The organism is Aliivibrio sp. A6, from assembly GCF_028765505.1.
Lineage (GTDB): Bacteria > Pseudomonadota > Gammaproteobacteria > Enterobacterales > Vibrionaceae > Aliivibrio > Aliivibrio finisterrensis_A.
This window is the reverse complement of the sequence record NZ_JARACR010000030.1, coordinates 1-47,309: the sequence shown is the minus strand read 5'-3', so window position 1 is coordinate 47,309 and position 47,309 is coordinate 1. Positions and strand designations below refer to the sequence as shown.

32 protein-coding genes are annotated in these 47,309 nt (G+C 39.7%); 11 read left to right on the top strand and 21 right to left on the bottom strand.

Translation table 11 applies throughout. The features are described from left to right. Positions 1-497 precede the first annotated feature (497 nt). Positions 498-2,759: a patatin-like phospholipase family protein gene (locus PVK70_RS15540; protein ID WP_130048905.1), complete on the top strand. Its 2,262-nt coding sequence runs from the start codon at positions 498-500 to the stop codon at positions 2,757-2,759. Positions 2,760-2,980: 221 nt separating this feature from the next. Beyond that, complete coding sequence (acnB, locus tag PVK70_RS15535) at positions 2,981-5,569, top strand: bifunctional aconitate hydratase 2/2-methylisocitrate dehydratase (protein WP_130048904.1); 2,589 nt, start codon at positions 2,981-2,983, stop codon at positions 5,567-5,569. 243 nt (positions 5,570-5,812) lie between these two features. Here acnB and PVK70_RS15530 read toward each other — a convergent pair whose 3' ends face one another. The 3 genes from PVK70_RS15530 to PVK70_RS15520 form a co-directional block, all read right to left on the bottom strand. After that, a complete protein-coding gene (locus tag PVK70_RS15530) occupies positions 5,813-6,955 on the bottom strand; it encodes a glycerate kinase (RefSeq protein WP_130048903.1) in 1,143 nt (380 codons plus the stop codon). A gap of 12 nt (positions 6,956-6,967) precedes the next feature. Beyond that, on the bottom strand, positions 6,968-8,233 hold the full coding sequence (locus PVK70_RS15525) for a GntP family permease (RefSeq protein ID WP_130046224.1): 1,266 nt from the start codon (positions 8,231-8,233) through the stop codon (positions 6,968-6,970). Positions 8,234-8,359: 126 nt separating this feature from the next. Then, positions 8,360-9,505, bottom strand: a complete 1,146-nt coding sequence (locus PVK70_RS15520) for a sugar diacid recognition domain-containing protein (protein ID WP_130048902.1) — start codon at positions 9,503-9,505, stop codon at positions 8,360-8,362. Positions 9,506-9,642: 137 nt separating this feature from the next. Between PVK70_RS15520 and PVK70_RS15515 the strand changes: the two genes are divergently transcribed. From PVK70_RS15515 to PVK70_RS15490, 6 genes are all read left to right on the top strand, one after another. After that, positions 9,643-10,011 (top strand): YacL family protein, encoded by a 369-nt coding sequence (locus PVK70_RS15515; RefSeq protein ID WP_130046222.1) that lies wholly within the window; start codon positions 9,643-9,645, stop codon positions 10,009-10,011. Between the two features lie 168 nt (positions 10,012-10,179). Then, positions 10,180-10,518, top strand: a complete 339-nt coding sequence (gene glnK / locus PVK70_RS15510; RefSeq protein ID WP_060994159.1) for a P-II family nitrogen regulator — start codon at positions 10,180-10,182, stop codon at positions 10,516-10,518. 17 nt (positions 10,519-10,535) lie between these two features. Then, positions 10,536-11,765: an ammonium transporter gene (locus PVK70_RS15505; RefSeq protein WP_130046221.1), complete on the top strand. Its 1,230-nt coding sequence runs from the start codon at positions 10,536-10,538 to the stop codon at positions 11,763-11,765. A gap of 172 nt (positions 11,766-11,937) precedes the next feature. Then, a complete protein-coding gene (locus PVK70_RS15500; protein ID WP_130046220.1) occupies positions 11,938-12,951 on the top strand; it encodes a Fe(3+) ABC transporter substrate-binding protein in 1,014 nt (337 codons plus the stop codon). Positions 12,952-13,018: 67 nt separating this feature from the next. Next, positions 13,019-14,650: an ABC transporter permease gene (locus tag PVK70_RS15495; RefSeq protein ID WP_130048901.1), complete on the top strand. Its 1,632-nt coding sequence runs from the start codon at positions 13,019-13,021 to the stop codon at positions 14,648-14,650. Next, positions 14,650-15,690 (top strand): ABC transporter ATP-binding protein, encoded by a 1,041-nt coding sequence (locus PVK70_RS15490; protein WP_130048900.1) that lies wholly within the window; start codon positions 14,650-14,652, stop codon positions 15,688-15,690. The genes PVK70_RS15495 and PVK70_RS15490 overlap by 1 nt, the downstream gene beginning before the upstream one ends. Positions 15,691-15,766: 76 nt before the next feature. On the opposite strand, the gene PVK70_RS15485 is transcribed toward PVK70_RS15490, so the two are convergent. The 14 genes from PVK70_RS15485 to hemL form a co-directional block, all read right to left on the bottom strand. Then, on the bottom strand, positions 15,767-17,179 hold the full coding sequence (locus PVK70_RS15485) for a phosphoglucomutase/phosphomannomutase family protein (RefSeq protein ID WP_130046217.1): 1,413 nt from the start codon (positions 17,177-17,179) through the stop codon (positions 15,767-15,769). Between the two features lie 79 nt (positions 17,180-17,258). Next, positions 17,259-19,664, bottom strand: a complete 2,406-nt coding sequence (locus tag PVK70_RS15480) for a GH36-type glycosyl hydrolase domain-containing protein (RefSeq protein ID WP_130048899.1) — start codon at positions 19,662-19,664, stop codon at positions 17,259-17,261. Between the two features lie 38 nt (positions 19,665-19,702). Beyond that, positions 19,703-21,604: a beta-N-acetylhexosaminidase gene (locus PVK70_RS15475; RefSeq protein ID WP_165367227.1), complete on the bottom strand. Its 1,902-nt coding sequence runs from the start codon at positions 21,602-21,604 to the stop codon at positions 19,703-19,705. A 21-nt stretch (positions 21,605-21,625) separates the two neighbouring features. Then, the gene (locus tag PVK70_RS15470) at positions 21,626-22,501 is read right to left on the bottom strand and encodes an N-acetylglucosamine kinase (protein ID WP_130048897.1); all 876 of its coding nucleotides are present in this window, start codon (positions 22,499-22,501) and stop codon (positions 21,626-21,628) included. 2 nt (positions 22,502-22,503) lie between these two features. Then, positions 22,504-24,222, bottom strand: a complete 1,719-nt coding sequence (locus tag PVK70_RS15465; RefSeq protein WP_130048896.1) for a glycoside hydrolase family 9 protein — start codon at positions 24,220-24,222, stop codon at positions 22,504-22,506. Between the two features lie 48 nt (positions 24,223-24,270). Beyond that, the gene (locus tag PVK70_RS15460) at positions 24,271-25,266 is read right to left on the bottom strand and encodes an ABC transporter ATP-binding protein (protein ID WP_130048895.1); all 996 of its coding nucleotides are present in this window, start codon (positions 25,264-25,266) and stop codon (positions 24,271-24,273) included. Positions 25,267-25,288: 22 nt separating this feature from the next. Beyond that, a complete protein-coding gene (locus PVK70_RS15455; protein WP_130048894.1) occupies positions 25,289-26,272 on the bottom strand; it encodes an ABC transporter ATP-binding protein in 984 nt (327 codons plus the stop codon). Position 26,273: 1 nt separating this feature from the next. Beyond that, on the bottom strand, positions 26,274-27,299 hold the full coding sequence (locus PVK70_RS15450) for an ABC transporter permease (protein WP_130046210.1): 1,026 nt from the start codon (positions 27,297-27,299) through the stop codon (positions 26,274-26,276). A 2-nt stretch (positions 27,300-27,301) separates the two neighbouring features. After that, positions 27,302-28,288, bottom strand: a complete 987-nt coding sequence (locus PVK70_RS15445) for an ABC transporter permease (RefSeq protein ID WP_130046209.1) — start codon at positions 28,286-28,288, stop codon at positions 27,302-27,304. Between the two features lie 148 nt (positions 28,289-28,436). Further along, positions 28,437-30,110, bottom strand: a complete 1,674-nt coding sequence (locus tag PVK70_RS15440) for an ABC transporter substrate-binding protein (RefSeq protein WP_130048893.1) — start codon at positions 30,108-30,110, stop codon at positions 28,437-28,439. A gap of 619 nt (positions 30,111-30,729) precedes the next feature. Beyond that, a complete protein-coding gene (locus PVK70_RS15435; RefSeq protein ID WP_130048892.1) occupies positions 30,730-34,107 on the bottom strand; it encodes a response regulator in 3,378 nt (1,125 codons plus the stop codon). Positions 34,108-34,270: 163 nt separating this feature from the next. After that, positions 34,271-35,290, bottom strand: coding sequence for a 16S rRNA (guanine(1207)-N(2))-methyltransferase RsmC (rsmC, locus tag PVK70_RS15430; RefSeq protein WP_130048891.1), 1,020 nt, complete (start codon positions 35,288-35,290; stop codon positions 34,271-34,273). Positions 35,291-35,578: 288 nt separating this feature from the next. Then, positions 35,579-36,664, bottom strand: coding sequence for an AI-2E family transporter (locus PVK70_RS15425; protein WP_130048890.1), 1,086 nt, complete (start codon positions 36,662-36,664; stop codon positions 35,579-35,581). Between the two features lie 260 nt (positions 36,665-36,924). Further along, entirely contained in the window at positions 36,925-38,220 is a 1,296-nt protein-coding gene (hemL, locus tag PVK70_RS15420) for a glutamate-1-semialdehyde 2,1-aminomutase (RefSeq protein WP_130048889.1), read from the bottom strand. A gap of 226 nt (positions 38,221-38,446) precedes the next feature. Here hemL and erpA point away from each other — a divergent pair, with 226 nt between their 5' ends. From erpA to PVK70_RS15405, 3 genes are all read left to right on the top strand, one after another. Then, a complete protein-coding gene (gene erpA, locus PVK70_RS15415; protein WP_130046203.1) occupies positions 38,447-38,788 on the top strand; it encodes an iron-sulfur cluster insertion protein ErpA in 342 nt (113 codons plus the stop codon). A gap of 138 nt (positions 38,789-38,926) precedes the next feature. After that, complete coding sequence (locus tag PVK70_RS15410; RefSeq protein ID WP_130048888.1) at positions 38,927-40,039, top strand: efflux RND transporter periplasmic adaptor subunit; 1,113 nt, start codon at positions 38,927-38,929, stop codon at positions 40,037-40,039. Between the two features lie 9 nt (positions 40,040-40,048). Continuing rightward, positions 40,049-43,138, top strand: coding sequence for an efflux RND transporter permease subunit (locus PVK70_RS15405; RefSeq protein WP_130048887.1), 3,090 nt, complete (start codon positions 40,049-40,051; stop codon positions 43,136-43,138). 68 nt (positions 43,139-43,206) lie between these two features. Here the strand turns inward: PVK70_RS15405 and PVK70_RS15400 are convergent, their stop codons facing one another. The 4 genes from PVK70_RS15400 to mtnN all read right to left on the bottom strand — a co-directional run bounded on the left by PVK70_RS15400 (position 43,207) and on the right by mtnN (position 47,064). After that, a complete protein-coding gene (locus tag PVK70_RS15400) occupies positions 43,207-44,514 on the bottom strand; it encodes a peptidoglycan DD-metalloendopeptidase family protein (RefSeq protein WP_207215692.1) in 1,308 nt (435 codons plus the stop codon). Between the two features lie 180 nt (positions 44,515-44,694). Beyond that, positions 44,695-45,306 (bottom strand): TRIC cation channel family protein, encoded by a 612-nt coding sequence (locus PVK70_RS15395; RefSeq protein ID WP_130048886.1) that lies wholly within the window; start codon positions 45,304-45,306, stop codon positions 44,695-44,697. Between the two features lie 43 nt (positions 45,307-45,349). Next, on the bottom strand, positions 45,350-46,303 hold the full coding sequence (locus tag PVK70_RS15390) for a cobalamin biosynthesis family protein (RefSeq protein ID WP_130048885.1): 954 nt from the start codon (positions 46,301-46,303) through the stop codon (positions 45,350-45,352). A gap of 62 nt (positions 46,304-46,365) precedes the next feature. Further along, on the bottom strand, positions 46,366-47,064 hold the full coding sequence (mtnN, locus tag PVK70_RS15385; RefSeq protein WP_130048884.1) for a 5'-methylthioadenosine/S-adenosylhomocysteine nucleosidase: 699 nt from the start codon (positions 47,062-47,064) through the stop codon (positions 46,366-46,368). Positions 47,065-47,309: the final 245 nt, after the last annotated feature.

The window sequence follows — 47,309 nt, the reverse complement described above, 5'->3', positions numbered from 1 at the left end:
CTTTTTAAAAGTAAAATGATGCAGAATAGACACAGCGAAGTGGTAGTTCAGTTGGTTAGACTTTCTATTGGAGAGCTTAGCGGCCTGTCACACCGGGGGACGTGTCGCTCTAAAGGTTAATAGAAAGTCCCGTTAACGTAGCCACTATACTAAGAAAGCTCTAATCGAAAGATTAGGGCTTTTTTACGTCCGGATAAAAGTAAGATGATACAGAATAGACACTGCGGAGTGGTAGTTCAGTTGGTTAGACTTTCTATTGGAGAGCTTAGCGGCCAGTCACACCGGGGGACGTGTCGCTCTCAAGGTTAATAGAAAGTCCCGTTAACGTAGCCGCTATATTAAGAAAGCTCCAATCGAAAGATTAGGGCTTTTTTACGTCTGAATAAAAGTATAATTATGCGAGTAGATACTGCGAAATAGGCAGTTTAGTTGATTAAGCTTTTTATCTCCTTCTTCATCCTGTATTCTTTTTATATCAATATTTCAAGGATGATTTTATGCGCTTCAAGCCTCTCCTGTTTTCTTCTATTTTTTTATATCTATTTTCTTCAGTGGCATTAGCTGATGAAACTCGCCCTAAAATTGGGTTGGTGCTTGCTGGCGGTGGAGCAAAGGGTGCTGCTCATATTGGGGTACTTAAAGCACTAGAAGAAATGAAAATCCCCATTGATTATATTACAGGTACCAGTATGGGGGCTTATATTGGGGGATTATATGCATCAGGTTTGAGTGCCGATGAAATAGAAGCTTTTATTGATACCGTTAATTGGAATAGTGGCTTTGTTGATAAAGTAGAGAGAAGCGAGAGGGAGATTAGAGATAAAGAATATGAAGATCGTTATCAAATAGGAACTGATATTGGTTTTTCGTTTACAGAATTAAAAGCACCAAAAGGCTTTGTACAAGGCCAAAATATGGCAAGCATCCTTCGTTTAACTTCAGGAAATGTATCCTATCTACAATCATTTGATGATCTTCCTATCCCTTTTCGAGCTGTGGCAACAGATATTGAAAATTTAGAGCCTGTTATTTTAGATAAGGGGAATCTCGCTGAAGCTATGATGGCCAGTATGTCAGTTCCTGGTGCATTACCTCCAGTAGAGTACGAAGGCCGCTTATTGGTTGACGGCGGTAGTGTGAATAATATGCCTGTTGATGTAGCTAAAGATATGGGAGCAGACATCATTATTGCTGTTGATATTGGGTCTGATTATTTAGAAGCAGAAGACATATCTAGTTACTTGTCTGTTATGGGACAATTAACAAATTATATCGTAAAAAATAGTACAAAAGAGCAAGAAAAATTATTAAGTACTGATGATATCCTTCTTGCTCCAAATGTAGGGAAAATGGAAACAGCTGAGTTTAATAAGATGCCTTTCGCATATGGGAAGGGCTATGATATTGCTTATGAGCAACATTTAAACTTAGATAAATTAGTATTACCACCTGCTGAATATCAAGCATATTTAAAAGAAAAAGAAGAAAAAACACGAAAACTAAAAAGAGGTGATAGCCTTGAAATAGAGCATATCACTTTAAATAATAACAGTTCATACAGCGAACGTATGTTGTTAGAGTATTTACAAATAGATGAAGGCAAAACCTACTCTTCTGATGAATTAGAAGCCAAGGTGAGAGCTTTGTATACGATTGATAGGTTTGAAAGAATAGATTATTTTTATCAGACAGCCAATGATGGATCTACAGAACTCGTTGTTGATGTAAATGAAAAAAGTTGGGGACCAAATTATTTAGATTTTCGTTTTTCATTAGAAGATGACTTTTATAATCAAAGTAAATACTCGCTTGGTTTTTCTATCAATTTTACAGATATTAACATAATTGGTTTATCTGAAAACAGTTCTGAGTTAAGGACAAATTTTGAATTAGGTACAGATAAGTTGATGCAAGCAGAGCTATATACGCCTTTTCTTAGTAATCAATTATTGTTTTCTTCTTTAAAAGGGACTTATAGCGTTACTCAAACTCAATTTAGGCCAACTCCTACTCTTGATAATATAGATAACTACCTACCAACTGAATATAACGAACTTGAATTTGAAGCATCTCTAGGTATACAACCCGCGCTTTGGAGTGATTTTAGGATCGGGGGGAGATATACAACGGGTGATTTAGTTTTAAATATTATTCCAGATTATAATAGTGATTATGAGAGACAAGGAATATTTGCACAATATCGTTTAGATACGTTGGATAATTTTACTTTTCCGACTAAAGGTTTTTATTTATTTACTGAGTATTTATATAGCGAAGATACATTAGGCGAAATTAGTAGTAGCGATACGATTGATGATTCAGTTGTAGAGTTAACCGTTAATGGGCGATTTGCTTATACAATAAAGCGTCATACTTTAGTCGTGCACGGTGAGTATGGTGTTGTAGAAAATAAAAATGGAGGTATTCCTCTTGAGCCTAAATCTCTGGGGGGCTTTCTACATTTATCAGGAATATCAAAAGACAGTTTATCTGGTGAGAATTTAGCATTTGCAAGTTTAGTTTATCGTTATCGTTTAATGGACAATGATTTTGGATTATTCCAGTCGCCTATATATTTAGGTGGATCTCTTGAGCAAGGAAGTGTCTGGAATGATGAACATTTTAGTGATGCCCCTATGTATGCAGCAGGCTCTATTTTTGCAGGAATAGACTCACCAATAGGCCCTATTATTTTCGCTTATGGTCGCACAGAGCAAAATCATGAATCAGTATATTTAAGTATTGGTGCAACTTTATAATGTTTAAAAGTGCGCCATAAGTCGTATGTTGTTTGATGTGGTGAGATTTTAATTTTGAGTTAAATTTGATATCATCTCGCCACATTTTTAGTCTATTCCGATACATATTCTCTTGTTTTATTGAGATTTATAACAGAATTAAAAAGTTAATGGATATAAACTGAATTGTTTCCAAGGATGTTTACTCATTAAGAGTAGACCAGAAAGTGAGGAATTAAGTCGTGCTTGAAGCTTATCGTAAACACGTCGAAGAGCGTGCTTCAGAAGGTGTGGTCCCAAGACCATTAGATGCTGAGCAAGTAGCAGCATTAGTTGAATTAGTAAAAAATCCACCGCAGGGTGAAGAAGAATTTATTCTTGATTTGCTAGAAAATCGCATTCCACCGGGTGTTGATGAAGCGGCTTATGTAAAAGCGGGCTTCTTAACTGCAATCACAAAAGGTGAAGTAGCGTCTCCATTAGTTAGCAAAGCAAAAGCGACTGAACTGCTTGGTACTATGCAAGGTGGTTACAACATCGAATCTTTAGTCTCTCTACTTGATGATGCAGAACTTGCTCCAATCGCTGTTAAAGCATTGTCTCATACTCTACTGATGTTCGACGCATTCTACGATGTAGAAGAGAAAGCGAAAGCAGGTAATGCTTCAGCACAACAAGTACTTCAATCTTGGGCTGATGCTGAATGGTTTACTGCTAAAAATAAAGTAGCAGAAAAAATTACTGTTAAAGTATTTAAAGTCACTGGTGAAACCAACACCGATGACTTATCTCCAGCACCGGATGCGTGGTCACGTCCAGATATTCCAGTACACGCAAAAGCGATGTTGAAGATGGAACGTGATGGCATTACTCCTGATGAACAGGGTAGCGTTGGTCCAATTGCTCAAATTGAAGAAATGCAAAAAGAGGGTATCCCACTGGCTTATGTTGGTGATGTTGTTGGTACGGGTTCTTCACGTAAATCGGCAACAAACTCAGTACTTTGGTTTATGGGTGAGGATATCCCATTCGTACCAAACAAGCGTACTGGTGGTGTTTGTCTTGGTGGTAAAATTGCACCAATCTTCTACAACACAATGGAAGATTCAGGCGCACTACCCATTGAACTGAACGTACAAGACATGAACATGGGCGATGTGATTGATATCTACCCGTACGAAGGTGTTGTTCACAAGAACGGTTCTGTGATTTCAAACTTTGAGCTAAGCAAAGTACTTCTTGATGAAGTGCGTGCTGGTGGCCGTATTCCACTGATCATCGGTCGTGGCTTAACAAGTCGCGCTCGTGACGCTCTAGGTCTAGCTGAAACGGATCTGTTTGCTAAACCAATCGATCCATCGGCATCTGATAAAGGCTACACGCTAGCTCAGAAGATGGTTGGTAAAGCATGTGGCGTTGAAGGTGTGCGTGCTGGTCAGTACTGTGAGCCTAAAATGACGACGGTAGGCTCGCAAGATACTACTGGTCCTATGACGCGTGATGAGCTTAAAGATCTGGCATGTCTTGGTTTCTCAGCAGACCTAGTAATGCAGTCTTTCTGTCATACATCGGCATACCCTAAGCCGGTTGATGTAAATACTCACCATACGCTACCTGATTTCATCATGAATCGTGCGGGTGTTTCACTGCGTCCGGGTGATGGTGTTATCCACTCATGGCTAAACCGTATGCTTCTGCCTGATACTGTAGGTACTGGTGGTGATTCGCATACTCGTTTCCCTCTAGGTATTTCATTCCCTGCTGGTTCTGGCTTAGTAGCATTTGCTGCAGCAACAGGCGTAATGCCTCTTGATATGCCTGAATCTATTTTGGTTCGTTTTAAAGGTGAAATGCAGCCAGGTATCACGCTACGTGACCTAGTACACGCAATTCCTTTATACGGCATCAAGCAAGGCCTTCTGACAGTAGAGAAAGCAGGCAAGATTAATGAATTCTCAGGTCGTGTACTAGAAATTGAAGGTGTTGAACACCTATCTGTTGAGCAAGCATTTGAGCTTTCTGATGCATCGGCTGAGCGTTCTGCTGCAGGTTGTACCGTTAAGCTTTCTGAAGAGTCTATCTCTGAGTACTTGAACTCAAACATCGTTATGCTTAAGTGGATGATCGCTGAAGGCTACGGTGATGTTCGTACGATAGAGCGCCGTATCACAGCAATGGAAGAGTGGCTAGCGAACCCTGAGTTGCTATCTGCTGATTCAGATGCGGAATACGCGCACGTTATTGAGATTGATCTTGCTGACATCGATCAACCAATCCTATGTGCACCAAATGATCCAGATGATGCTCGTCTTCTTTCTGATGTTCAAGGTACTGAGATTCAAGAAGTGTTCATCGGTTCTTGTATGACAAACATTGGTCACTTCCGTGCTGCAGGTAAGATGTTAGAAGAGTTTAACGGCTCACTAAATACTCGCCTATGGGTGGCTCCGCCAACGAAGATGGATAAAGACCAACTGACAGAAGAAGGCTACTACGGTATCTTCGGTCGTGCTGGGGTTCGTATTGAAACTCCGGGTTGTTCATTATGTATGGGTAACCAAGCTCGTGTTGCTGACAAGTCGACAGTAATGTCTACCTCTACTCGTAACTTCCCGAACCGTTTGGGTACAGGTGCGAACGTTTATCTGGCTTCTGCCGAACTTTCTGCTGTTGGTGCGATTCTTGGCCGCATTCCAACGAAAGAAGAGTACTTAGAGTACGCTGAGAAGATCAATGCAACAGCTGCAGATACATACCGTTACCTGAACTTCCATAAAATGGGTCAGTATACAGAAAAAGCAGATACGGTTATCTTCCAAGAACCCGCTTAATCTTTGTTTATAAATGAAAAAAGCAGCCAAATCGGCTGCTTTTTTATTGCGTTGAATCTTAATACCAATCTACATAAGTATTTGATCATTCTTGCTTGTTAAAATCGATTATATCTGCGTTATACCTTTCTCTTGCAAAAATCAGGTGTAATTAGAACCACTAGTTACTGTAATTTATGCCTTGCTCTAATCGATTTTTCCTACGCAATTATCTGAACAACTACTTATCCAGAATGGTATAAGTTAATTATTTTTAATGTTCATAGAGTAAATAGCAGCGACATTTCTTGCTGTATTTTCAACATTAATAGCGGCTTCTTTTAGCGCTGTTTCTAATGATACAGAGCGGGGAACAACACTGAATACTGCATCAATACCATATTCATGAACAATAGCGCAATCATCAGATAAGCAACCAGCAATACCAATAACAGGTAAATCAAACTTTTTCGCTGTTCTTGCTACACCAATAGGCGTTTTGCCATGAATGGTTTGGCTATCGATACGCCCTTCACCTGTAATCACTAAATCTGCTTTAGCCAGCACATCACTTAAATTAACTGCGTCCATTACGATTTCGATACCAGGTCGAAGCGTGGCATCAAATAAACCAAGTAACGCAGCACCAAGGCCACCTGCAGCACCTGCGCCTTCAGTATCTTTTACGTCTTTATTCAATTGTGATTTCATCACATCAGCATAATGATTTAGGTTTGAATCTAATGTTTTGACCATTTCTGGTGTCGCCCCTTTTTGTGGGCCAAATACGAAAGATGCACCTTTAGGGCCACATAATGGGTTATCGACATCGCACGCGACTTCAAGCGTAATATCATCAAGACGAGGATCTTTATTTGAAGTATCGATCGTTGCAAGGTGTGCTAATGAACCGCCACCAAAAGCAAGATCATTACCATCTTGATCCTGCAATTTAATACCAAGTGCTTGAGCCATACCAATGCCGCCATCATTAGTCGCACTGCCACCAATTCCGACAATAATGTGTTTTACACCTTTATCGAGAGCCGCTTTAATTAACTCGCCAGTACCATAGGTTGTGGTGTGTAAAGGGTTACGCAAACTTGGCTCAACAAGGTGTAAGCCTGATGCAGCAGCCATTTCTATAATTGCGGTTTGGCCATCGCCAAGTAACCCATAAAATCCAGTTACTTTCTCCCCAAGAGGTGCTGTAACTGTATGTTCAATGATAGAACCACCAGTAGCGTCAATGAGTGATTGAACTGTCCCTTCACCGCCATCGGCCATCGGTAATTTAATATATTCTGCGTTAGGTAATACTTGTTTAAATCCAGCTTCAATTGCCGTAGCGACTTCCATCGCCGTTAAACTTTCTTTGTATGAGTCAGGAGCAATAACAATTTTCATAATAAAGCCTTATTAAACAAATAAACCGAAAACACCAAAAATAAGAGTAGAAACAGTAGCGATCATAAGACCTACTGCTGATTCATATGGGATAAGTTTTAAACGCTCTTTCATGTCCATGTGAACTGCGCCACCTGTTGCATGAAAGAAGCTGCCGTGTGGCATGTGATCTAATACTGTCGCACCTGCGTGGATCATTGCAGCACCAGCAAGAGCGGGAACCCCAAGTTCTAAAATAGTATGACTAAAGACACTGGCTGCAACTGCTGTACCTGCGGTCGTTGATGCCGTCGCGAGTGACATCATTGCCCCTGAAATTGGTGCTAATAAATAAGAAGGAAGACCTGAGGCGGTTAATACATCAATCAGCCCTGATTTAAGTCCAGAGTTCGCAATAATTCCTGCAAGAGTACCAGTACCAAGTAGCATTACCGCAACTGGAGCCATACGAGAAAGACCTGATACAGCAAAGTGATTGGTGTCTCTAAAGCGTCCCATAGCAACGGCACCTAACAAGCCGCCAAGTGGAAGTGCAATGAGTGGGTCAACGTTAATTCCAGCGATAGGACGTAAAGCAAGAAGGCTAATAGCTACAAGAGGTGCGACGATTGAAGTAACGAAACTTGGTAAGCGAGAATGATCAACTGCTACGACTTCGTGCTCTTGAACTTTGCTGCCTTTGTTAACTAATTTCTTAGCGATGAAGTAAGCGAAAACTAAGCCGAATAAGCCAGGGATCACACCCGCTGCCATTACTGACGTTAAAGGAACATTAAATGCGTCAGCTGCTGCAATGGCGTTTGGATTCGGTGACATAACGTTACCCGCTTTACCACCACCAACCATAGCTAATAGAATCGCCATTTTGGAAAGATCAGCACGACGAGCAATGGCCAGTGCAATAGGAGCCACAGTGATAACAGCAACATCAACAAAAACCCCAACGGCGGTTAAGATCATTGTAGCTACCGCTAAAGCCAGTAAAGCTCGAGTCTCTCCGACTTTCTTTACAATGGTTTCAGCAATAGAGGTTGCGGCACCAGATTCGATTAGAACACCAGCAAGAACACCAGCAGCTAGAATACGAAGCACAGCAGTAACAATACCTTGAGCGCCACCGATCATTAAGTTAACGGTATCTGTAAGTGATACACCACCAATAACACCACCGATTAAAGCACCAATGATCATGCCATAAGCCGGTGGTACTTTTTTCAAAATGAGTGTTATTGCAACGGTTAAGGCGGCGAGTGCACCTAAAGTCGATACTTCGATCATATTAACGTTCCATTTAATAATTAAGATGTCAGTAATCTATCTTTAAGTGTGGAAATAAGCTTTAGACGAATGAACAAATTTTATCGTCTGGGTAGAGCTTTGATTGTGCAGTTGCACAAATCTGTATTATGTATAACTTGATAGCGTTGATAAATATAAATAAGTGCGATCATTTATCTTATTGATATCTAATGATGTTTCTTGTTGTATTTTGTCTATTCGATAGCGAAGAGTATTTCGATGAATATGAAGCGTATTGCAGGTTTGAGCTGAATCACAATTATGACTAAAAAAAGCTCGAAGCGTTTTAATTAAAATACCTTTTGTATCGCTGGCCATTAATTTTTGGATTGGAAGGGCGAGTTGTTCTGAACGCCATGCATCGGTTTGTAAGCCATCAATTAAAACAGGCAAGACATTATCTTGGTAAAAAAGAATACGACTTTTTGAATTGGCAGTATTCATGGTGGCTTTGGCTGTCATATAAGATTGCGCCAGCCCTTCTAGATTTGGAAAGTAATCACCAAGTGCTATTTTTATTGTGAACTTTTCATCATGAGAGATCCTTTGGAAAAGTTGGCGAATACGTATCTCTTCGTGCGATCTATTCCAACCGTTATCCGTCAATGTAATTGGTTTCAACACCACAACTTCATTTAATGTCACTGAACTGATCGCGACCAAATTATCGCGCTCAGGGTATTCAAGTAAATGAACTAACTTTTGTAAGTGAGTAAGAGAAAGGTTTTCTCCTTTAAATGAGTCAACCTTAATAATGGTAGCGATTCGAGGTTGATGAAGATCGAGCTCTAAGCGTTCAGCAATTGAATACAGCTGTTGAGTATTGAGATCTGAGGGTTGAATTAGCTGTAAAACCAACTCTTCCTTATGTCGTTTCGACCACTGTATCTCTGTCATTAATGCCGCTTGCTCTATGATTAGCTCAGCGGTCATTTTTACTAATTCACCGTATTGTTGAATATCTGTTGGGTGGCCTGAAATACCAACTACACCAATGATGTGATTTTGGAAAATAATAGGCAAGTTGATCCCCGCTTTTACCCCACGTAATTGCTGGGCTGTAGAGTGATCTATTTCGACAATGCGATTTTCATTAATGGCTAAAATAGCGCCCTCATGACGGCAATTGAGTCGAGATGGATCGCCAGAACCAATAATGACACCAAATTCATCCATCACATTGACAGAATGCTTGATGATTTTCATTGAGCGTTCAACGATTTGTTTTGCGATCACGGTGGTTAGTTGCATGGTTGAATCTCTTTCATCATGGAATAAGGGCTTAGCTATAAAAATACTAGGGATAGGATTATACTGGAGGAAAATAGCTCAGCATTGTCTTTGGTTAAAAACGTGTGAGCTAACGTCAATTATCGTAAGGGTTTCCGATGGATTACGAATTTAAAAAAAATACACTCGATGGCACTTATCATGCAAACTTTTCTATGGGGCATGAAGCCATGGGACGTTGGTTGGTGGAAGATGTCGCAAAAGATACCGAACTATTGGCGGAGTTGTATCAGCAAATAGCAGCAGTAAAAAATACTCAAGACGAATGGAAACGCTCAGGAAAGGTGATGACACTTATCCTAAGTGATCAAGAAGTTATCGTGCAGGAAAACGTGCTGTTTGAAAACTCAGAAGAAGAGTTTGAAGAAGATATTCATATGTATGACGATGAATGTATTTCAGTATGTGGGTTAGAGGACTTTGAAACTATGCTCCAAAGTTGGGAAGCATTTATTCGACGCTTCTGATATTAGTTGTTACTGCTCAATACTAGGGAAAGGCTGCACTTATTTAGTGCAGCCTTTTTTGGTTATTGGAAATGGATAACACTAACATATTGAAATTAATGTATTTTTAAAGTTGGCATATGAATTGAATTGTTAAATATAAGTTGCAAATAATTCAAGGACTGAAGCATGAAAATAATCAATGCCATTATAAAGCCATTTAAATTAGATGATGTACGTGAAGCGCTTGCTGATGCTGGCGTCGATGGAATGACGGTATCAGAAGTAAAAGGGTTTGGTCGTCAGAAGGGTCATACAGAACTGTATCGTGGCGCTGAATATCAAGTCGATTTTTTGCCAAAGGTAAAACTTGAAATTGCCGTTCAAGCAGAGCATGTAGATAACATTATTGAGGCGATTACAAAAGCTGCGCATACCGGAAAAATAGGTGATGGTAAGATTTTTGTGTATGACCTTCAACAAGCGGTGCGTATTCGTACTGGCGAAACTGACACTGAAGCACTTTAAGGATAGAGGAAACAATTATGGAACTTTCAACAACCGTATCAGAACTTCGTTATGCCCTAGATACCTTTTTCTTTTTAATGTCAGGTGCTTTGGTTATGTGGATGGCAGCAGGTTTTGCCATGTTAGAGGCGGGCTTAGTTCGCTCAAAGAATACCACGGAAATATTAACTAAGAACTTGTGCTTATATGCGATTGCTTGCACTACGTATTTAGTTGTCGGCTATAACATCATGTATGTCGATAATACGGCGGGTGGGATTATGCCCTCTATTGGCGCTTTAATTGGAACTCAATCAGAAGGGGCCGATCATTCACTAGAGTCTGACTTCTTTTTCCAAGTGGTTTTTGTTGCTACAGCAATGTCAGTAGTATCTGGTGCAGTGGCTGAACGTATGAAACTTTGGTCTTTCCTTGTGTTCTCTGTCATCTTAACGGCCTTTATTTACCCAATGGAAGGGTATTGGACATGGGGTGGTGGCTTCTTATCTGAAGCAGGATTTAGTGACTTTGCCGGTTCTGGTATTGTACATATGGCTGGTGCTTCAGCCGCATTAGCTGGTGTGCTATTACTTGGTGCACGTAAAGGTAAGTACGGTAAGAAAGGCCAAATTTACCCAATTCCTGGTTCTAACATGCCACTGGCAACATTAGGTACCTTTATCTTATGGTTTGGTTGGTTCGGATTTAACGGAGGTTCTCAATTAATGATTTCAGATTTTGAGAATGCAACTGCAGTAGGTCAAATCTTTTTGAATACTAATGCTGCAGCTGCAGCTGGTGCAATCACAGCGTTATTCGTATGTAAAACTACGTGGGGCAAAGCGGATTTAACTATGGTATTAAATGGTGCATTAGCTGGGCTTGTAGCGATTACCGCGGATCCTTTATCCCCGTCTCCATTAGCGGCTGTGAGTATAGGTGCTGTTGCTGGTGCATTGGTTGTCTTTAGTATTGTTGGTTTTGATAAAATTAAGATTGATGATCCAGTGGGCGCGATTTCTGTCCATGGTGTATGTGGCTTATTTGGTTTGATGGTTGTTCCACTTAACAATGCAGATGCAACCTTTGGTGCTCAACTATTTGGAGCTGTGGTTATTTTTGCTTGGGTATTTGGTGCTAGTTTAGTTGTTTGGGCGATATTAAAAGCAACCATGGGCATTCGCGTATCAGAGGATGAAGAGCTTGAAGGGATGGATGTACATGACTGTGGTATAGATGCTTATCCAGAATTTGTTAGTGTGAAATAAAGCGTAGTTAATATTTATTTACAAATTATGAAGCCTCAACATAAACAATGTTGGGGCTTTTTTAGTAAATAATGCGTGAGATCATTGCCATTTAAGAATTGATTTGTATAATAGCGATATTGATAAGTATTCTTATTACCATTTGTAACTAGAGAAATATTAAAGGAATATCATGAAAAAGTTATTATCAGTTTCTGCACTAATCGCAGGTATGTTTGCACCAAGTGTTATGGCTGCTGAAGAAGTTAATGTTTACTCTTACCGTCAGCCTTTCTTGGTTGAGCCAATGTTTAAAGAGTTTACCAAAGAGACTGGTATTAAAGTTAACGTGAAATTTGCTAAAAAAGGCTTGGCTGAGAAGCTAGCTCAAGAAGGTGAATTAAGCCCTGCTGATGTTATATTAACAACAGATATTAGCCGTCTTGCTGAGTTAACAAATAAAAATCTAGTTCAACCAGTAGACAGCAAAACGATTGATGCTAACGTTCCTGCTCAATACCGTGATTCAGATGATGAGTGGTTCGCATTAACGCTACGTGCTCGTAACGTATATTCATCTCGTGACCGTGTTGGTAAGTTAGGTGCTGATTTTGATTATGCTGATTTAGCAAATCCTGAGTGGAAAGGTAAAATCTGTACTCGTAGTGGTAAGCATCCTTACAATGTTTCTCTTGTTTCTTCTATGATTGCTCATCATGGTGAAGCAGAAGCAAAAACATGGTTAGAAGGTGTAAAAGACAACTTAGCTCGTAAACCACAAGGTAATGATCGTGCTCAAGTTAAAGCGATTAAAGAAGGTCTTTGTGATCTTGCTTTAGGTAATAGTTACTACCTAGGTAAAATGGTTAACGATCCTAAACAAGTGCCATGGGCAGAATCGGTATACATTAATTTCCCAAATCAAAATACTGATGGTACTCATGTTAATGTGAGTGGTATGGCGATGGCTAAATACGCACCAAATAAAGACAATGCATTAAAACTAATGGAATTCTTAACCGGTGATGTTGCTCAAGGTATGTACGCTGAAGTGAACTATGAATACCCAGTAAAACCTGGTGTTAAACGTTCTGAGTTAGTTGCATCTTGGGGGGATTTCAAAGCCGATACACTATCTCTAGATGCGATTGCAGATAACCACACTAAAGCAATTAAACTTTTAGATGAAGTGAAGTTTGATCTTTAATTTGATATTTACTATTGGTGAGGTAACAATACCTCACCATTTAAAAAAGAGCCTTGCAGTTTAGGCAATGAAAGAAAAATTATTATTCTGGAAAACCAGTAGTTGGAGTTTATCTCTACTACTGGTTTTGCCGATCTTAGCGATCCTATATACCGCACTAGGTAATACCGATGATATTTTTACTCATCTGTTTAATACTGTGTTACCTACCTATACGTTAAATACGGTGTTATTAGTATTTGGTGCGATGTTCTTTTCCTTAATTTTAGGGGTTCCTTCTGCATGGTTCATGGCCATGTGTCGCGTACCTTCCTCTTCTATTTTGCAGTGGGCGTTGGTGCTTCCTTTAGCAATGCCTGCTTATATTGTTGGCTATATCTACACCGATTGGTTAGATTTTGCTGGACCTATCCAAGTATTACTTCGAGATATTACCGGGTGGCAATCCTACGGGGATTATTGGTTCCCTGATATTCGTACCTTAACCGGTGCTATTCTTGTGATGTCTTTGGTTCTTTATCCCTACGTATATTTACTTGCTCGTGCTGCATTTATGGAACAAAACATCAGTTTGTTGCAATCTGCTCGTCTACTGAAATGTACACCTTGGGAAAGTTTTAAACGTATCTCTTTGCCTCTTGCAAGACCTTCTATTGCGGTGGCTTTATCTCTTGTAGCGATGGAAGCGTTAGGAGATTTTGGTACGGTTAGCTACTTTGCGGTTAATACGTTAACGACGGCGGTTTATGATACGTGGTTAGGCTACTCGAATTTGAATGCGGCTGCGAAAGTGTCCGCATTTATGTTGATGGGGATCCTATTGCTCATCAGTGGTGAACGTTATAGCCGTCGTAAACAAAAAATGTTCCAAGAGAAGTTTAATACCAATGAAGAATTTCAATATGAACTTCATGGTTGGAAAAAATGGGGCGCATTTACTTGGTGTTGGGGATTGGTTTCCATCGCATTTATTTTTCCGTTGTTACAATTGATTAGTTATTCGTTTCATTACTTTGAAGAGAGTTGGACGGCAGAGTTTCAAGAGTACGCAATAAACAGCTTATACGTATCTTCTATTGCTGCCGTTATCGCTGTCATTATTGCTTTGGTGGTGAATTTTTTACACCGTTTACAACCAAATAATAAATGGAGTGTAATGCCAATGCGTTTGGCATCTCTTGGCTATGCAGTTCCAGGAACCGTACTTGCCATTGGGGTCATGCTACCAATGATTGGGTTGGATCATCTTGTTAATGATATTTCAAAACAATTAGGTTTTGGAATGGTTGGCTTAATTTTCTCTGGTTCAATCTTTGCACTAATCTTTGCATCTGTGACACGTTTCTCAGCAGTAGCTATTGGATCGATTGAAAGTAACCTTAATAAAATTCCTCCTTCATTGGATATGGCATCACGCACTTTAGGTTGTGGAACATGGTCGATGTTACGTCGAGTGCATTTTCCATTAATTCGTCGTGGTTGCTTGATTGCTGGGTTATTAGTCTTTATTGAAACCATGAAGGAGTTAAATGCGGCATTGCTATTGCGTCCATTTAATTTTGAAACGCTTGCAACGTATGTATTTAACTTTGCTTCTGACGAGCAATTAGAAATTGCAGCAATGCCTGCAGTATTATTGGTTTTAGTTGGCTTGATCCCATTGATTATAGTTAACCGTTCTCTGGAGCAACATCATTAATGAATTCTGCATTATCTATCTCTAATTTGACTTGTCGTTATCATGATCAAGATATCCTGACTCAGCTATCACTAAATGTTGAGTCTGGTGAAATAATCTGTCTACTTGGGGCGAGTGGTTGCGGTAAAACAACATTATTAAAAGCGATTGCTGGTCTTTTACCTTTATCTGAAGGTGAAATGAATCTTAATGGAAAGGTGATTACTGACAGTGATACCTGGTTACCACCAGAGCAGCGAAATATAGGTATGATCTTTCAAGATTATGCATTGTTTCCCCATCTTACGGTAAATGAAAATATCGGTTTTGGCTTAAAGAGCTGGGAAAAGCAGCGAGCGATAGAAAAAGTTGAATCTATGCTTCATCTTGTGCATTTAAGTGGCTTTGGAGATCGTTATCCTCATCAATTATCAGGTGGTCAACAGCAGCGTGTTGCTATTGCAAGAGCACTAGCCAGTGAGCCAGACCTTCTGCTATTGGATGAACCATTCTCTAATATTGATACTCAAGTACGTCATGATTTAATTAAAGAAATCCGCCGTATTTTTAAAGCTCAAGGTGTAACTGCAATTTTCGTGACCCACAGCCGTGAAGAGGCCTTTGCTTTCTCTGATAAATTAGCGGTAATGAACCATGGTGTGATAGAGCAGTTTGGCAGTGCGAATGATTTATACTATTCACCAAACAGTCGCTTTGTTGCTGATTTCTTAGGTGGTGGCTCGTACGTATCAGGCATGATTGATCAAAATGGCAATATTGAAACTGCCGTTGGCTTCATTTCTTGTGGTCGCAGTTCTGATGATCTTAATAAAAAAGCAGACGTGTTGCTTCGTCCACAGAATATAACCTTGTATCGAGATAATGCGGGAGAGGCGGTAGTGCAAGAGCTGCAATTCATGGGAGATACTTGTCGTTATATTGTTGAGCTTAATGGCACTCAACTGATTGGTGTTTCTAATGACGCATTATCGAATGGGGAGAAAGTGAGAGTGGATATTAAACCTCATTGCCCAATTGTTTTTGTTCAAGAAAATAAATAAAAAGAACCCAGCTAATCGACTCAAGTATTAGCTGGGTTAATTCTTTAGAATTTTGGTTTTAGTTAAAACGTAGAAACTAAAGAGAAAGGAAAGCTTTCATTTGATTCAGTACTTTTTCTGCTGTTAGTTGGTCTTCCATTTCAGCAAAAATTCTTAGCAATGGCTCTGTTCCTGAGAAGCGAGCAATCACCCAACCACCATTTTTGAAATAGACTTTCGCACCATCTTCATAGCTTACTTTTTCTATTTCGTATTCAAATTCAGGCAGTTGTTTTTCAATATAAATTTTATTGTACAGTGCTTCTTTTTCACTTGATTTAAAAGTACAGTCGCCTTCGGCTGTGTAGGCATAACCATATTTAGCATAAATTTCATCAAGCATTTCAGAGAGTTTTTTACCCGTCACACTGATCATTTCAACAAGCAAACTTGAAGCAAATACACCATCTTTACCTTTAATGTGACCACGAATAGTTAAGCCACCCGAGCTTTCACCACCAAGTAAAGAATCATCCGCTTCCATTTGTGAACTAATATGCTTAAAGCCTACCGGAACCTCAAAGCTCTTTTCACCGTGATCCGCGGCAACTTTATCTAATAAGTGAGTGGTCGCGATATTACGCACAACAGAGCCTTTCCAGCCTTTGTACTCAAGTAGGTAATAATAAAGTAGCAATAGCACTTCATTTGGATGAATAAAATTACCTTTCTCATCAATGATCCCTAGACGGTCAGCATCACCATCGGTGCCAATACCAATGTCATAGCCATCATGAGCAACTAAGTGCTTTAAGCGATATAACGTAGCTGCATTTGGGGATGGCATAAGACCACCAAAAGAAGGGTTTTCGCCATCATTGATAACGTCAACATCACAACGAGCACTGATTAATACAGTTTGTAGAGCATTTTTTGCTACACCAAACATAGGATCGATCAGTACACGTAAATTCGCTTTTTTAATGGCTTCCATATCGATAAAGTTAACGATGGAATCAACGAATGCGTTCATTGGATTGATGATTTCAATACAACCATCATTTAATGCATCTTCAAAATCGACACTGCTGACATCTTGCTGCGTCAAATGAGCAATTTGTTGCTCAATTTTTTGAGTGATTATTTCATCAGCATCGCGGCCGCCTTCAATGAAGACTTTAACGCCGTTGTAATCAGCAGGGTTGTGAGAGGCTGTAATGCAAGCCGAGTAAATACATCCCATCTCTTTTGCTTGAAACATAACAATTGGCGTTGGGACAAATCGGTCAATAAAACTGACTTTAATGCCATTGGCTGCGACAACTTCAGCAAACCATTTACCTGCTTTATCTGAAAGAAAGCGACGGTCATAACCGATAACAAAGCCTTTTTCTTGCGCTTGTTCATTGATCATAATATTAGATAGGGCTTGAGCAACAAGGCGTACATTGTCTTTAGTGAATTCTTCACCAATGAAAGCACGCCATCCGCCAGTACCAAATTGAATCATTGTAAATTCCTTTTAGAGTAAGGAGCTTGCAATAAGCTCCTTACTTTTATCATTTAAATTAAGCGTTAATTAAACGTACTTAACCCATGATTACGATAACGTCGTTCACACTGCCTTCTGCTTGAACAGGGACTGCGCCATTAACTTCTTCGCCATTAATCGTGATAGATTGAACGCCTTTACTTACTGAGTTAGGGTTCTTAACTTGAATGTTGTATGTCGCACCACGCCATTGACGAGTCACCGAGAACTCAGGCCAATCAGTTGGAATACAAGGATCAATCGTTAACCCTTCAAATCCAGCACGTACACCAAGAATAAAGTTAGTTACTGCGAAGTAAGCCCAACCAGAAGTACCTGTTAACCAAGGGTGGTTAGCTCGGCCATGATCTTGATGATCTTTACCCATAATAAATTGTACGTATGAATATGGTTCTGCAACACGCTTTTCAATCATGTCATTTTGGTTGTATGGGTTTAGTGCGTCGTAGAATTTCATTGCACGGTCACCACGACCCAGTTTCGCTTCTGCTACCCAAGCCCATGGATTTGGATGGGAGAAGATTGCACCATTTTCTTTTACGCCTTGGTAAACACGAGTAACAAAACCGATATCATCGTTTGGTGTTGCGAATGAAGGTGAATTTAGGTGTAAGCCGTATTCTGAGAATAAGTTCTCATCAACCGCATCCATCGCTTTCTCACCGCGCTCTTGAGATACAGCACCAGATAAAACCGCTAAGGTGTTTGATTCAAGGTGAACACGGCCTTCAGTTTGCTGTGCCGTACCAATTTTATCGCCATCTTTGGTTAGACCACGAATGTACCAACCGCCTTCTTCATCCCAAAGATGAGTTTCACACGCTTCGCGTACATTAGCTGCCATTTCCGAGTATTTAGTTACATCAGCGTCATTATTACGGAATTTTGCTAAATCTAGGAATTCTTCTAATGCCCAGAAATGTAAGAATGAAACCATTGATGATTCACCACCACCCAAGTTCAAGCAGTCATTCCAGTCAGCACGTAAACCTTTACAAATACCAGTACGACCAACGTATTCTGCTGAGAAATCTAACGCCGCTTTCATGTGCTCATAAACAGTAGCGTTACCGCCATCAGCGTATGGGATCACTTCGTCGAAGAAAGAGTGTTCGCCAGTTTCCATTACATATTTGATGATCGTCGGAACGATCCATAAATGGTCATCAGAGCACGTATCTTCAATACCGTGGATCTTATCGTCATCCGATGGAGTAGGAACAACGGTTGGTGATTTTGATGGTTTCACGTCTGCTTTTGCAGGATCGAACCAGTCAGGATCAAATAGGTGTAGACCGTAACCCGCTTTAACTTGGCCACGTAATAAGTCTACGATACGTTTGCGAGTCATTTCAGGGTTTGCATGAGGTACAGAGATCGCATCTTGAGCGGTATCACGGTAACCAAGACCCGTACGTCCGCCTACTTCGATGAATGAAGCAAAACGAGACCAAACCACACAGGTTTCAGCTTGATACAGTGTCCAAGTGTTGATCATTGTATCCAAACCTTCGTTTGGTGATTTAACTTGGAACTTATCGCAACGCTCGCTCCAGTGATCTTTAATCTCTTGGAAAGCGGCATCAACATTAGCAACGTCTTGGTATTTTTGACGTAGGCGCTCACCGTTGCCTTTGCCTAGACCAAGTACGTAAGCAAAACGAACTTCTTCACCCGGTTGAATAGTAAATTGCTTATGAAGCGAACCACAGTGGTTGTAACAGGTTTGTGCTGAGTTAGAGCATTGACCTTTTTCAACCGCAATTGGGTTTGCTTCGTCACGGTATGCGCCTAAGAAGCTGTCACGTTGACCGTCGTATGAGTCAGGATCAAACGTAGATGCTAAGTAGTAGAAACCTTCAAAATCATTGGTGTTGTAGTAAAGATCGTATTCGATCACACCTTCATTGTAAGAAGTACCTGCAGAGTACAATGACATTTGGTGGTTTTGGTTATCTGATTGGATATGGCTGAATGAGAATTCAACAAAAGAGAATGCAGAGATAACACGAGGCTTATCGCTAGTATTCTTAATAATCACATCCCACACTTCAGCGTCTTCACCTTTTGGAACAAATAAGGTTTTAGTCGCTTCAATGCCATTGTAATCACATTTGAATTTAGAGTAAGACAGGCCGTGACGAACTTCGTAGCTTGCTTCATCTAAGCTTTTTGCTACAGGTTGCCATGAGATTGACCAGTAATCGCCTGTTTCATCATCACGTAAGTAAACATAGTGTCCAGGGCGATCAAATGTGCCGTTTGGACGGAATTTAGTAACACGGTTGTACTCTGGAGAGTTATAGAAAGAGTAACCGCCAGCATTGTGAGAAATAACCGTACAGAATTTCTCTGTACCTAAATAGTTAGTCCATGGTGCTGGTACGTCAGGGCGAGTGATTACATATTCACGGTTATCGTTATCAAAAAAGCCGTATTTCATTGTTTTATCCTTAACTAAAATACTAATAATTGGGTGACTTATGGTTGACGGAAATTAATACCCTGACGTGTTAGGGTTGGTAATCGTCCATTTAACCTTGATAAAAAGTCTGTCCAGTTTCTGTGTTGTTTTTGTGTCCACATACCTTCAGACATTGCTAAAAGGCGTGGGAAAATCATGTAGTCCATACGCTCTTGGTTATTGATGATTTCACACCAAAGCGCGCATTGAATGCCAAGAATTCGTTTACGAATAGGGTCGTTATCAGCAAGTTCTGCTAATGGTTCATAGTTATATGCATCTTCAAGAGGAAGTACATTAGCCCAATCTACTCCTGGTTCTTCAGGAGCATAATCTTGAGCCATATCTAAGTAAGTCGTTTGTCCAGGTTGAAGCACTACATCAAAGCCTTGTTTAGCACAGTTAAGTGCCGCTTCTTCGCTTAACCAAGAATAAATAACTGTGTCTTTACTCACTTTATTGCCATGTTGAGCTTCTTCCCATCCAAGCATTCTTTTACCAAGCTGCTTTAATTTAGTTTCAGCATGACGAAGTAGGTGGCCTTGAAGTTCTACTGGATCGCTATAGCCTTGTTGTTCCATTAGTTCTTGGCATTTTTGGCTGTCTGTCCAAACGCCTTTTGGAACTTCATCAGCTCCGATATGAATATATGGAGCAGGGAAAAGTGCAGCAACTTCTTCAAGTACCGTATCAATAAAGGTGTAAGTTCCTTCTAATGCAGGAGAAAGTACATTGTCTGTGTAATGTTGGATACTGCGATAATTTGAGTGATCGTCGGTATCAACTAATAAATGAGGTAGTGCTTTAATAGCTGCGCGACAATGCCCTGGGATATCAATTTCAGGGATCACGGTAATACCACGAACTTCAGCGTAAGCGATCACCTCTTTAATTTCTTCTTGTGAGTAAAAGCCACCATGAGAGCTAGCAACATGCGTATATTGAGGCTCTAAAAGATGGTTAGAACCACGCCAAGCACCAACTTGAGTTAATTCTGGAAATGCTTTGATCTCAACGCGCCATCCTTCATCATCAGTGAGGTGCCAATGGAAAACATTGAATTTGTATTGAGCTAATTGATTGATTAAACGCTTTACTCGTTCAAGTGGATGGAAGTGTCTTGCGCAATCTAGCATCATGCCACGGTAGTGAAAGCGTGGCTGATCTTTAATTTTTACACATGCTACTAACTGTGTTTCTTCATTAATTAATTGTAATAACGTAGCACAAGCATGAGCAAAGCCTTCAGTTGAACCGGCATGAAGAGTGACTTTATCTTCTGTCACTAAGACTTGGTAAGCTCCTCTGTCAAGAGTTGGGTTCGCAATAAATTGGATCTTTCCACTCTCACTAATAGGATGACTTTTTGATGTAATTATCTCTAGCTCTTCACTTAACCATGTTGCAGGCCCTTCTGCTAAGTGAGTTTGAATTTCTAGCGAAACGTCATTTAAATTAAATAATCCATCAAGACGCTGCACTGATTCTGGTTTTGGAATTAATGATAATTCAGCGGGAGCCACTCTTGGTATTTGAGTTCGTTTAGTATGTGGTGATGCTAATACTATTGGAGAGATTGAAACCTCTAAAAATTGAGGTTTTTCGCTATCGGCAATGAATATCGCTGCATCATCAAGACCATCAGAAATAAAACGAAAAGGGGCAGTACCAATACTGAATTCAATGTAGTAATGGTTGTTTGCTTTTAGTACTTGGTTAACATTTGGAATGAGTTTGCAGAAACTACCCACTTGTTCCAAAGTGCCTTGAGTATTGCTATTTGGTGCAATAAAGCGATCAATCGTAAAATGAAATTGCCAATGATGAAGATCCACATCGCTTAAATTATGCAATGTTAAGCCAAAGCGACTTAAATTATCTTTTTCAGATAAGACTACGAGGTCTACACGATAATCCATCATCTTTTATCCTTATGAATGCTAGAACAAATTATGTTCTGTTTTTCCTGCCATCATGATGCCACCTTCAATAGCATCAAATTGTGGCTGAACTAAATATTGGCGAATAGAAGGGGATAACCACTCAACAATGCGCTCACCAATACTTCCCATAAGCGCAATCTTTGTTGCGCCTCTCTTATTTAATGCAGTTAAAAACATTTCAATATCAGCTGCGGTTTGTTGTAGCATTTCAATCGCAAGGTCATCCCCTTGTAATGCGAATGAGAAAATTGCTGGAGAAAATTGACCATAGTCACATGGACGAGCCGTTTTTGACCAATCAACAATGCTGTCGATGTCATGATTAAAGTGTGCTAATACATGTTCGGTAAGTGCTGTTGCTGGTTTTATCTCATCGGAGGCCAATAGAGTATATTGAATTAAACGAAGCCCCATAATAGCGCCGCCGCCTTGATCTGATATCGGGAACTCTCGACCACCAACCACATGTTGTTGCCCATCTTGAATATAAATACCGCAAGAGCCAGTACCTGCAATCATGATCGCACCATTTTCACCTTTATGAGCACCTAAACAAGCGCCATATGCGTCAGTATTTAGTGTCAGTGAGGCAAAAGGATGTGGTAATTGCATAAAGTTATGCCAAGCTGATTTTTGCTCTGCACCAGCAAGGGCAAGGCCCACATGCATTGCTGAAAAGTCACTTTCTGATAATTTACTTTGCGCTGCGGCTTGAGTGATAGCAGTAATGATCGAATCCATAGCGACATTAATACCAAGCAATATATTGGCGCTGCCACTTTTCGCTTCACCAAGTAATTCACCTTGTGCATCGCGAATACGAGCGCGACAAGAAGTACCACCACCATCAATACCTACGTATAAATGCGTCATGATTATGCTCCTTGCTCTGAGTAATAAGCAGATTGAGACATAATGGCTAATAAATACCATGCTCCGTGAGGGATCCATTGCTCACCCCAACGCCAGTTTTGCAACATATCATCGCCATGTGGTGCTGGATTAAATGCGATGTCTTCTTCATCGTCAAACCCGCCTGTAATACCGTTACAAACACCACCTTTAGCATTAAAGAAACCAAGCTGGGGAAGATAGTCAGGATTGTTGTGTCCATGACCGTCTAACATACACATGTCATAAGGATTTAGGCCTAATACCCAGTTCAAATTATGCTGAGCAAATTCAGTGAGTTTTTGTTTTACATTCGTTGATGCCAAGTGCGGTAGAACAAGATAACTCATGCTAGCAAGAGATCCGAGTCGTGCGTTTTCTCCTTGCCACCAATAACCTGACTCATTGTCGTGAGCAACAAAGAAAGCACTGTGTTTTTTACCATTAACGGGTTTTACATATTGTCTTGGGTAACCAAATGGATTGAATACTTCAGAAGAGACAGTTAATTCAAATTCAATCGCTTGGTTGATAATTAGTTGAGTATGAGCTTTACGGCTATTATCCGTTTCTACTTCTAAGTATTGAGATAGCGCAATAACAGGAAGGCCAGCTTCTGCTGCGTGAAAATATGGACGTTCGCCATTATCTGTCGCTGACCAGAAGTGTGAGAAATTATCATCACTTTGTTGACGAGCTGATAGTTTATCTGCCCAAGTTCGTGCTTCAATTAAGAAAGTGTTGTCTTGAGTTGTTTTGAAAAGCTCAATAACGGCAAGTAGTGCACAATATTCATCAATAATATTCTCTTCGCCATTATTTAAATAACTAAGGTTGTTTTCTTTTAAATGCCAGTAACCTTTTACTGCTGCTGCGAGATATTCTTCTTGAGTATACTCACCATCTATTGCTAAGCGAGATGCTGCGGCCAATGCGGCGATAGAAACGCCACCACCTTGGCGGAATCCTGCTTGATAGTCATCAGATTTTAGGCCATCTTGGGTAGCATAAGCACAGATATCACGTTGATTGATATCCTTGCTCCACTTGTCAAATACCGTCATGTAAAAGAAACCTTTCGGACTTTGCATTCTAACTAGGAAGTCAGCACCAAATAACGCCTCTTCCGTAAGACGGGTGCGAGAGAACGCGGCAAAATCCGATAGGTTTTGTGTTAGTTCTAATCCTTTTAGCATATTCCAAACAACCATCGGAGTTTGTTGAGGGTTAAGATAATTTGCATAAGACAAATGACTGAGGTATTTACTTACGTCACCAGACGCATCGTACCAACCACCATGAACATCGACGGTTTCATTACTGTTTAATAAAGGGGCTTGCTTATCTTGCTTATCAAAAATGCCACCACAACGTTGTGATTTAAAGTAGTGCATAACATCAGAAAATGTATGACTCATTAATAGGTTGGTTTTGATAATAAAAGGGTGAGAAATCGCTCCTTCGATAACAAGAATGAATTCTCCCTGTTCTGAGAATTCATTAAATGAGATCTCAGCAAAGTAACCTTGATGCCAATGAGCAACTTGGTTTGATGAAGAAATAGAAAAACGGTGTTTTACCTCTTGTGTTTGAGTACAAACAATTTGACCTGATATTGGCTGTGTTAAGGCAGTGGTAGCCAATAATACCGCTGATTTCGGTCCGTTTGTTTCATATCCAATATGGTTAGTTAACAGTTGCATCTATTTCTCCAAAATACCAATTACTGCTGTTCGATATTACTAATGAAATTAATTTTCGTATAAGTAACAACGAACAAAATGGTTGTCTGACAGTTTTGTTACGCCAGGCATACGTTCTTTACATTTTTCTGTTACGTGAGTACAACGGCCGGCAAATGGGCAACCTACTGATTCTGGCGTCCAAAGAGGAATTTCCCCTTTATTACCTTTCAACTTGGTATGGATCGATTTGCTTGGATCTGGCACTGCTGATACTAGTAATTGAGTATACGGGTGCTGAGGATCATGGATGATCTCATCAGTGTCTCCCCACTCAACCATATGCCCAACATACATTACCGCGAGATCTTCTGCGATGTAACGAGCAGTTGCGATATCGTGCGTGATGTAAAGTAGAGACATTTCTTTCTCAAACTTCATCTCTTCCATCAGGTTAAGAACCCCTGCACGGATAGATACATCAAGCATGGATGTTGGTTCATCAGCAAGTACTACTTCGGCACCTACTGCAATATTTCGAGCAAGGTTTACACGCTGACGTTGACCACCTGAAAGTTGATGCGGGAATTTAGCCGCAGTCTTTTTTGGTGGAATTAGACCTACTTGTTCAAGAAGATCATACACACGCTCTTCTAACTCTTTCTTATTACCCGGAGTCACTTTCTTGTGAATAAGAAGAGGACGAGCAATGTGATGGAAAATGTTATGGGTAGGGTTTAAAGAACCAAACGGGTCTTGCCATACCATTTGAACGCCTTCGCGATAGCTCATTAAGTCATTTTTCTTAACGATATCTTGAATATCACGGCCTTTATACTCGATTACACCGTCTGTCGGTGCGTACATTTTTGCGATCATTTTTGCTGTGGTGGATTTACCAGAACCTGATTCACCAACCACAGAAAGACCACGGCTTTTGTACATTTTGAATGATACGTCGTTGATTGCTCGCATCATTGGGTTTTTTAGTGCGTTACTGCTTACAGGGAAATCTTTAACTAGATTTTTACCTTCAATCAGTAATTCGCCAAATGCTTTGCTCATAATTTACTCCAGAAAATCCGTTTTATGCTTTTGCTTGTGCAATTGTCTCACCGTATAGGTGGCAATTTGACAAGTGACCAGGCTCAATCTGACGAAGCTGTGTAGGAATCGTACGGCATGCTTCGTGTACACGATTACAACGAGACTGAAAGCGACAACCTTGCGGTATTTCTAATAAATTAAGAGGGTTCCCAGGAATACCCGTTAATTTGGTTTTTGGTCCCGTTAGTGGCGGGAATGAACTTCCCAGCCCTTTTGTATATGGGTGGTAAGGAGAGGTTAAGATCTCTTTTGAAGAGGCAACCTCGATTAACTCACCTGAGTACATGATCCCAATGCGATCTGAGAACTCAACCATTAACGATAAATCGTGCGTAATAAATAGAATTGAGAAACCAAATTCTTCTTTAAGCGCATAAATTTTCTGTAAAATTTCACGTTGAACAACAACATCAAGTGCCGTTGTTGGTTCATCCATAATGATCATTTTAGGGTTAAGTGCTAATGCAATGGCAATAACCAAACGTTGACGCATACCACCAGAGAACTGGTGAGGATAATCACTTAAACGACTAGGGTGAATATCAACAATCTCCAATAAACCTTGAGCGCGAGTAATCGCTTGCTCACGAGTCATTGTGGTATGGCGCATGATTACATCACAAAACTGCTCTTCCATTGGAAGTACAGGGTTTAATGCGTTCATGGCACTTTGGAATACCATTGACATTTCACTCCAACGGAAAGCCTGCATTTGAGCGTCACTGTGCTTTAAGATGTCTTTACCACCAAAGAACACTTCACCACCGGTAATGAATGCTGGCGGCTTATGCAGGCGCATTAGAGAGAATGCAACGGTTGATTTACCACAACCAGATTCGCCTGCTAGACCAAAGACTTCACCTTTACCAATGTCAAAACTCACATTGTTTACTGCTCGTACATCACCTGATTCAGTAATGTAATCCACACATAGATTGCGGATAGAAATTTGTGGGTCAGTCATATTAATCTTCCCTGTTCCAATTTAATTCTGGTTTACCTAAATCTGGTTTACGTTCGTTAGTGTCTTGAGCTGCTAGTTTTTTCCAGCGTTTCATGCCTTTATGAGAACGTAGTTGTGGGTTTGCAATCTCATCAACCGCAAAGTTCAGCATTGCAAGACCGATAGCTAGAATAGTCAGAGCCATACAAGGAGCGATTAATTCCCACCATGCGCCAATTAGAATTGATGATGATGTTTGTACGTTGTAAAGCATGATGCCCCAACTGATTGTACTTGGGTCACCAAGACCTAAGAACGAGATTGTTGCTTCCATCATGATTGCGTACATAACCGAACCGATGAAACTAGCACCAACAATTGAGATAAGGTTTGGAAGAATCTCAACAAAGATGATACGCCATGATGACTCACCTAATACTTCGGCAGCTCTTACAAATTCTTTCTCACGTAACGCTAAAGTTTGGGAGCGGATAACACGAGCACCCCAAGCCCAGGAGGTACACCCTATGATGAGGGCGATAGTCATCGGCCCTGCTTCACCAATAAAGGCAGCAAGAACGAATAGCAGTGGATATTGAGGTATAACCAGCATGATATTCATTGCTGCTGTTAGTACATCATCCACTTTTCCACCAAAGTAACCTGCAGAGATACCGATAATCGTTGCTAAGAAACACACAACTAAGCCAGCACCAAAACCTACCGCTAGTGATACACGAGCACCATGAGCAAGTTGAGACCAAACATCACGCCCCATACGGGTTGTTCCCATTACGTGATCTGCTTTCTTAGACATTAGTAATGTACGACGATCTGTCGCAAGATTTTCTGATACCCAACCATCAGGGTTATTCTGAGCTGCGTTTACAACAAAGCTTGGGTATTCATGTGGTTTACCTGTACGTTTATCTGGTGCGTGATCACTAAGAAATGGTGCGAACACAGCAATAAAGATAAACATGAATAGGATACCTAAACCAAATAGAGATTTAGGGTTACCAGAAAGTAATTTAATTAAGCCTTTCATTATTATTTTCCTCCCTTGCGTAGGCGAGGGTCTAGAACAACATATAACATGTCAGCAAGAAGGTTAAAGAACAGCATGAACAGAGTCATGATAAGAAGCTGACCTTGAAGAACTTGGTAGTCACGAGATGTGATAGCGTTAAATAGTACAGAACCAAGACCTGGGTAGTTAAAGATAATCTCAACGATTAATTGACCACCAATCGCCATACCTAGTGACATTGATAAAGCAGTAACACTTGGAAGCATTGCGTTTCGTGCAGCATAGTTAAATACAACTCGGTTTTCGCTTAATCCCTTTCCTTTAGCCATGGTGATGTAATCTTCACCAAGTAGGTTAATCATGTTGTTACGCATGTTAATTAGGAAACCACCAATTTGAACGATTGAAGCACATAACAGTGGAAGTATTGCATGATAAGCAACATCTTTGATAAATGCCCAACTTGTCCAATCAGGAATAACACCTGGGGTATACGCATACCCTGTTGGGAACCATTTTAAGCCGACAGCAAAAGTAAACATGGCAAGCATAGCAATAACTACTTGTGGGACAGCTTGAATAACTAGCATCCCAGGAGAGATGAATGTGTCATAAGCACTGCCGCGTTTCCACGCTGCGAAAATACCTAGGATTGAACCTAAAGAGAAAGATAAAACAACCGCGGTACCAGCAAGAAATAGAGACCAACCAAATGCGCCGCCTAATAGTGTATTTACACTTAAAGGGTAGAACTTGATAGAAGTACCTAGATCCCAAGTTAGAATGTTTTTGATGTAGATAAAGTATTGCTCGTATAGAGGGCCATCAACAAAACCAAGCAGTTGTTTCATCGCCTCGATACGCTCAGGAGTTACCTGAGTGGTTGCATTAGCGAACATCATGACAACAGGATCACCTGGCATTGCTCGCGGAATGATGAAGTTAATCGTTGCAGCAACGACCAACGCAATAAAATAGAACGATAAACGTCTTAGAAAAAATCCCATAACTCACACCTTACTCATCCAGATATTGTTTGCCTGACCTGGAAATCAGGACATAAAAACCCCTGACGACGAGCGCCATTCCTTTAGCTAGTAGGGAAGGGGGGGAATAGGCGGTGCACAAGGGGTACACCGCAAAGATAGTTACATATTACTTAACAGGTTTTAGGTCAAGAACGTGTAGAAGACGCTCAGGGATACCTGCCCAGATATTTGGACGACCCTTAGGATTCTTCTCGTTCCACCAACCAGTGAAGCGTTTAGTGTTGTATTGGTACATGTAAGCACCAGACATTACAGGGATTGTTACTTGATTCTCTGCAATGATTTTCTGAATGCCATGAGCGATTTCTAGTTGCTCATCACGGTCAGCTGTTTTGTAGAAGCTATCAAGTAGTGCATCCAGTTTCGCATCTTTGAAGTAGTGCATTGCGAAACGTGGCATACCATCACCATTTTGAAGTGCTGAGTTATAAGCACTGTTCCAGTATAGGTGAGGGTCGGCACCGTGGAAGTAGTTAGTGTAAGCTACATCATAAGTTGCATCTAACATCGCTTGGTTGTAAACCGCAAACTCTGGAGTACGAGCTTTTGCTTTAATACCAACTTCATCTAGTTGCTCAACAGCAAGTTGAACCGTGTTGTTGAAGTCAGTCCAACCATTTGGTGATTGCACTAGAAGCTCAAACGATTTACCTGATGGAGTTTCAACATACCCATCACCGTTAATGTCTTTAAAGCCTGCTTTAGCTAGTTGCTTTTGAGCCGCTTCAACATTGTATGTATTGAATTTCTTGTACTTGTTATGAATAGCTTCATCAGACCATGCTTCAAATGCATAACCAAGACCAGATGCAAAATCATTCACAGTACCGCCGCCGTAGAATGCGATATCAATGATGGTTTGACGATCAAGAGCCATACCCATAGCGCGACGGAACTCAACGTTTGTTAGTGCTTCATTTTTAGCTGCATCAGGGTTTTTGAAGTTAACCATGAATGCTTGTGTACCTGATGGCGGGTACCAGTATTGGTGGTTAGGACTTGCTGAAGCGTAAGTACGGTCAATGTCAGGAATGAAAGATGAAGTCCAATCAAGTTCTGAGTTAACTACTTTACCTAATAATTGGTCGTTGTTTGCGATTTGAGGTACACGTAAACAGTCTACATCTAGGTTGTCGTTATCCCAGTAATTCGGGTTACGACATTGAATGTAAAGTTGTGGTGTAAAAGTATCAATTTCAGTAAATGGACCTGTACCTACTGGATTTTCGTTAGTAAACGTTGTTGGGTTTTCAACTTTAGACCAAATGTGTTCAGCAACGATTGGAACTAATGAAATTTCGTATGGAACGTTTGAGTTAGCTTCAGATAGGCTAAATTTAACTTGATATTCGTTTACGCGTTCAACTTTTGTTACCCATTTATTGATACCACGTTGATCAAGCTCAGGCTTGTCTTTTAATAGTTGGTAAGAATAAATCACATCATCCGCTGTGAATTTCTCACCATCAGACCATTTTACTCCTTTACGAATGTCAAAAGTAACACTCATAAGATCGTCAGACATACGGAAGTCTTCAGCAAGACGCATTACAGGTTTATTACCGTGCATCTCATTAAAGATAACTAATGGTTCGTAAACAAAATCAGTTGTTGTACGAAGGTTAGTTGCTAAGTATGGGTTAAAGTTTTGGATCATTGTAGGGTAGAAATCTGGCACTACTGTTAGCTCACTACGAGCAGCTGCATCTGTTGCTGCAAAACCCGTTGTTGCTGCTAATACAGCAGCAGCTAGTGTAGTTTTTTTAATATTGGCAAGCATAGCTGTTCCTTACTCTTTGCTTTAGTTTCACGATATATACGTCTTTATCAATTTGATAAACACACATTAAAGACCTACCTCAAATCCATTTTTCCAAATTGCGTTTAAATGTTTTTTGAGTGGCCTGTAGGCCTTGGGCATGTATAGAAAAGCGTTTTTGCATTAAAACGTCAATTTCGATTACCGTTAAAAACGGCAAAATTGATGGATTTAACGTTAAAACCGTTACTTTTAATTATTTTGTTTATTATTTGAACGAGTTTATCCGTGTGATACCACGCAAATAAATACCGTACCATAAGATAAAATGTTAGTGGTTACTTACCGTGTTTTCTTTTCTGGTAAAGGTTCTTAGGCTTAGCTTTATAGATAGTGATAGGAGTCACTAGTGATCTTGAACGTTAATTTTACCGCTAAAATTATCACATCAAATTTGTTGTGAGTCGCTTCTCATAATTATGACAAACTGATTAAACCTAGGGTATTAAGTACTGATATTCGTAAATTTAGCGGTATTAAGAATAGATTTTGGAAGGCTTATTTCGCCATGATAATTTGTAATGATGAAAAAAAACCTACAAATAATTGTAGGTTTTTATTGGGATAAAAATAGAATAATTTAGGCTGATGCAATGAGAATTTGAAGTTTGTCTTTAATTCTAACGAGCTTTTCTCGTTGGGTATTATGTTGCTCACAATGCGTCAAGATGTACTCTAGGGTGCTTATTACTGTGCGCCACCTTGGTGTTTTAGGTAATGTTTCAACGCGCAAATACTTATCTAGAGTTCGAGTTTGTAACGTACTTCTATCAAGATAAACTCGCCATAGTCCACTTTCTTCGGCTAAAGTATATTTAGTCTGCCCTGTTGATTCTTCCCAATAAAGTAACCCTGAAGTCATACCATCGACAATTAATTCACGCATAATGGTGCCTTTATCATCTTTATTTTCATTAGCCTTTGTGACCAATTGGGCTATATCACCACTGAGTAGAGATAAGGAGTCTAATTTCTGTTTATCTCCGTCAAACGCAAAGGCAGAAAGTGCTTCAACAGCGCTTTCTAAATCATGAATGCGCTGCTCACTGGCTTCATGTTTGTGACTTACGATGAGCATTAATGATAAACCAGACTCTGCTGGTAGATGCAAAAGGTCTGCATTAATTTGCTCTATTCCACCATCAATATAAACATCAATATTACCTCTGTGATTTTGCTTACTTTCAATTAAGCTTCGTTTGGCAATCAGTTCATCAATAGAGTAGCGAGTTAGTTGCTCTTCTGTTCTTTGGAATAGCTTAGCTGCTGCGTGATTAACATATTGAATGTTGCCATCTTTTTTAGCGCAAATAATAGCCTCATGAGCATGATTTAATTGCTCTAAAATATGTGTTTGTGTTTCTAGTAAGCTGGCTTCTACTTTTTCTCTATGACGTATTTCTTGTAGTAATCGGCTGTTTTCATTAATAAAGCCTTCAGTTTGACTTGCTTGAATATGTGCTTTAATTCTGGCAGCTAATTCTTGTTTATTAAAGGGTTTGCTTAAATAGTCGTTAGCACCCGATTCAAACCCTCTCACACGATCTTGAGTTTGATTTAATGCAGTGAGCATGATGATTGGTAGTTGTGAATGATTGTATTCTTGTCTTAGGGATTGACACACCTCATAACCACTCATACCTGGCATCATTACATCTAGTAATAATAATTCTGGCTTTTCTTCTTTTAGTACCTGCAAGGTTTCAGGCCCGTCATTTGCTGTTTTAACGCGATAGCCCTCAAGCTTTAAAAAGCTACTTAATACTTGAAGGTTTACTGGTTCATCATCGGCAACTAAAAGTAAGGGACCATCAGGATTCTCAGGGATCTCTTCTGCTAATTCATCCAGATTGTATTCTAACTTCTCAGGTGTTTGATAATGAGCTATGTCTTCTTTAGTAAGCAATTTATGATGCTGTATTTGCTCTTTTGTTGCTAAAGGAATCGTAAAGCTAAAAGTAGCCCCAACCATTGGTTGACTGCTTACATAGAGAGAGCCGCCCATGAGTTCAATGAGTTGGCGGCTAATTGATAAACCGAGTCCAGAGCCTTGGCGGTAGCGATTTGAGTCATGTCCTGCTTGAATCAATGGCTCAAAAATATGCTCTAATTCATCGGCAGGGATACCATGGCCAGTATCGACAACTTGCACTCTTAAACATTGGTCAACGACGCTAGCTGAAATTACAATTTTACCTTCTGAGGTATACTTAATGGCATTGCCAATTAAATTGTAGAGAACTTGCTCAAGACGCTGTTCATCGGCATATACAGAAGGTAATGATTTATCTACTTGGTTAATGATACGAATAGGTTTATTGCCAAGTAAGTGTTGTGATAATTCGAGGACTAGACTTGTTGCTGCAGATAGATCTGCTACATGGCGGTTAATATCCAGATTACCATGGCGCATTTTATGGTAGTCCAACAGATCGTTAACTAAATTAGTTAGTCTTTGACCGCTGTTAATGATTATCTCTAATTGGTGTCGATGAGAAGCCGATATTGGACCATTTGCACCAGTGTATAGCGCTTCAGCAATACCAACCATGCCATGTAATGGCGTTCTTAACTCGTGAGATGTGGTTGCGAGAAACTCATCCTTCAACTTATCTGTAGCTTCCAGTTCTTTATTCTTATTTTGAATAAGAGCAAGGTTAGCTTCTAACTCTTCGTTCTGCGCCTTTATTAGTTGAATCTTTTCTCTAATTGAACGTTGCATACGAGCAAAACTGACGGCCAGACGACCGATCTCATCTTTTCTATCAGTACTGATCATATCTTGGTCTAGATCCCCGGCAGAAACACGCTCTGCTGCCCAAGTGAGGCGTAAAAGAGGCGCGGTAATCGAATTAGATAGGAAATGGGAAGCGATAACAACACTGACAATTGCAATAATCATAGCAACAATAAAAATCTGCTCTAATTGTTGAATACGTGCAAATGCTTCTTTTTCAGGCAACTCAATAGATAGCCCCCAAGTATGGTTATCAATAGTAATAGGAGTAAACGCAGCCAATACATTTTTATCTTTTTTATCAATAAAGCTGCCAACACTAGTTTTCCCTGAAAGTGCTGCAATTATATTTTTAGATAAATTTTTCTTTGTATCATTATTGTTAATACGAGAGTAAGAGTCTTCACCAACAAAGTAGGTTTTTATCGAACTATTTTCTTTATTAACTAACAGGTTAGATAAACCAGTATTTGGAAGTTTAAAAAGAACGAAACTATGCAAGTAGCCTTGTTGCACGATAGGTGCGGCGAACCAGGAGATGTTCTCATTATTGATGTAAGAGAAATCAGAGAAGATAATCGGAATGTTTTCTTTATTCTTCGTTTCTTTCATCATATCTCGTACTTGGCTATAGGTTTTTTCTAGAGCCGTATTTTTATATTTACCTGTGAGTAAATTGGTGCCGTAGTTATCTTCTTTTTTTGTGGAATAAACAACATTACCGTCAATATCAACAAGAAGAATATCAGTAAAGTCAGAGCGTTTTAGTAGTTCTTGGTATGCCCAGTGGTAACGCTTATGCAAAAGACGATAGCGCTCACTACCAATATAAGAATTAGATTCTGGTAAAATACTGGTGCGGATCTTATTCCCCGATCCTTCTATATATCGTTGCTGAGCGTTTTCTCTGGCGCTTTCTATAGAGCTACCTAAATGAGGAAAAGCACTAACGAGACCGTAGAATCGACCACCACTCGCATTGGCAAGTTCAGAGCGTGCAAAGCCCAATACTTCAGACTTTTTTGCTTTGAAATAGTCCGTTATTTGTTGTTCTTTATTGTCCCTTAACGAAACTAGGTGGGCAGTACTTTGAGTTGCTAAATCTTGACTGTGAGAGTGAAGGAAGAAAATAGCAATAATTGACAATGGCGTAATACTTAACGCAAGAAAGGCAATCATTAACGTATTTTGAAGACGTTTAAAGTGTTGTTTTTTTTCCATATTTAAGCCTGGTTTACACTGTGATCCATTCAGCGGAATTGACACAATTAACGTGTCAGTAGTTATTGTTATGATGAATATTAACGAGAAGTTCTGCTGCTCTTATACGTAAATTACGTTAAAAATCAAGCAGCAGAAGAGTAAAGTGCGGCGGGGTGCTAGATTATTTTTGTGCGGCGTAAATTTTAAATTTGTTATTTTTTGCTAGGGTTAAGCATTCCCCAAAAGCTTTTTCAATAATAGGTGGATATTGTAAGAAACTATTCGCAACTAAAATCAATTGGCCTTCATGAGTTAGGTTTTGTGGTGCTTTTTCTAGTAGCTCTTCTGTCGAAGAGTAGTGTGTCTTTAAACCTGCATGAAAGGGGGGATTACTGACAATAAATTGGTAATTCTCTTTAGTATCAGAATACACATCACTCGCAAATACTTTACCATCAAGGTTATTTGCTTTTAGTGTTTCAATTGATGAGGCAATCGCAAGCGCACTGATATCTACCATATCTAAATGAATTTTAGGGTTTAATGTTTTCATTACAGAGCCTAAAACGCCTGCGCCACAACCAAAATCAAGTACATGACCACGTAAAGTAGGTAGCGTTTGTAATAAAAGCTCAGAGCCTTTATCAAATTCACCATGACTAAATACGCCTGGTAAGCTTCTTACTTCAATTGTGTGCTCTTCAAATTGAACTTGATACTCTTTAAACCACGATTGTAGGTTAAAAGCTGGTACTGATTCTGTACATTGACCCCAATAAAAGCTGCAGCGACGAGCAGAATCAAATTTATTTATTGGTCCAAAATCAGCAAACATTTTTTCAATGCTTTTCACGCCGCTTCTATTTTCACCAACAACAACAATTTCTGTTCCTTTACCTAATTTAGCTAATAGCATCATTAGGAGATATTCAGCTTCAGCTTTTGCTTTTGGCCAATAAAGTAGGATCATATCGGCATTGGTATTTTCAGTTAACTCAGAACCAAAATGGCACTCAATACTGTCATTGTTTTCAAACTGCTTATAGTAGCCATAGTTAGTCGTAAAGATTGATGTTGAAGCACAATGTTTGACTAACTCTAGTGGGAAATCATCAGTAAGTTCACCAGCAATGAGAACGTGTTTGCCTTCAAAATAAGCAAGTTGACGTTGAGTGATTTGACTTGGAGCTGAGTAAGACATAGTGGCCTCGAAAGAATACAAAAACTGACGAGATTGTCGCACAAAGCTAAGGGAAGCAAAAGAAAAGTAAGAGGCTGTTTATCAGAGTAAATAAATACAGCCTCTATTTATACCAATCTACATAAGTATTTGGTCATTCTTGCTTGTTAAAATCGATTATATCAGCGTTATAAATTTTGTAATTAGATCCACTAGTTACTGTAATTTATGCCTTGCTCTAATCGATTTTTCCTAAGCAATTATCTGAACAACTACTTATCCAGAATGGTATTAATGGTTCTTAAGGTGTTAATTTTTATCTTGTTGGTCTAAAAAATCTTTAAATTCAGTTTCATACATATTAAATAACACCAATGTTAGAGCGAAAATAATAGGGCCATAAATTAAGCCGATTAAACCATATAAGTGGATTCCGCCTAATAAAGAAAAGAAAATAAGCAATGTATTCATTCCTGAATTACCTTGCATTAATAATGGTCGTACAATGTTGTCAATCGAACCTACCACTGCAACCCCCCAAACCGTTAAGAACAATGCCCATTCCCATTGATTCGTTAGTAGTAAATAAATCGCTGCTGGAACCCAAATCAGTGCGGTGCCGACCACCGGAATAAATGAAGCAAAGCCCATCATTGTTCCCCAGAATAAACCCGGAAATCCAGCTAGCCACATAGCAAAGCCGCCCGCTAAACCTTGAGCGATGGCTGTCAAGAACGAACCTAGTACGGCTGATTTTGAGACTTCTTCAATCTCATCAAGTAAACGATCTTCTTGGCTTCTTGAAAGGGGAAGTACGTGTCGAAATGCTGAGATAATCTTATCTTGATCGCGCAATAAGAAGAAAAGAACAAAGAGCATTAAAAAGAAGTTCATTAATACATTGGTGACATCCCCAAGGATCTGGGCGCTAACACCAACGACCCTGGTACCAACCTGAGAGGCTAATTGAGCTATTTTTTGGGTTATTTCAGCAGGATCAATAGCATCAAAAGGTAAGTGCTTATTAAAAAATGCCAATATTTGAGAAACGATAGGATGCTCAAATAATGCTTGAACACCACCTTCGGTAACCCAATGATAAGCGTCTTTAGAAAAAGTAGCACCTTGCTGTACGATAGCAACAAAAACAAAAAACAAAGGAATAGCAATAATAAAAGTGAGTGCCATACAGGATAAGATAGCGGCACTGTTTGGACTGTTAGGCAGTTTTTCACTGATTTTATTATGCAATGGCGCAAACAAAAGAGACATAATAAAAGCAAGAATGATAGGGTTTAGGTATGGTTGTATTAATAAAAAACACGCATAACTGGCAGCAAGTAAAGCTGCGATTAAAACCCAATGACTGGAATTTAGTTTATTGAAATGAGACACATTCTTCCCTTATGATGCGGTAAGCAATTTACAAATAATGGTAGTAAGTTAAGTTATATAGGTACTTGGTTAGCTTAGCAAGAATAATGGGGAGTAATAATGGGCTGTTGTGATAAAGAGACGTGTAGCAGTAATAAAAAAAGAAAACTTCCAATAATCCCTCTTATTATTGTTGGATTAATGGTATTGGTTATTTATTTCTGGCAATAAAAATGGCTTCTCAATAAGCAGAGAAACCATTTTTTATTTATGCTGGTCGTTTATTTAGTGCTTGAAGCCATTTCAGCAAAACTGCGATCGGCGGCTTCTAATGTCGCTTCGATTTCTTTTGGTCCATGAGCTAGAGAAGTAAACCCAGCTTCAAATGCTGAAGGTGCAAGATAAACACCATGCGATAGCATTAGGTTAAAGAAACGTTTGAAGCTTTCAATATCACATTTAGTGACGTCTTCATAAGTAGTAATCGTTTCTTGATCAGTAAAGAAGAAACCAAACATACCGCCAACGTAATTAACTACCATTGGGATACCGTGCTTATTTGCTAGCTCTTTTAAGCCTAGCGCTAATTGTTTTGTTGTAGTAGCAAGGCGTTTTTCATTGCCTTCTTCTGTTAGTACTTTTAAGCAAGCAAAACCAGCCGCCATTGCGACAGGGTTACCTGAAAGCGTACCTGCTTGGTAAACAGGACCCGTAGGGGCAATGTATTGCATCACTTCTTTACGGCCACCAAATGCACCAACAGGCATACCGCCACCAATTACTTTACCAAGCGTTGTTAGGTCTGGTTTGATGTTGTAGTAACCTTGAGCACAGTTTTCAGCTACGCGGAAGCCTGTCATTACCTCATCAAAGATTAATAGTGCGCCTTCTTCATCACAAATTTGACGAAGACCTTCATGGAAGCCTTCCACCGGAGGGATGCAGTTCATATTACCTGCGACAGGCTCTACGATAATACAAGCTATCTCACCCTTGTTTGCCGCAAATAACTCACGAACCGAGTCTAAATTATTAAATGTTGCAGTTAGTGTGTATTTAGCAAAATCAGCAGGTACGCCAGGAGAGCTTGGTTGACCAAGTGTTAACGCACCAGAACCGGCTTTAACAAGTAGGCTATCGGCATGTCCATGGTAACAACCTTCAAATTTCATAATTTTATCGCGGCCTGTGTAACCACGAGCAAGACGAATGGCGCTCATTGTTGCTTCTGTACCAGAACTAACCATGCGAACTTGTTCCATTGATGGAACTAATTCAGAAACGAGTTCAGCCATGTTAATCTCAGTTTCTGTTGGAGCGCCAAAACTTAAACCACGTTGTGCTGCAGAAATTACAGCTTCACGAATGGCAGCATGGTTGTGACCAAGGATCATTGGACCCCAAGAGCCAACATAGTCAATATAAGCTTTGCCATCGGCATCAAAAATTAATGGGCCATCGGCACGCTCAATAAAGATTGGTGAGCCACCAACGCCAGCAAAAGCACGAACAGGTGAATTTACGCCACCAGGAATTTTATCTTGAGCTTTTGCGAATAGTTCTGCTGATTTGGTCATTACTTATATCCTCATAGTAATCAATTGGACCAGTTGCGCGCTATTGTACCTAAAAATGCTTGAGTTGATCGTATTAATCCCCATCTAATAGTAAAATAGTGACAGGAAATGCGATCCCGATATTAAGTGGTAAAGCATTAGATATAATTGAATACTTGAATGAAACAGTCAGGTATTAGATAATCAGCAATAAAATAGAATTGGAAACCAATCCTGAGAGGTTTAAATGAGTGATGTATCTGTGCCGTTAACGTTTTCTGATGTTGCCGCAGCAAAAGTAAAAACGCTAATTGCAGAAGAAGAAAACCCAAATCTAAAACTACGTGTATACATTACTGGTGGTGGTTGTAGTGGTTTCCAATATGGATTTACGTTTGATGAAGAAGTGAACGACGGTGATATGACCTTAGTTAATGATGGCGTAACCTTGGTTGTTGACCCGATGAGTTTACAATACTTGATTGGTGGTGTTGTTGATTATACCGAAGGGCTTGAAGGTTCTCGTTTCTTCATTGATAACCCGAACGCAACAACAACCTGTGGTTGCGGTGCTTCGTTCAGTGTATAAAAACTGATAAAGAAGGTAAGTTCGAGGTTTCTCGCTTACCTTTTTTTATAAATTTAAGTTATAAAGGTTACTTAATTCCTACAGTAAATCAGGATGTATTACTGTTTACCTACCTCTAAAGCACTAAGGATTGTTGCTATGGGTAAATTCGCATCTCGTTTTTCTTCATATATTATCCATCGCCCTTGGATAATTTCTTTCTGTTTATTTTTAAGCTTATTTCTATGGATAATAAGTGGCCCCTCCCATGCGGATAACGCAGAGATAAAAGAAGACAATCAGTCTTTGAGCGTTCCTCTTGCCAATGTCATTGTTGAGCGATTTCAATCTACTCCTACGCATAAAACCATTTCCTTATATGGCAGAACTGCGCCTGATCGTAAAACAATATTAGGTGCACAAGTTGGTGCTCAAATTGAGGATATCTTAGTTCGAAAGGGCGTTAGAGTAAAAAAAGATCAACCAATCGCTCATTTAGATATGGCAGATCTTGACTTACGTTTAAGCCAAGCCAAGGCCATATATTCGGTACGAATGAAAGAGTTTAAAGCAGCAAAAGAACTTCGCCGAAAGGGATTACAAGGTGAAGTTGCTTTTAGTCAAGCTGAAGCATCTTTAGCTGAGGCCAGAGCAAGCGTAAGAAATGCTGAACTTATTTTAAAGAACACGACGGTTACAGCCCCATTTGATGGCATTGTAGAACACCTTTTTGTTGAGGTTGGTGACTTTGTGAGTCGTGGTGATCCTGTTGCAAAAGTTGTGGTGTTAGATCCTTTAGTTATCGAAGTTAATGTGAGTGAAAGGCATATTGGGCAAATTGATAAAGGGCAGAAAGCAGAAGTCTTCTTTATTAACGGTCTATCAATTGAGGGGGATGTTCGTTATATCTCTAGCGTATCATCATCGTCGACAAATACTTTTTCTGTTGAAGTTGAAATACCAAATGCTGGCGCAGAGATTTCTGCAGGCATGAGTTCTGAAGTAGAAATAAACCTGGATCTTCAACCGGCGCTAAAAGTGTCACCGGCTATGTTGGCATTAAATGAAGCTGGAGACTTAGGGGTAAAAACAGTTATTCAAAGTGAAGGGCACGCAGACAGTGATCAACAAGTAAAATTTGTGCCGATCCAATTAGTAAAAGCAGAAGATGATGGGATTTGGTTAACAGGGCTTGGTGCTGAAGTCGATATTATTACCGTTGGCCAAGGGTTTGTCCGTGATGGTGACTTTATTCACGCAAAACGTAAATAGGGACATTGTATGTTAGCCATTATTAATGCAGCTCTGAGTCGCTCTCGAACTATGCTTATGCTACTGGTACTGTTACTTGTAGCAGGTATATCGACTTATATTATTATCCCAAAAGAGTCGAATCCAGATATTACGATCCCAATCATTTATGTATCAATGAGCCATCAAGGTATTTCTCCTGAAGATTCTGAGCGCTTATTGGTTCGCCCGATGGAGCAAGAATTACGTTCTATTGAAGGGATCAAAGAAATGACAGCGGTCGCGGGGGAAGGCCATGGTTCGGTAACATTAGAGTTTAATGTTGGAACGGATTTGGATAAAGCCCTTACCGATGTAAGAGATGCGGTTGATCTGGTAAAACCGGACTTACCAGAAGAGAGTGATGAGCCAACCGTACATGAAGTTACTCTAGCAGCAGAACAAGCCGTATTATCCGTAGTGCTATATGGAACGGTACCTGAGCGAACCGCAGTGCAAATTGCACGAAAATTACAAGACAAGCTCGAAAGTTATAAGCAAATATTAGAAGTTGATATTGCAGGAGATCGAGAAGATGTTGTCGAAATCATAGTAGACCCTCTTTTATTAGAAAGTTATGGTCTAGATCAAGCCGCTATTTATAATTTGATAGCGTTGAACAACCGAGTGGTTGCAGCTGGGTTTGTTGATACTGGTTATGGACGATTTTCAGTTAAAGTCCCTTCTGTTTTTGATTCATTAAAAGATGTCCTTGAATTGCCTATTAAAGTTGATGGTAAGCAAGTGGTGACTTTTGGAGATATTGCAACGGTTCGAAAAGCGTTTAGAGACCCTAATAGTTACGCTCGACTAAATGGTGAAAAGGCCATTGTCCTCGATATCAAAAAACGCTCTGGCGAAAACATAATTGAAACAGTTGAGATAGTAAAAGCAGTTTTAGCTGGTGCTCAAGCGCTTGACTCATGGCCAAACAATTTATTGGTAAAATACACGTGGGATGAGTCAAAAGACGTTAAGAGCATGCTTAACGATCTGCAAAATAATATTTTATCAGCCATTTTATTAGTAGTGATTGTCATCATTGCTATTCTAGGAGCAAGAACGGCCCTTCTGGTTGGGATCTCAATTCCTGGTTCGTTCCTAACTGGCCTATTAATGTTAGCGCTGTCTGGGTTAACCATTAATATTGTCGTGCTATTTTCGCTTATTATGGCGGTAGGAATGCTTGTTGATGGCGCAATTGTGGTTACTGAATATGCCGATCGACGAATGCAGGAAGGTGCGAACCGTCTTGATGCCTATCGAGAAGCTGCACAACGAATGGCGTGGCCGATCACCGCATCTACCGCAACCACCTTAGCTGCTTTTGCCCCTTTGTTATTTTGGCCTGATATTACAGGCGAATTTATGAAGTACTTGCCTCTCACCTTAATTGCTACACTGAGTGCATCTCTTGTTATGGCACTTTTATTTGTCCCGGTTTTGGGGAGTTTATTTGGTAAACCTCAACAAGTCTTACCAAAGAAGAGGGAAAAACTGTATGCGTTAAGTCAGGGGGATTTTAGTCAAGCTGAAGGGATAACAAAACTCTATTTTCATACATTATCAATGGCACTTAAGCACCCATTTAAAATTCTGTTGTTAGCAATAATATTAGCAATATGGATTGGGTTTACTTATGCGAAAGCTGGTTTGGGTGTTGTCTTTTTCCCTGATGTTGATCCTCCATTCTTAACGGTCAAAGTGCGCTCTCATGGTGATCTTTCTATTAATGAGAAAGATAAATTAATGGTTGAAGTGCAAGACCAAATACTGGGAATGGAAGAATTAGACAGTATTTATACGCGAACCGGTGGCGATGATGAAATTGGACAAATTCAAATAACCCCAGTGGATTGGCAATATCGCAGACCAGTGAAAGAGATCATCAATGATTTAAGGACTCAAACAAAGGACATTGCAGGTATTGAATTGGAGTTTAGTACACCGAATGCCGGCCCTCCGAGTGAGCATGATTTAGTTATTGAACTCAGTGCAAGAAGCGGTGAGTTGCTTAATCAATCAGTAATGCGAGTAAGAGAGTGGATTGATGCGAATCCAGCCTTTACGAATGTTAGTGATACTTCAAATAAACAAGGTATTGATTGGAAAATTGATATTCGTCGAGATGATGCCGCACGCTTTGGTGCGGATGCGACACTGGTTGGTAATACTGTACAATTTGTGACGAATGGACTCAAAATAGGGGATTACCTGCCTGATGATAATGATGAACAAGTTGATATTCTTGTTCGTTTTCCTGAAGAACATCGAGATATCGGACGTTTTGATGAGTTAAGGGTAAAAACCGCTAATGGATTAGTTCCTATCACTAATTTTGCACGAATTATCCCTACTCACAAACAAGATACGATTCATCGAATTGATGGGCATCGAGTGCTAACGGTAAAAGCCGATATGAGTGATGGTTATAATTTGAGTATTGAATTGCCAAAAATTGAATCAGCATTAAGCGCTTTAAATTTACCTGATGAGGTTGAGTTTAAACTGAGAGGCCAAAACGAAGAGCAGAATAATTCAGCCGCATTTCTTCAAAATGCTTTTGTTGTTGCTTTAGCGGTGATGGCGATCATTTTGGTAACTCAATTTAATAGTTTTTATCAGGCTTTCCTTATTTTAAGTGCTGTTTTATTTTCAACGGTTGGTGTCTTTGCAGGTTTGCTTATCTTCCAACGTCCTTTTGGCATCATTATGTCGGGGATAGGAGTCATCTCTTTGGCTGGGATTGTTGTTAATAATAATATTGTACTTATTGATACCTACAATACATTGCGTAAAGAAGGGCTTGAGAAAGTTGATGCAATATTACAAACAGGGGTTCAGCGTTTACGACCTGTGTTATTAACCACAGTAACGACGATTTTAGGTTTGATGCCAATGGTATTGGAAATGAATATCGATCTGGTAAGTCAAAAAGTAGAGTTTGGTGCTCCTAGTACTCAGTGGTGGTCACAATTAGCAACCGCTGTGGCTGGGGGATTAGCCTTTGCTACGGTATTAACTCTCGTATTAACACCTTGTTTATTGATGCTAGGTCGAGATAAAAAATACTCAAGTTAAGGATAAAAATAATGCCCTATGTTGTCACTGATTAACGACATTATAGGGCATTATCTTATTTTCATTTATTAGTGGGTTAGCACAGGGTGATTACCCACAATAAACTGACTGTATTGTTCGAGTTGTTTTAAACGCTCTTTTGCTACCACTTCAAACTCTTTTTTATCATTGCCTGTTAATGATTTTGATTGTGGTAACGAGACCGTTCTTGCGTCTTTATGAACTCCGTTAACTAAGAATTCATAATGTAAGTGAGGGCCTGTAACTCGTCCTGTACCACCTAGGGTACCAACCGTATCTCCTTGCTTTACTCGTTGTCCCGCTTTGACATAACGCTTAGTCATATGTAAATACTTAGTAATGTAGGTATTACTATGGCGAATAAAGACATAATTACCATTGAATTGATTGTAACCTGACTTATCAACCACACCATCACCTGCTGCCCAAATAGGGGTACCAACAGGTGCGACATAATCAGTGCCTCTATGTGCTTTTCTTTGCCCTGTTACTGGGTGCAAGCGACGAGGGTTAAAGTTAGAGCTTACATAACGGAAGTTAATTGGAGAGCGTAAAAAAGCCTTTTTCATTGCTCGGCCATTTGGCTCATAGAAATTGCCATTTTTATCATTACGAATAGCAGTAAAGGTATCTCCGCGATTGGTAAAAGAAGCCGCAATAATATTTCCTTTACCTGCGTATTCACCTTCAACATAACGCTCTTCATAAAGAACGTTAAAACTGTCGCCTTCACGAATGTCTAGAGCAAAATCAATATCCCAACCAAAAATGCCTGCTAATTCCATTATTTGGTTTGCATTTAAACCTGCGCTAATTGAAGCATTCCAAAAATTAGAGGTAATTGTCGCTTTGGTATAATTAAGTTGGGTTTCGATGTCTTGTTTTTCAAATAAACCAATGTATTGGTCACCTACTTTACTGATCCTATAGGTTTCAAATTTACTAATAGGACGGATAAGTTGGATAATTTCTTGGTTTTTATTGAAGCCAAACTTTAATTTATCACCAGGACGGAGGCGGGTTAATTGTTGCTCAATTTCTTTATCGCTGCTGGTTAGATTATAAAGTTGGCGAGCGGTTAGTCCTGCTCGACTGAATAATACAGAAGCACTTTCACCTGACTTAACCGTATAATTCTCCCAAGAGAGTTGCTTATTTGGGGAGGTTTGTTCATGCGAAATAAGTGATTCTTGACGAATTTCAATGGGGTATGTTTGTCCGACCGCTAATTTATAAAAGCCTGAGTCAGGGGCGACCGAGTCTGGAATTGTCGCTACAGCAACAATTATCCCAGCGCTACAAATACCAATAAGAATACGATGGATAACAGGAATGCGAGTTAATTTAGATAATATCATTCGACTAATTAGGTAAAGAATTCATAGAAATAACAACATAGAAGTTTAGCTTGTTTTTGAGTTAACTGCTATGTGACGAAGTTATCGTTTTGTCACCTTTTAATAAAAAAAAGTTCCATTAATTAAAAATAAACAAAAAAGCCAACTCAATAATGTGAACAGAGTTGGCTTAATACTTTATTTATTGAGCGCAAAAGTTGGTAAAGATAGATGCCAGCGAATAGCGGCTAATCGAATGACCAATGTTGTTGCTACGCCAAAGAGCATGGCTGTTGAGCTTTGAATATTAAACTCAAGAACTGAGGTATGAACTATACCTCCGATAATACAAGCAGTGGCATACACTTCACTTCTTAATACCATTGGTACTTCGCGAGCAAGAACATCACGAATAATGCCTCCTCCGCAACCAGTTATTACCCCCATAATCACGGCAACCATTGGGTCTGCGTTATAGCTTAGGGCCTTTTCAACACCAATTCCGACAAATACAGCTAGTCCAATGGCATCAGATACAGGAAGAACATACCAAGGAAGACGTTTTGGTTTTCTGATGATTAACATGGTTAAAATGCAAGTAACAAAAATGACTAATAAATAGTTAGTATCAGTAATCCAGAAAACAGGGGTAGCGCCAAGCGCCATATCTCGAATGGTTCCTCCGCCAATAGCGGTAACGCTAGCGAGAACAGTGACACCAAAAGGGTCCATTTTTAATCGTCCCGCTAATAAAACGCCTGAAATAGCAAAGATGGCGGTACCAAACATATCAATTATATAGATTAACATCTTGTCCTCTATGACTTACTGCATGATGTCGTTGAAATAAAAGTTATAACCCTTGTTTGATTATAACCATTAGAGTGCTTTGAAGAATTAACCAAATAGCAATTCTCCAGCTTAAGAAACGATGTATTTGCGCTAAATGAAGAGCTGACGGCGCAATTTTCCCTCCCAGCTTTGGGCGGCTAATTTTCTTGCCTTGATAAATAACAGGACCGCCAAGAGAAAGCTCAAATTTTTTACCAATAATGATAAGTAGCCACGCATTATTTGTGTTTGCCCAACTCTTACGTTGAAGATTTAAGGTGTGGAGCGTGTTTTGAAGGTGTTTACCAACAAGACATAATAAGCTAAACAGTTTTAAAGGAATAAAATCAAGAAAAGCTTGTATGGTTAATGCCGGAATGCCAAATGGTCGGAATGAATCTCTTGATGGAGACCAAGCTCTTGCTAACTCTAAAGATAAGCGGTAAATAAACGCACCAATACCACCAGCAATCGCATACCAAAATAAAACGCCAATGACGGTTCTTGCGTAGCCTAAAATTATCGTTTCTGCACTGGCTTTTCCTAGGCCTAACAGAGATAAAGGCTCAACATCTCGATTAACCCAAGGTTGTAGAGCAGCCTTTGCTTCTTCTTTGTTGTTTTGATTAATTGATTGAATTGTATCTTTACAGAGTTTTTCAACGCCTCGCCATTCTAGTGAAATCAGAAGTAGTCCCAAATTAAATAGAGGAAGGTTCCAAACTATGGGTTGAGCTGCGATACAGACAATAAAAGCAGGGATGACCATTAAGGCCCAAGCGAGAGAGCCAGAAAGAAAACGTTGTTGATAAGATCGAGTATTATTTACTTTGTTCGCTAATAACTCTGCGAATTTTCGCCAAATAGTCATGGGGTGGGCATGAACTGGGATCGGTAAAAGCAAATGAAATAATAACGCTCCCCATAAAACCAGTAGAGAATAATCAGCAATGAGTAAAGAGAATTTTTCAAGCATATATGTTTACTATATAAAAGAGAGAAAATTGAGCTAGCGTTTGGCTAGCTCAATTTAAGATACTATTTATTTAATAGAGCAACCATTTTGGTCACCATCTCAGATGAGCTTTGTGCGGCAAGAGGTAAAAACTCTTCAAAACTCATTGGAGACTCTTTATCTGCAACATCTGAAATTGCACGAACAACAACAAATGGAACTTCAAACTGATGACATGTTTGAGCTATTGCTGAAGCTTCCATTTCAACAGCAATAACTGACGGGAAGTGAGTACGGATAAACGTCTGGCGTTCAGGTGTGCATACAAAAGCGTCACCAGTGCAGATTAAGCCACGAACAGCGTGTTTATTTTCCATTTGTGTCAATGCTTGCTCTGCTACAGACATTAATTTTTCGTCAGCTTTAAAAGCGGCTGGCTGTTGCGCCATTTGGCCCATTTCGTAGCCAAAAGCTGTTACGTCTGCATCATGGTGGCGTACTTCTGTTGAAATTACGACATCGCCAAGATTTAGTGATGAATCAAACCCACCCGCTGAACCCGTATTTAATACAAGATCTACATTATGATCTGAAATAAGTAATGTTGTCCCTACTGCTGCTGCAACTTTACCAATACCAGATTGCAGTAATACGACGTCTGTTCCAGCTAAGGTACCAGTATGGAAAGTACATCCTGCTTTTATCGTGGTTGTTAAACCTTCAATTTGTTCTTTTAGAATGGCAACTTCTTGTTCCATTGCACCGATAATGCCGATTTTCATGTGTATATCTCAATAAAGTTTGAATAGATGATAATTGTAACATAGCTATTTAAGTGTGAGGAGATAAGACTGATTGAGGAAATAATCAATAAAATAGCCTTTTTAGTATGGTATTTACCCTATGTGGTTAATTGTTGTTCTAACGGTATTTTTTTTAATAAAAAGGCTTGCACGAAAATCTGAATTGCCTATACTGCGCATCCACTGACACGGAGCGAGTGATTCAAATCACAGTATGCCTTGTT

Coding starts and splice junctions, on each gene's coding strand:
- PVK70_RS15540 (WP_130048905.1), top strand. CDS start 498: ATGCGCTTCAAGCCTCTCCTGTTTTCTTCTATTTTTTTATATCTATTT.
- PVK70_RS15530 (WP_130048903.1), bottom strand. CDS start 6,955: ATGAAAATTGTTATTGCTCCTGACTCATACAAAGAAAGTTTAACGGCG.
- PVK70_RS15525 (WP_130046224.1), bottom strand. CDS start 8,233: ATGATCGAAGTATCGACTTTAGGTGCACTCGCCGCCTTAACCGTTGCA.
- PVK70_RS15520 (WP_130048902.1), bottom strand. CDS start 9,505: ATGCAACTAACCACCGTGATCGCAAAACAAATCGTTGAACGCTCAATG.
- PVK70_RS15515 (WP_130046222.1), top strand. CDS start 9,643: ATGGATTACGAATTTAAAAAAAATACACTCGATGGCACTTATCATGCA.
- glnK (WP_060994159.1), top strand. CDS start 10,180: ATGAAAATAATCAATGCCATTATAAAGCCATTTAAATTAGATGATGTA.
- PVK70_RS15505 (WP_130046221.1), top strand. CDS start 10,536: ATGGAACTTTCAACAACCGTATCAGAACTTCGTTATGCCCTAGATACC.
- PVK70_RS15500 (WP_130046220.1), top strand. CDS start 11,938: ATGAAAAAGTTATTATCAGTTTCTGCACTAATCGCAGGTATGTTTGCA.
- PVK70_RS15495 (WP_130048901.1), top strand. CDS start 13,019: ATGAAAGAAAAATTATTATTCTGGAAAACCAGTAGTTGGAGTTTATCT.
- PVK70_RS15490 (WP_130048900.1), top strand. CDS start 14,650: ATGAATTCTGCATTATCTATCTCTAATTTGACTTGTCGTTATCATGAT.
- PVK70_RS15485 (WP_130046217.1), bottom strand. CDS start 17,179: ATGATTCAATTTGGTACTGGCGGATGGCGTGCTTTCATTGGTGAAGAA.
- PVK70_RS15480 (WP_130048899.1), bottom strand. CDS start 19,664: ATGAAATACGGCTTTTTTGATAACGATAACCGTGAATATGTAATCACT.
- PVK70_RS15475 (WP_165367227.1), bottom strand. CDS start 21,604: ATGGATTATCGTGTAGACCTCGTAGTCTTATCTGAAAAAGATAATTTA.
- PVK70_RS15470 (WP_130048897.1), bottom strand. CDS start 22,501: ATGACGCATTTATACGTAGGTATTGATGGTGGTGGTACTTCTTGTCGC.
- PVK70_RS15465 (WP_130048896.1), bottom strand. CDS start 24,222: ATGCAACTGTTAACTAACCATATTGGATATGAAACAAACGGACCGAAA.
- PVK70_RS15460 (WP_130048895.1), bottom strand. CDS start 25,266: ATGAGCAAAGCATTTGGCGAATTACTGATTGAAGGTAAAAATCTAGTT.
- PVK70_RS15455 (WP_130048894.1), bottom strand. CDS start 26,272: ATGACTGACCCACAAATTTCTATCCGCAATCTATGTGTGGATTACATT.
- PVK70_RS15450 (WP_130046210.1), bottom strand. CDS start 27,299: ATGAAAGGCTTAATTAAATTACTTTCTGGTAACCCTAAATCTCTATTT.
- PVK70_RS15445 (WP_130046209.1), bottom strand. CDS start 28,288: ATGGGATTTTTTCTAAGACGTTTATCGTTCTATTTTATTGCGTTGGTC.
- PVK70_RS15440 (WP_130048893.1), bottom strand. CDS start 30,110: ATGCTTGCCAATATTAAAAAAACTACACTAGCTGCTGCTGTATTAGCA.
- PVK70_RS15435 (WP_130048892.1), bottom strand. CDS start 34,107: ATGGAAAAAAAACAACACTTTAAACGTCTTCAAAATACGTTAATGATT.
- rsmC (WP_130048891.1), bottom strand. CDS start 35,290: ATGTCTTACTCAGCTCCAAGTCAAATCACTCAACGTCAACTTGCTTAT.
- hemL (WP_130048889.1), bottom strand. CDS start 38,220: ATGACCAAATCAGCAGAACTATTCGCAAAAGCTCAAGATAAAATTCCT.
- erpA (WP_130046203.1), top strand. CDS start 38,447: ATGAGTGATGTATCTGTGCCGTTAACGTTTTCTGATGTTGCCGCAGCA.
- PVK70_RS15410 (WP_130048888.1), top strand. CDS start 38,927: ATGGGTAAATTCGCATCTCGTTTTTCTTCATATATTATCCATCGCCCT.
- PVK70_RS15405 (WP_130048887.1), top strand. CDS start 40,049: ATGTTAGCCATTATTAATGCAGCTCTGAGTCGCTCTCGAACTATGCTT.
- PVK70_RS15395 (WP_130048886.1), bottom strand. CDS start 45,306: ATGTTAATCTATATAATTGATATGTTTGGTACCGCCATCTTTGCTATT.
- PVK70_RS15390 (WP_130048885.1), bottom strand. CDS start 46,303: ATGCTTGAAAAATTCTCTTTACTCATTGCTGATTATTCTCTACTGGTT.
- mtnN (WP_130048884.1), bottom strand. CDS start 47,064: ATGAAAATCGGCATTATCGGTGCAATGGAACAAGAAGTTGCCATTCTA.